The 56943-nt window shown below is 68.7% G+C and carries 50 protein-coding genes (2 of these 50 cut by a window edge); 28 read left to right on the top strand and 22 right to left on the bottom strand.

Going from position 1 to position 56943, the window contains the following annotated elements:
* Together BLW00_RS05040 and BLW00_RS05035 are read right to left on the bottom strand one after the other, a co-directional pair.
* Nucleotides 1-2280: the 5' portion of a glycoside hydrolase family 65 protein gene (locus BLW00_RS05040; protein ID WP_092550034.1), read on the bottom strand. Its footprint begins 252 nt before the window's first position; only the first 2280 of its 2532 coding nucleotides appear in the window; its start codon is at nucleotides 2278-2280; the stop codon falls past the left edge of the window.
* An 85-nt stretch (nucleotides 2281-2365) separates the two neighbouring features.
* Nucleotides 2366-3112, bottom strand: coding sequence for an HAD family hydrolase (locus tag BLW00_RS05035; protein WP_092550031.1), 747 nt, complete (start codon nucleotides 3110-3112; stop codon nucleotides 2366-2368).
* Nucleotides 3113-3316: 204 nt separating this feature from the next.
* Between BLW00_RS05035 and BLW00_RS05030 the strand changes: the two genes are divergently transcribed.
* Genes BLW00_RS05030 through BLW00_RS05020 form a run of 3 tightly spaced genes read left to right on the top strand, consistent with a single transcriptional unit; the run spans nucleotide 3317 to nucleotide 5191 of the window.
* Nucleotides 3317-3622: an EthD family reductase gene (locus BLW00_RS05030; RefSeq protein ID WP_092550028.1), complete on the top strand. Its 306-nt coding sequence runs from the start codon at nucleotides 3317-3319 to the stop codon at nucleotides 3620-3622.
* A 37-nt stretch (nucleotides 3623-3659) separates the two neighbouring features.
* The gene (locus BLW00_RS05025; RefSeq protein WP_092551998.1) at nucleotides 3660-4709 is read left to right on the top strand and encodes a lipoate--protein ligase family protein; all 1050 of its coding nucleotides are present in this window, start codon (nucleotides 3660-3662) and stop codon (nucleotides 4707-4709) included.
* Nucleotides 4706-5191 (top strand): heme-binding protein, encoded by a 486-nt coding sequence (locus BLW00_RS05020; protein WP_092550025.1) that lies wholly within the window; start codon nucleotides 4706-4708, stop codon nucleotides 5189-5191. Before BLW00_RS05025 ends, BLW00_RS05020 begins: the two co-directional genes overlap by 4 nt.
* 38 nt (nucleotides 5192-5229) lie before the next feature.
* On the opposite strand, the gene BLW00_RS05015 is transcribed toward BLW00_RS05020, so the two are convergent.
* Nucleotides 5230-6951: an ABC-F family ATP-binding cassette domain-containing protein gene (locus tag BLW00_RS05015; RefSeq protein ID WP_092550022.1), complete on the bottom strand. Its 1722-nt coding sequence runs from the start codon at nucleotides 6949-6951 to the stop codon at nucleotides 5230-5232.
* Between the two features lie 109 nt (nucleotides 6952-7060).
* Nucleotides 7061-7345 (bottom strand): GNAT family N-acetyltransferase, encoded by a 285-nt coding sequence (locus tag BLW00_RS05010; RefSeq protein ID WP_092550019.1) that lies wholly within the window; start codon nucleotides 7343-7345, stop codon nucleotides 7061-7063.
* 48 nt (nucleotides 7346-7393) lie between these two features.
* Between BLW00_RS05010 and BLW00_RS05005 the strand changes: the two genes are divergently transcribed.
* From BLW00_RS05005 to BLW00_RS04990, 4 genes are all read left to right on the top strand, one after another.
* A complete protein-coding gene (locus BLW00_RS05005) occupies nucleotides 7394-8320 on the top strand; it encodes a DNA-methyltransferase (RefSeq protein WP_407650948.1) in 927 nt (308 codons plus the stop codon).
* A 104-nt stretch (nucleotides 8321-8424) separates the two neighbouring features.
* A complete protein-coding gene (locus BLW00_RS05000) occupies nucleotides 8425-11190 on the top strand; it encodes a helix-turn-helix transcriptional regulator (RefSeq protein ID WP_092550016.1) in 2766 nt (921 codons plus the stop codon).
* Nucleotides 11191-11356: 166 nt separating this feature from the next.
* Nucleotides 11357-12034: a TMEM175 family protein gene (locus BLW00_RS04995; RefSeq protein WP_092550013.1), complete on the top strand. Its 678-nt coding sequence runs from the start codon at nucleotides 11357-11359 to the stop codon at nucleotides 12032-12034.
* Nucleotides 12031-12753: an alpha/beta fold hydrolase gene (locus tag BLW00_RS04990; protein ID WP_092550010.1), complete on the top strand. Its 723-nt coding sequence runs from the start codon at nucleotides 12031-12033 to the stop codon at nucleotides 12751-12753. The genes BLW00_RS04995 and BLW00_RS04990 overlap by 4 nt, the downstream gene beginning before the upstream one ends.
* 28 nt (nucleotides 12754-12781) lie before the next feature.
* On the opposite strand, the gene BLW00_RS04985 is transcribed toward BLW00_RS04990, so the two are convergent.
* The 4 genes from BLW00_RS04985 to wrbA form a co-directional block, all read right to left on the bottom strand.
* Nucleotides 12782-13489: an SDR family NAD(P)-dependent oxidoreductase gene (locus tag BLW00_RS04985; protein WP_092550007.1), complete on the bottom strand. Its 708-nt coding sequence runs from the start codon at nucleotides 13487-13489 to the stop codon at nucleotides 12782-12784.
* Nucleotides 13490-13662: 173 nt separating this feature from the next.
* Entirely contained in the window at nucleotides 13663-14127 is a 465-nt protein-coding gene (locus tag BLW00_RS04980) for a MarR family winged helix-turn-helix transcriptional regulator (protein WP_092550004.1), read from the bottom strand.
* 73 nt (nucleotides 14128-14200) lie between these two features.
* Nucleotides 14201-14950: an SDR family NAD(P)-dependent oxidoreductase gene (locus tag BLW00_RS04975; RefSeq protein WP_092550001.1), complete on the bottom strand. Its 750-nt coding sequence runs from the start codon at nucleotides 14948-14950 to the stop codon at nucleotides 14201-14203.
* A 37-nt stretch (nucleotides 14951-14987) separates the two neighbouring features.
* On the bottom strand, nucleotides 14988-15602 hold the full coding sequence (wrbA, locus tag BLW00_RS04970) for an NAD(P)H:quinone oxidoreductase (RefSeq protein ID WP_092549998.1): 615 nt from the start codon (nucleotides 15600-15602) through the stop codon (nucleotides 14988-14990).
* An 85-nt stretch (nucleotides 15603-15687) separates the two neighbouring features.
* On the opposite strand from wrbA, the gene BLW00_RS04965 reads away from it, so the two are divergent.
* From BLW00_RS04965 to BLW00_RS04940, 6 genes are all read left to right on the top strand, one after another.
* Nucleotides 15688-16878, top strand: coding sequence for a CE1758 family FMN-dependent luciferase-like monooxygenase (locus BLW00_RS04965; protein WP_092549995.1), 1191 nt, complete (start codon nucleotides 15688-15690; stop codon nucleotides 16876-16878).
* A gap of 3 nt (nucleotides 16879-16881) precedes the next feature.
* Nucleotides 16882-17601, top strand: a complete 720-nt coding sequence (locus BLW00_RS04960; protein ID WP_092549992.1) for a CE1759 family FMN reductase — start codon at nucleotides 16882-16884, stop codon at nucleotides 17599-17601.
* A gap of 205 nt (nucleotides 17602-17806) precedes the next feature.
* Nucleotides 17807-18853 carry a cupin domain-containing protein gene (locus tag BLW00_RS04955; RefSeq protein ID WP_092549989.1) on the top strand — a complete coding sequence of 349 codons (1047 nt, stop codon included), beginning with the start codon at nucleotides 17807-17809 and terminating at the stop codon, nucleotides 18851-18853.
* A gap of 61 nt (nucleotides 18854-18914) precedes the next feature.
* Nucleotides 18915-19841, top strand: a complete 927-nt coding sequence (locus tag BLW00_RS04950) for an AEC family transporter (RefSeq protein ID WP_092549986.1) — start codon at nucleotides 18915-18917, stop codon at nucleotides 19839-19841.
* 10 nt (nucleotides 19842-19851) lie between these two features.
* The gene (locus BLW00_RS04945; RefSeq protein WP_092549983.1) at nucleotides 19852-20565 is read left to right on the top strand and encodes a YoaK family protein; all 714 of its coding nucleotides are present in this window, start codon (nucleotides 19852-19854) and stop codon (nucleotides 20563-20565) included.
* Nucleotides 20552-20734, top strand: a complete 183-nt coding sequence (locus BLW00_RS04940) for a lipase family protein (protein ID WP_092549980.1) — start codon at nucleotides 20552-20554, stop codon at nucleotides 20732-20734. Before BLW00_RS04945 ends, BLW00_RS04940 begins: the two co-directional genes overlap by 14 nt.
* Here the strand turns inward: BLW00_RS04940 and BLW00_RS04935 are convergent.
* The 9 genes from BLW00_RS04935 to BLW00_RS04895 form a co-directional block, all read right to left on the bottom strand.
* Complete coding sequence (locus tag BLW00_RS04935) at nucleotides 20724-21707, bottom strand: NAD(P)-dependent oxidoreductase (RefSeq protein WP_092549977.1); 984 nt, start codon at nucleotides 21705-21707, stop codon at nucleotides 20724-20726. The genes BLW00_RS04940 and BLW00_RS04935 overlap by 11 nt on opposite strands.
* A gap of 169 nt (nucleotides 21708-21876) precedes the next feature.
* Nucleotides 21877-22896 carry a LacI family DNA-binding transcriptional regulator gene (locus tag BLW00_RS04930; RefSeq protein WP_092549974.1) on the bottom strand — a complete coding sequence of 340 codons (1020 nt, stop codon included), beginning with the start codon at nucleotides 22894-22896 and terminating at the stop codon, nucleotides 21877-21879.
* Between the two features lie 36 nt (nucleotides 22897-22932).
* A complete protein-coding gene (locus BLW00_RS04925) occupies nucleotides 22933-24363 on the bottom strand; it encodes a glycoside hydrolase family 1 protein (RefSeq protein WP_092549971.1) in 1431 nt (476 codons plus the stop codon).
* Nucleotides 24364-24441: 78 nt separating this feature from the next.
* Complete coding sequence (locus BLW00_RS04920) at nucleotides 24442-25338, bottom strand: carbohydrate ABC transporter permease (RefSeq protein WP_092549968.1); 897 nt, start codon at nucleotides 25336-25338, stop codon at nucleotides 24442-24444.
* A complete protein-coding gene (locus BLW00_RS04915; RefSeq protein ID WP_092549965.1) occupies nucleotides 25335-26465 on the bottom strand; it encodes a carbohydrate ABC transporter permease in 1131 nt (376 codons plus the stop codon). Before BLW00_RS04915 ends, BLW00_RS04920 begins: the two co-directional genes overlap by 4 nt.
* 89 nt (nucleotides 26466-26554) lie before the next feature.
* Nucleotides 26555-27871, bottom strand: a complete 1317-nt coding sequence (locus BLW00_RS04910; protein WP_092551992.1) for an ABC transporter substrate-binding protein — start codon at nucleotides 27869-27871, stop codon at nucleotides 26555-26557.
* Between the two features lie 169 nt (nucleotides 27872-28040).
* Entirely contained in the window at nucleotides 28041-29339 is a 1299-nt protein-coding gene (locus tag BLW00_RS04905) for an ABC transporter permease (protein ID WP_245741271.1), read from the bottom strand.
* A complete protein-coding gene (locus BLW00_RS04900; protein ID WP_092551989.1) occupies nucleotides 29336-30052 on the bottom strand; it encodes an ABC transporter ATP-binding protein in 717 nt (238 codons plus the stop codon). The genes BLW00_RS04905 and BLW00_RS04900 overlap by 4 nt, the downstream gene beginning before the upstream one ends.
* Complete coding sequence (locus tag BLW00_RS04895) at nucleotides 30049-31071, bottom strand: efflux RND transporter periplasmic adaptor subunit (protein ID WP_139256630.1); 1023 nt, start codon at nucleotides 31069-31071, stop codon at nucleotides 30049-30051. Before BLW00_RS04895 ends, BLW00_RS04900 begins: the two co-directional genes overlap by 4 nt.
* A gap of 273 nt (nucleotides 31072-31344) precedes the next feature.
* Here BLW00_RS04895 and BLW00_RS04890 point away from each other — a divergent pair, with 273 nt between their 5' ends.
* The 4 genes from BLW00_RS04890 (at nucleotide 31345) to BLW00_RS04875 (ending at nucleotide 37186) form a co-directional block, all read left to right on the top strand.
* A complete protein-coding gene (locus tag BLW00_RS04890) occupies nucleotides 31345-32715 on the top strand; it encodes an O-acetylhomoserine aminocarboxypropyltransferase/cysteine synthase family protein (RefSeq protein WP_092549956.1) in 1371 nt (456 codons plus the stop codon).
* A 2-nt stretch (nucleotides 32716-32717) separates the two neighbouring features.
* Nucleotides 32718-34058, top strand: a complete 1341-nt coding sequence (locus BLW00_RS04885) for an LLM class flavin-dependent oxidoreductase (protein WP_092549953.1) — start codon at nucleotides 32718-32720, stop codon at nucleotides 34056-34058.
* Nucleotides 34059-34070: 12 nt separating this feature from the next.
* Entirely contained in the window at nucleotides 34071-35087 is a 1017-nt protein-coding gene (locus BLW00_RS04880; protein WP_139256629.1) for an NAD(P)-dependent oxidoreductase, read from the top strand.
* Nucleotides 35088-35221: 134 nt separating this feature from the next.
* A complete protein-coding gene (locus tag BLW00_RS04875; RefSeq protein WP_175494142.1) occupies nucleotides 35222-37186 on the top strand; it encodes an Ig domain-containing protein in 1965 nt (654 codons plus the stop codon).
* A gap of 91 nt (nucleotides 37187-37277) precedes the next feature.
* On the opposite strand, the gene BLW00_RS04870 is transcribed toward BLW00_RS04875, so the two are convergent.
* The 3 genes from BLW00_RS04870 to BLW00_RS04860 all read right to left on the bottom strand — a co-directional run bounded on the left by BLW00_RS04870 (nucleotide 37278) and on the right by BLW00_RS04860 (nucleotide 42359).
* Nucleotides 37278-37730, bottom strand: a complete 453-nt coding sequence (locus BLW00_RS04870) for a hypothetical protein (protein WP_092549944.1) — start codon at nucleotides 37728-37730, stop codon at nucleotides 37278-37280.
* Nucleotides 37731-37801: 71 nt separating this feature from the next.
* Complete coding sequence (locus tag BLW00_RS04865; protein WP_092551987.1) at nucleotides 37802-39547, bottom strand: MDR family MFS transporter; 1746 nt, start codon at nucleotides 39545-39547, stop codon at nucleotides 37802-37804.
* Between the two features lie 190 nt (nucleotides 39548-39737).
* Nucleotides 39738-42359 (bottom strand): hypothetical protein, encoded by a 2622-nt coding sequence (locus tag BLW00_RS04860; RefSeq protein WP_175494141.1) that lies wholly within the window; start codon nucleotides 42357-42359, stop codon nucleotides 39738-39740.
* 172 nt (nucleotides 42360-42531) lie between these two features.
* On the opposite strand from BLW00_RS04860, the gene BLW00_RS04855 reads away from it, so the two are divergent.
* From BLW00_RS04855 to BLW00_RS04815, 9 genes are all read left to right on the top strand, one after another.
* Nucleotides 42532-43584 (top strand): LacI family DNA-binding transcriptional regulator, encoded by a 1053-nt coding sequence (locus tag BLW00_RS04855; RefSeq protein ID WP_092549941.1) that lies wholly within the window; start codon nucleotides 42532-42534, stop codon nucleotides 43582-43584.
* Nucleotides 43581-45188, top strand: coding sequence for an FAD-dependent oxidoreductase (locus BLW00_RS04850; RefSeq protein ID WP_245741269.1), 1608 nt, complete (start codon nucleotides 43581-43583; stop codon nucleotides 45186-45188). The genes BLW00_RS04855 and BLW00_RS04850 overlap by 4 nt, the downstream gene beginning before the upstream one ends.
* 13 nt (nucleotides 45189-45201) lie before the next feature.
* The gene (locus tag BLW00_RS04845) at nucleotides 45202-46482 is read left to right on the top strand and encodes an ABC transporter substrate-binding protein (protein ID WP_092549939.1); all 1281 of its coding nucleotides are present in this window, start codon (nucleotides 45202-45204) and stop codon (nucleotides 46480-46482) included.
* Nucleotides 46483-46490: 8 nt separating this feature from the next.
* Entirely contained in the window at nucleotides 46491-47441 is a 951-nt protein-coding gene (locus BLW00_RS04840; protein WP_092549936.1) for a carbohydrate ABC transporter permease, read from the top strand.
* Nucleotides 47431-48294, top strand: coding sequence for a carbohydrate ABC transporter permease (locus BLW00_RS04835; RefSeq protein WP_092549933.1), 864 nt, complete (start codon nucleotides 47431-47433; stop codon nucleotides 48292-48294). Before BLW00_RS04840 ends, BLW00_RS04835 begins: the two co-directional genes overlap by 11 nt.
* The gene (locus BLW00_RS04830) at nucleotides 48291-49943 is read left to right on the top strand and encodes a glycoside hydrolase family 13 protein (protein WP_092549930.1); all 1653 of its coding nucleotides are present in this window, start codon (nucleotides 48291-48293) and stop codon (nucleotides 49941-49943) included. The genes BLW00_RS04835 and BLW00_RS04830 overlap by 4 nt, the downstream gene beginning before the upstream one ends.
* A gap of 294 nt (nucleotides 49944-50237) precedes the next feature.
* On the top strand, nucleotides 50238-50501 hold the full coding sequence (locus BLW00_RS23345) for a hypothetical protein (RefSeq protein ID WP_175494140.1): 264 nt from the start codon (nucleotides 50238-50240) through the stop codon (nucleotides 50499-50501).
* Nucleotides 50502-50621: 120 nt separating this feature from the next.
* The gene (locus BLW00_RS04820) at nucleotides 50622-51536 is read left to right on the top strand and encodes a M15 family metallopeptidase (protein WP_139256628.1); all 915 of its coding nucleotides are present in this window, start codon (nucleotides 50622-50624) and stop codon (nucleotides 51534-51536) included.
* 51 nt (nucleotides 51537-51587) lie between these two features.
* Entirely contained in the window at nucleotides 51588-52496 is a 909-nt protein-coding gene (locus BLW00_RS04815; protein ID WP_092549924.1) for an amidase domain-containing protein, read from the top strand.
* Here the strand turns inward: BLW00_RS04815 and BLW00_RS04810 are convergent.
* Nucleotides 52493-53362, bottom strand: a complete 870-nt coding sequence (locus BLW00_RS04810) for an alpha/beta fold hydrolase (RefSeq protein ID WP_092549920.1) — start codon at nucleotides 53360-53362, stop codon at nucleotides 52493-52495. The two genes, BLW00_RS04815 and BLW00_RS04810, sit on opposite strands and share 4 nt — an antisense overlap.
* Nucleotides 53363-53416: 54 nt before the next feature.
* Between BLW00_RS04810 and BLW00_RS04805 the strand changes: the two genes are divergently transcribed.
* Both BLW00_RS04805 and BLW00_RS04800 read left to right on the top strand, forming a co-directional pair.
* Nucleotides 53417-53992, top strand: coding sequence for a TetR/AcrR family transcriptional regulator (locus BLW00_RS04805; protein WP_092549917.1), 576 nt, complete (start codon nucleotides 53417-53419; stop codon nucleotides 53990-53992).
* 241 nt (nucleotides 53993-54233) lie between these two features.
* Complete coding sequence (locus BLW00_RS04800; protein ID WP_092549914.1) at nucleotides 54234-56009, top strand: RecQ family ATP-dependent DNA helicase; 1776 nt, start codon at nucleotides 54234-54236, stop codon at nucleotides 56007-56009.
* A 2-nt stretch (nucleotides 56010-56011) separates the two neighbouring features.
* On the opposite strand, the gene BLW00_RS04795 is transcribed toward BLW00_RS04800, so the two are convergent.
* Nucleotides 56012-56943: the 3' portion of an amidohydrolase family protein gene (locus BLW00_RS04795; RefSeq protein ID WP_092549911.1), read on the bottom strand. The gene runs 520 nt beyond the window's last position; only the last 932 of its 1452 coding nucleotides appear in the window; its start codon lies off the right edge, out of view — the gene reads right to left on this strand; the stop codon is at nucleotides 56012-56014.

Below are 56943 nucleotides of genomic sequence, written 5' to 3'. Positions count from 1 at the left end.
CCGGAGGTCGACCTCGATCAGCGAGCCCTTGATGCAGACGTGGAAGACGAGCGAGTCCCACTCTTCCGGCAGCCGCGGGTCGAAGGTGAACTTGCCGAGGTAGTCGCGCATGCCGCCGAACCCGAAGGCGAGCGCGCTCCACACCCCGCCGGTGGAGGCCACGTGGATGCCGTCGGCCGTGTTGTTGTGCAGGTCGCCGAGGTCGACGAACAGCGCCGCCCGGAAGTAACCGAGCGCGAGCTCGCGGTAGCCCACTTCGGCCGCGATGATGGATTGCGTCGAGGCGGAGAGGGTCGAGTCGCCCGTGGTGAGCGCGTCGTAGTACTCGAAGTCGGCGCGCTTCTCCTCGGTGGTGAACTCGTCGCCCTGCAAGAAGAGGGCGAGCACCACGTCGGCCTGCTTGATCACCTGGAAGCGGTAGATCACCAGCGGGTGGAAGTGCAGAAGCAACGGGCGCTTCGAGGCGGGCGTGTTCTCGAGGTCCCACAGCTCCTTCTCGAGGAACTGCGAGTCCTGCGGGTGGATGCCGAGATCCTCGTCGAAGAGCACGTGCATCGCCTCGGCGGCCGTGGCCCACTCGAGGATCTCGTCTTCCTGCAGGTCGAGTCGCTTCACCATCCGCTCGTAGGCGGACGGATCGGTCTGCTTCATCTTGCGCGTCTGCCGCACGGCGGCGCGGAGGTTCGCCCGCGCCATCACGTTGGTGAAGAGGTTGTCGTTGACGACGGTCGTGTACTCATCCGGACCGGTGACACCGTGGATGTGGAAGGTCTCACCCTCGGCGCCGTGCCCGCGCCAGAAGCCGAGGTCGGCCCACATCCGCGCCGTCTCGACCAGGATGTCGATGGCGCCGCGGTAGAGGAAGTCCTCGTCGCCGGTGGCCGCGACGTACTGCGAGAGGGCATGGGAGATGTCGGCGTCGATGTGGTACTGCGCCGTGCCGGCCGCGTAGTAGGCCGACGACTCGAGCCCGTTGATGGTGCGCCACGGGAAGAGCGCGCCGCGCTGGTTGAGCTCGACGGCGCGCTCGCGGGCGGCGTCGAGCATCCCTTCCCGGAACCGCAGTGCGTTCCGCGCCACCTGGGGCGAGGTGTAGGTGAGGAAGGGGAGCACGTAGATCTCCGTGTCCCAGAAGTAGTGGCCGCCGTAGCCCGATCCGGAGACACCCTTCGCGGCGATGCCGCCACCGTCGGTGCGTGCGGTCGCCTGCGCCAGCTGGAACAGGTTCCACCGGATGGCCTGCTGCACGTCGGGCTCGCCGGCCACCACGATGTCGGCGCGCTCCCAGAAGTCGTCGAGCCACTCGCGCTGGCGCTGGAAGACCTCCTCGATGGGGGTCTCGCGGATGCGGTCGAGCGTGCGGTTCGCGCGATCGGCGAGCTCGGTCGTGGGCACCGTGGAGGAGGTGTGGTAGGCGATGGTCTTCACCAGACGGATGCGCTGCCCCGCCTTCGCGTGCACGCGGTAGACCTGCTTCGCGATGTCGTCGTCGATCTGGGCCGACTCGTCCCAGTCGTTCTCGGTCTCGAGGTGGTGCTCGGCGCCGACCGCGATGGTCATGCCCGAGTTCGCGGTGCGGTAACCCAACACGTAGCGGCCTTCGTGCACCCACTTGAAGCGCGGCAGCAGCACGCGCTCGCCGAAGCCGTTGGCTTTGCGCGGGTCGGCGATCGGGGCTCCCGAACTGCCGCCGTTCGAGACGGGGGCGGCCGCGAATTCGTCGACGCGGTCCTGGCGGTTGAGGATCTGGCTCGAGATGAGCACCGAGGCCTCGGAGTCGAGCATCGTGACCTCGTAGTCGATCACGGCGAGGTGCCGGTCGGTGAAGCTCACGAGACGGCGCGAACGGATGAGCACCCGCTTGCCCGACGGTGTGCGCCACTCCACCACGCGCTCGAGCACGCCGGTGCGGAAGTCGAGGCGACGGGAGTACTCGATCGTGTCGGCGTCGGCCACCACGAAGGGCTCGTCGTCGACGTAGAGACGGATGACGCGGGCATCCGGAGCGTTCACGATGGTCTGGCCCACGCGCGCGAACCCGTAGGCCTCCTCGGCGTGCCGGATGGTCCAGGTATCGTGGAAGCCGTTGATGAAGGTGCCCTCGGCGTAGGCCTTGTGGCCCTCCTCGAAGTTGCCGCGCATGCCGAGGTAGCCGTTGCCCACGGCGAACAGCGTCTCGGTGCGCCCCTGGGTCGCGGTGTGGAACTCCGCTTCGGTGAGGGCCCATTCGTCGAGCGGGAACTGGGAACGGTCGAGCGGATCGGAGGCGATCGGATTCATCTGGGTTCTCTCGAAGAAGGCAAGGGGTCGATCGATGCTAGCGAAGGCTCGCGGCGGTGACGAGGGGCGGGTCGGATGGGGTGCGTCAGCGAAGGGCGGGGACGAGTTCGTCGAGGTCGTTCACGACGATGTCGGCGCCGGAGTCGAGCAGCTCCTGGGCGCCCACTCCGCGGTCGACTCCGACGACGAGGCCGAAGGCTCCGTCGCGGCCGGCTTGTACGCCCGAGTGCGCGTCTTCGACGACGACGCACTCCTCCGGGGTGAAGCCGAGCAGCTCGGCGGCGCGCTGGTAGGTGTCGGGCGCGGGTTTGCCGGGCAGGTGCTCGGCCGCGGCGACCTCGCCGTCGACGATCACGTCGAAGCGGTCGCGGATGCCGGCCGCCTCGAGCACGGGCACCGCGTTGCGGGAGCTCGACACCACGGCGACCTCGTAGCCCGCGTCGAGCGCTGCGGTGAGGAACTCGAGCGATCCGGGGTAGGCGGCCACCCCGTGCTCCACCAGCTCGGCCTCGAACTCGCCGTTCTTCTGGTTGCCGAGGCCCCAGACGGTGGGCGTGCCGGGTGGGTCGGTCGGGCTGCCTTCGGGAAGGCTCAGTCCGCGGGCGGCGAGCATGGTGCGCACACCGTCGACCCGCGGCTTGCCGTCGATGGAGAGGAAGTAGTCGTCGTCGGTGTAGGCGGGAACACCGTGCTCCGCGAGGTAGGGCGCGAACAGTCGCGCCCAAGCGCGACGGTGCACGTCGACGGTGGGCGTGAGCACCCCGTCGAGGTCGAAGAGGATCGCGCGGGCCGTGGTGAGCCGGCTCGCGTCGCGGGTGACGGTGGAGGTCATGCCCCTACGTTAACCGCTCGGCGTGAACGTGATGTCAACGCCGTGTTTCGATCGGGGACTCGATGATGGCCAGAGCGGCGGGCCGTCAGGTCTTCATGGTGACACGGAGCCCGGTGGTGGCACGATCGTGGTGACGAATGCATGTGACCGGCACCGTCGACTCCACCGAACCGAGATCAGGAATTCACAGGAAGGATGTCACCCATGCCGACGAAGATCACCCTCATCATCGACAACCGGTCCGACGCCGCCGCATTCGAAAGCGACTACGCCGGAATCACGGCCCTCGCGCACGAGCTCCCCGGGCTGCGACGCGTCGAATCGGCCAAGGTCTGGCCGAAGGAAGACGGCACGCCCACCCCGGCGCATCGCACGCTCGACCTCTATTTCGACAGCTACGAGGATGCTTCAGCCGCGGTCGCGACGCCCCAGGCCGGACAAGTGTTCCAGCGACTCGGCGGAACCGGCACGACCTTCATGGGCCTGTTCTCCGACATCGAGGAGGGCTGACGGTCGTAGGCTTGACGGGTTCGACGAGAGGATGCAGATGCACGGTGAATACAAGGTGCCCGGCGGCAAGCTCGTCGTGGTCGACCTCGACGACATCGAGGGTCGCATCCAGAATTTCCGGCTCGCCGGCGACTTCTTCCTCGAACCGGATGACGCGCTCCCGCTGATCGAGCAGGCCGTGAACGGTCTGGCCTCCGACAGCGACGCGGCCACGATCGCGGCGGCGATCCAAGCCGCGCTGCCGGAGGGCGCCGTGCTGCTCGGGTTCTCGCCCGAGGCAGTGGCGGTCGCCATCCGCCGCTCCCTCGCCAAGGCCACGAGCTGGAACGACTACGACTGGCAGCTGATCCACTCCGGCTCGGAGAGCCCCCAGATGCAGCTGGCGCTCGACGAGGTGCTGGCCGCCGAGGTGGGCGAGGGGCGCCGCAAGCCCACGCTGCGCATCTGGGAGTGGAACGAACCGGCCGTGGTGATCGGCAGCTTCCAGTCGGTGAAGAACGAGGTCGACCTCGACAACGCCGCCAAGTACGGCTTCGAGGTGGTGCGCCGCATCTCGGGCGGGGGCGCGATGTTCATGGACGCCAATTCCGTCGTCACCTACTCCATCTACGCCCCGGCCGCGCTCGTGCAGGGCATGAGCTTCGCCGACTCCTACGCCTTCCTCGACGAGTGGGTGATCACGGCGCTGAAGTCGCTCGGCATCGAAGCCGTCTACCAGCCGCTCAACGACATCTCCTCGGCGAAGGGCAAGATCGGCGGCGCCGCGCAGAAGCGCCTCGGCAACGGCGCCGTGCTCCATCACGCCACCATGAGCTACGACATGGACGGCGAGAAGATGGTGCAGGTGCTCCGGATCGGCCGCGAGAAGATGAGCGATAAGGGCACCAAGTCGGCCGCCAAGCGCGTCGATCCGCTGCGCAGCCAGACCGGTCTCTCCCGAGCCGAGATCATCGACCGGCTGATTGCAACGTTCACCGCGCTCTACGGGGCGACCCCGTCGGAGATCACTCCCGAGGAGCGCGCGGCGGCGGAGCAGCTCGTGATCTCGAAGTTCAGCACCCCCGAGTGGATAGGACGAGTTCCGTGAGCACAACCCTCCCCGAATTCACCGTGGCCGGCCTCGAAGCCGTGCCGAGTCTCGATCTGCCGTCGTTCGGCAACGACGACGCCTACGAGCTGGGCACGATCGCAGGAGGCCTCATCCGGGATCGTGGCCTGAACCTGGCGGTCGACGTCGTGCTGAACGACGACCTGGTGTTCCGCGCGAAGCTCGGCAGCACCGGGCCGGGCAATGATCCGTGGCTCACCGGGAAGGCCGCGGTTGCCCGCTACTTCGGGGTGCCGTCGCTGCTGGTGCGTCGTCGCCACGAGGCGGCGGGCACCAGCTTCGCCGACATCGCCGATCCGAACATCGACCACGCGGTCATGAAGCCCTACGGCGGCTCCATCCCGATCTTCGCCGACGGCGTGCCCGTGGGCACCATCACCACCTCGGGCGAGGCCGACGTCATCGACCATCAGGTTGCGGCGGATGCGGTGGCCGCGTTCGTGGAGCGCCGCGCCTCCTGACCGTCCCGCCTCGGGCGGACCATCGGATGCCGCCGGGCTCAGCGCACCCTCTGCACCCGCGACTCCGTCCACACCGGTTCGGGTGACTCGTACACCTCACCCGACGCCCCGAACACCAGGTGGCGGTCGAAGCCGCGCGCGAACCAGCGGTCGTGTGTGACGGCGATCACCGTTCCCTCGAACTCGCCGAGCGCCTCCTCGAGGGCCTCCGCCGACACGAGGTCGAGGTTGTCGGTGGGCTCGTCGAGCAGCAGCAGGGTCGCGCCGGCGAGTTCGAGCAGCAGGATCTGCAGGCGCGCCTGCTGACCCCCCGAGAGCGACTCGAAGCGCTGCTCGGCGGCGAGGGCCAGCCCGTATCGCCCGAGGGCGCGGCTCGCCTCCTCGCGCGCCATACCGGCCCGGCCGTCGTCGCCGCGGTGAAGGATGTCGAGCAGGGTGCGACCAGTGAGTTCCGGATGCTGATGGGTCTGCGCGAACCAGCCGGGCCGGATGCGCGCGCCGAGCCGGGCGTTGCCGGTGTGGGCGACGGGATCCAGGCGCGCCCCTCCGTCGACCGCAGCCCCGAACGGTCCGAGGGTGGCCGGATCGGGATCGCTGCCGCCGGCCGCGAGCAGACGGAGGAAGTGCGATTTGCCCGATCCGTTCGATCCGAGCACCGAGACGCGGTCGCCGAACCAGATCTCGAGATCGAACGGCGCCATCAGGCCCGTGAGCTCGAGCTGCTCGCACATGACGGCCCGACGCCCGGTGCGGCCGCCGCCCAGCCGCATGCTCACCTTCTGGTCGCGCGGACGCTCCTCGGGAGGGCCGGCCGCCTCGAACTTGGCCAGCCGGGTCTGGGCGGCCCGATAGCGCGAGGCCATGTCGTCGTTGTACTTGGCCTGCTGACCGAGTCGCACCACGAGGGCCTTGAGTTTCAGGTGATCCTCGTCCCAGCGCCGGCGGAGCTCGTCGAGCCGTTCCAACCGTTCGGTGCGGGCCTCGTGGTAGTTCGCGAAACTGCCGCCGTGTGTCCAGGTCGAGTTGCCGACGGCACCGACCTCGAGGGTCACGATGCGGGTGGCGGCGCGAGCGAGCAGCTCCCGGTCGTGCGAGACCAGCAGCACCGTCTTCGCGCTCGCACGCAGGGCCTCTTCGAGCCAGCGCTTGGCGGGAACGTCGAGGTAGTTGTCGGGCTCATCGAGCAGCAGTACGCCCTCCGGCCCCCGGAACAGCGCTTCGAGCACGAGCCGTTTCTGCTCGCCGCCGGAGAGCGATCCCACGTCGCGGTTGCGGGCGCGCTCGTAAGGCAGGCCGAGGGCGGCCTGGCAACAGGTGTCCCACACCACCTCGTGCTCGTAGCCGCCGGTGTCCGCGTAGTCGGCGATCGCGGCGGCGTAGGCCATCTGCGTTCGCTCGACGTCGTTCTCGATCACTGCGTCCTCGGCCCGTTCGAGAGCGAGAGCGGCGTCGCGGATGCGCGCGGGTGCGACAGAGACGAGCAGGTCGTGCACGGTGCCGGGCGCATCCGTCCCGCCCACGCCGCCGGTTCCGTGACCGACGAACTGGTCCATCACGCCCAGTCCGCCGTCGATCGACACCACGCCGGAGTCGGCCGCGAGCTCGCCCCGGATGATGCGCAGCAGCGTCGACTTGCCGGCGCCGTTCGCGCCGATGAGCGCAGCCGTGCTGCCCTCGCCCACCCGGAACGACACCCCGTCGAGCAGGGGGCGGCCGTCGGCAAGGGTGTACCGGATGTCGGAGACGTTGATGTGGGCCATGGCTCTTCCGATCGGCGGCCGAGGCGCATGATCCGCGTCGGCGCTCACCGATGGCGAGCCGACCAGCCTAAGCGGGGGCGCGACCGGGCGCAAGCGCGCGGTCGGTCGCTCAGCCTCGGTCGACGAGCTCCTGGTAGTCGGGGTGGCCGTCGATCCACTGCGAGACGAAGGTGCATTGCGGCACCACCGCGAGGTCGCCCGTGCGCACGTCGTCGAGCGCGTACTGCACGAGCTGGCCGGCGACCCCGTTGTTCCGTCGACGCGGATCGACCTCGGTGCGGGTGAAGACGATCGACCGGCCGACGATGCGGTAGTCGGTGAACCCCACCAACTCGTCGTCGAGAGTGATGGTGTAGCGGTTCTGCGTCTGTTCGTTGCGGATCTCGGTGCTCATGGTGCCCCGAGAATACGCCCGCCACCTTCGGACTGCCACAATTGCAAGGTGCCCGTCGCCGAATCCCCCCTCGCCTCCTTCGACGACGGCGCGCGGGGCGAAGGGCTGGTCTACCAAGCCGACAACCTCGCCGTTCTGCCCGCCTTCGCCGACGCATCCTTCACCGTCATCTATCTCGACCCGCCGTTCAACACCGGCCGGCAGCAGACCCGCCGGTCGACCACGGCGACCCGGGTCGTGCCCGAACCCGAGCCCGTCGACGCGGATGCGCGGGCCGACCCGGATGCGGCGCGCCCGCCCGGCCGCATCACCGGTTTCAAGGGGCAGGCCTACGACCGCATCAAGGGCGATCTGCTGAGCTACGACGACCGCTTCGACGACTACTGGGAGTTCCTCGAACCCCGCATCGTAGAGGCCTGGCGCCTGCTCGCCGACGACGGAACCCTCTACCTGCACCTCGACTACCGTGAGGCGCACTACGCGAAGGTGCTGCTCGACGCGCTGTTCGGGCGCGAGAGCTTCTTGAACGAGATCATCTGGGCCTACGACTACGGCGCCAAGTCGAAGAACCGCTGGCCCACGAAGCACGACACGATCCTCGTCTACGTGAAGAACCCGGCCGCCTACTACTTCGACTCGACGACGGTCGACCGGGAACCCTACATGGCGCCCGGGCTGGTGACGCCCGAGAAGGCGGCGACGGGCAAGCTGCCGACGGATGTCTGGTGGCACACGATCGTCTCACCCACCGGCCGCGAGAAGACGGGCTATCCCACGCAGAAGCCGGAGGGCATCCTGCGGCGCATCGTGCAGGCGTCCAGCCGCGAGGGCGACTGGGTGCTCGACTTCTTCGCCGGCAGCGGCACCACGGGGGCGGTTGCGGCGGCGCTCGGCCGCAACTACGTGCTGGTCGACCAGAGCCCCGATGCGATGGAGGTCATCCGGCGGCGTCTGCCGGGCGCGCGATACCTCTAGGAGATTTCGTCCGCGACGTCGGTGACAGCATTTCACCCACGTGGTCATTGCTGGCGCGGTCCTGCGGTCATTAGAATGCCGTATCCGCGTGCTAGGTGGCTGTGATGGATGCGCAGAGCGCAGAGTACTCCGACCGACTCTTCGGCCGTGATCGCGAACGTTCTCTGCTCACGACATTCGTGACGAGAGCACTCGATGAGGGGGGCGCTCACCTTCTTCTCGGAGAAGCCGGCGTGGGCAAGTCTCGTCTCCTCAGACTGTGCGCCGAGCGTGCCACTGAGCTGCAGGCCCGTGTGCTCCGGGCGTGGGGAGTGCAGTACGAGGCTGATCTGGGTTTCAGCACCCTGCACCAACTGCTCCACCCGGTGCTCGCCTTGAACGACCGCTTGCCTGCGTCGTCGTCCGCCGCCCTTCGATCCGCGCTCGGAATGGGCAGCGACGGTGATGAGAAGACCGCGCCTCTGGCGGTCTATCACGCGGCGCTCGCCTTGCTGGAACGCGCGGCGCGCGACGAGCCGGTGCTGCTCGTCGTGGATGATCTGCATTGGGTGGATGCCTCGAGCGCGGCCGCCCTGGCGTTCATCGCGCGTCGCCTCGAGGGCAAGCGGATCGCCCTGGTGGGCTCGGTGCGGCTCGGGGAGCCGTCGTCGTTCGATGGCTCCGACCTGGAATCGCTTCTGGTCAGTCCGCTGACGCCGCCCGATGCCGATGAGCTGGTGCGCGCGCGGAACCCAGGATTGTCGGCGCAATCCCGGAAACGACTGGTCCGTCTGTCTGCGGGGTATCCGCTGGCCCTGGTCGAGTGGGCGGGCGACGAGCGCGTTCTGCCGATCGGCACGGAGGAGGACACCTTGCCCCTTCCGCGACGAATCGAAGCCTCCTTCGCCGCGCGGATCGGGGCTCTGTCATCGACAGCGCGCACCGCGTTGCTGACCCTTGCGCTCGACGGACGCACCGAACTTCGCGCCCTCACGGACACAGGGCTCACCCTCGACGATCTGGCGCCCGGCGAAGACGCCGGCGCCATCGTGATCGATGAGAGGGCAGGCGTGGTCGACTTCCGCCATCCGCTGTTCCGGTCCGCTCTTGTGGATTCGACATCCAGCGCCGAGCGTCGGGCGATCCACAAGCGAATCGCCGACCGGTCTGCGGGGGATTCGGATCGACGCGTGTGGCACCTGGCCAGCGCAGCCAGCCAGCCCGACGAGAGCATCGCACGCCTGCTGCACGACCTCGCGCATCGCTCGTTCGCGCGAGGAGACGTGCACGGTGCTGCCATGGCGATCACGCGGTCCGCAGCCCTCACTCCGCGGGATGAGGATCGAGCACCGCGGCTCGCTGAGGCGGCATTCTTGCGGTCGGAGATCGCCGGGGAATTCCGTGGGGTCGAACGACTCCTCGCGGATGCCCCCGACGGCTTCGGCCGAGGACCGGGTTCGCTCTACGCCGTGGTCGCCCGCGCGCAGGTCGCCGTCAACGGCGAAGGGAGTTATCGCGTCGAGATCAAACTCATCGAAGACGCGGTGCGGGGCGGCACGCACGGGTGGCGTGCGGACGACGAGGAACTCATGGCGGCATTCCGAACCTGGTTGCTGTTGTGTTCCTATGCAGGCGACACCGATCTGTGGGAATCGTACTTCGATGCCCTCGACCGATTGACCCCGGAGGTGCCGGCGCTGCGGCTCACCGAGAGCCTGGCGGTCGGCGACGCGATCCGGCGCGGTGGGGAGGCGCACGAAGCCATCGTCGCCCTGTCCGAAACGCCGATCGCCGATTCCGACCCGGCCCTGGCCATGTCGATGATCTTCACCTCCCTCTATCTCGATCTCATCGAGCTGTGGCGAGGACCGGCCTGGCGTCTCGTCGAGACCGGGCGCACCGGCGGACCGCCGCGCCCCTACGTGCGCGCGCTCGCTCACCTCGCCATCAACGATTTCCTTCACGGCAGGTGGGGCCAGGCCCAAGAGCTGGCGGACGAGGGCGCACGCGTCTGCGAGCAAGAGGGCTTCGCGAACGGCGACTGGTACTTCTCCTACCTGCAGTCGCTCCTTGCCGCCGGGCGGGGAGACACCGAGACTGCCCGGGCTCACGCCGACGACGTCGACGCATCCTGTGAACCGCGTCATAGCTGGGGGGCGCAGAGATTCTCCTACCAGCCCCGCACCCTGGCCGCGGTCGCCGATGGCGAATGGGACACGGCCTACCGACTCGCCTGCCGGTTGAGCGCGCCCGGGGAGTTTCCGCGTTTCGTCCCCCCGGCGATGTGGGTCGCATTCGATCTGGTGGAGGCAGCTGTGCACACCGGCCGGATCGACGAGGCCCGACGCCACGCCACCGCGATGGTCGACGCCGGCCTGGCCCGGGTCTCGGACCGGATGGCCCTGCTCACCGCGGGAGCGGTAGCGCTCACCGACGACCAGCCGGCCTGGCGCGACTCGTTCGAGCGGGCGCTCGAGACGCCGGATGCGCAGGCCTGGCCATTCGACGTCGCCCGGATCCAACTGGCCTACGGTGAGCGGCTCCGGCGGGCCGTCGACACCAGTCGTGCGCGCGAGGTGCTGCACGATTCCCTGGAGAGGTTCGAGCGGCTCGGCGCCGTGCCCTGGGTACGGCGGGCGGCCACCGAGCTGCGCGCGGCCGGGGATGCGCGGTTCCGCACGGCGGGGGCCTACCTGGAGATGCCCGATCTGACAGCGCAGGAGTTGGTCATCGCTGAGATGGCGGCCAGCGGGATGACGAACAAGGAGATCGGAAGCCGCCTGTTTCTCTCACCGCGCACCGTGAGCGGGCATCTCTACAACGCGTTCCCCAAGTTGGGAATCACGAGCCGCGCCGGTCTGCGCGACGCTCTGGCCTCCCGGATCGGATGACGGGTCCGACGGCTCAGACCGGGGCCACGCCCGAAGGAGATCGAAAACCGAGTCAGATGTCCGAGGCGTGCCGGATGCCCCTCGTGCTGTGCTGATTCCGGCCCCTGAAGGTGACGGGTGACCTCGTCGGAGGGAGAAGCGTGGCCACCAGGATCGAGAGTGCACGATGATGCGCGGCCCGTCGGCCGGATCAGCGACTCCGACCCGGGAAACGGGGAGAGTCGAGGCATTCACCGATGGCGTCTTCGCGATCGCCATCACGTTGCTGGTGCTCGACCTGCCGATCCCCACCAGCGGGAACTTCGCGGGTTCCCTGGCGGAACATTGGCCATCGTTCCTGGCATACGCTGCGGCGTTCTTCACACTCGCCGCGATCTGGGTGCACCATCATGCTCTGTTCGCGCAGATTCGGCGCGTGGAGCCGCCGGTGCTGCTCCTCAACCTGCTTCTGCTGCTCGGGATCTCTCTTCTGCCTTGGCCGACCTCGTTGATAGCCATGGCCATCCAGGATGGCAATCATCTCGACGGAGTGATCGCCTGCGGCCTTTTCGCGGCGGCCTCGCTCATCGTGATGTGCGGCTGGTTGGGTCTCAGCATCGTGCTCGCTCATCGCCCACACCTCTTGGTGGAGGACTCGGGTGTCGAATGGATGCGCTCGAATGCCCGTGAGGTGCTGGTCGCGGGCATTCCTGTGGTGCTTGCCGCGGCAGCGGCATTCCTCAACCCTGCGTTGGCACTCGCCTTGTTCATCGCCGTGCCGATCTATTTCTTCTACTCGACCTCGCGCGTGCGATCGAGACCGGATCCGGAACCAGCCGACACCACCCCTGGGGAGAGACGATGATGACGCGAATTCCACCGCCACCGATCGGTGCGGGCAGGCGCCCACGAGCGGACCACATCGTTCTCGTCCACGGTGCGTATGCCGACGGTTCATGCTGGTCCGACGTCATCCCGCTGTTGCAGCGAGCCGGCCTGGACGTGACGGCCGTGCAGAACCCATTGACGTCCCTCGCCGACGACGCCGCAGCCACGCGCCGCGCTCTTGCCCTGAAGGATGGGCTCGCCGTGCTGGTGGGTCATTCCTGGGCCGGCACGGTCATCTCCGAAGTCGGCGGGGACGATCGGGTCTCGGCGCTGGTCTACATCGCGGCACGCGCGCCTGACGCGGGAGAGGACTATCCAGCGCTCGCGTCGCAATTCCCGATGCCGCCCGCATCCGCCGGGCTCGTGCACGCCGATGGGTTCGCGCGGCTCTCGGAGCGCGCCTTTCTCGAGGACTTCGCGAACGGCGTCGAGGCCTCCCGGGCCCGTGTGCTCCATGCCGTGCAAGGGGCCATCGCCGACACGCTCTTCTCCTCATCCACGACGACGGCCGCGTGGCGCATCCGCTCCTCGTTCTACGCGGTCTCGAAGCAGGATCGCACCACCGCCCCCGACCTCGAGCGCTTCCTCGCGGCAAGGATGGGGGCGTCCACGGTGGAGATCGACAGCGGGCATCTCTCGATGATCACGCACCCGGAAGACGTCGCCCGCCTCATCCTTACCGCTGCCGGGCGCTGAGCCCGGCTGGTCGAGGGCAGGAGGCGCACTACCAGGGCGCGGGGCCTTCAGCTGACAGGAAGGCGCCGGTCACACCGTCGGGAGGGGTCTGCGCGGTTCTCACGATGACGGCAGCGCCCTCTTCGACGGTCTGGGTGCCCGTGTGGCCGTTGAGATCCGTGCTCGTGAAACCCGGGTCGACGGCATTGACCCGGAATCGGGGGAACGCCTTCGCGAGCTGGATGGTGATCGCGTTCACCGCAGCTTTCGAGGTCGGATAGGCCACGCCCGGGTAGAAGCGGGTCGGACTCGCCGGATCGCTGAGAGCACTGAGAGAGCCGAGCCCGCTGGAGACGTTCACCACCACGGGATGCTCGGACTTCTGGAGAAGGGGGAGGAATGCGTGGAACACGCGAACGAGACCGAAGACGTTCGTGTCGAAGACCTCCTGGAGGGTGGCCGCAGTGGTGTCGGCCGGCGAGACGATGCCGTTGTCGGGCAACCGCCCTTCGACCCCGGCGTTGTTGATCAGCACGTCGAGGCCACCCTCCGCATCGAGCTGAGCTGCCGCGGCGGAGACGGATGCGTCATCGGTGACGTCGAGCAGCACGAAGCGCGCGCGGAGCTCGTCTGCGGCGGCCCTTCCGCGGGCTTCGTCGCGCGCGCCCAGATAGACGGTGTGCCCGGCGGCGACGAGTTGCCGCGCGCTCTCGCGGCCGAGGCCCTTGTTCGCTCCGGTGATCAGGGTGACAGTCATCAGATCTCCTCCTCAGGGAAATGCGCGCTCGCGCCCACCGTGTGGTTCGTGTCAGCAGCACTGTGCAAGAGGAGAGTGCGGCTGGCAACCCGCCAAATGACCCGTCGGGCCAGGGCTCCGCTGTCGTTCAACAAGCAATCTGACTCGCATTTCCGCAGCGGTGGGCCATCCGATCAGGACTCGGCGGGTACGTCCTCCTGATCGCCGACCGATGGGAGCATCTTGAGGCACAGGTCACGCAACTGGGCGAGCTGGGTGGAGTCGAGGCGGCTGGTCAGTTGCGCGGTGACCCGGCGGGCGTGTTGACGGCCGATCTTGCGCTGCACCTCCCGGCCTTTGGCGGTGAGGGTGAGCACGCTGGCCCGCCGATCGGTGCCGTCCGCCGAGCGGGCGACCAGTCCCGCGGCCTCGAGCCGGTTCACCAGTCGGGACACACCGGCCTGGCTGAGGAGCACGTCGCTCTGCAAGTCCTTCAGCCGTCTGCCCTCGGGGGTCTTCGAGAGCTCGTACAGCACTCCGTATTCGTTGGGCTGGAGTTCGTCCCAGACGGCCGCGGTGTGCAGTTCCTGCTCGATCGTCGACTGCGCTCGGAACAGCGCTTCCCAGGCCTCGTTCGCGAGTCTCGTGTCATTCGGCATCCCTCATTTTCGCATCGAAGAAGGGGCCGCTCGGCATTGTGAGCGGCCCCTTCTTCGATGCTGTCGGCGCGGGTCAGCGGGCGTAGCCGCCGTCGGCCATGAGGGTCTGACCGGTGACGAACGAGGCGTCGTCGCTGGAGAGGAACGCGACCGTGCCGACGAGGTCTTCCGGCAGGCCGTTGCGCTTGATCGCCTGCGCCTGCGCGAAGGCGACGAGTGCCTCGGGCGGGTGGACTTCGCGCACACCGGGTGTGACCGTCAGTGTGGGTCCCACGGCGTTGACCGTGATGCCGAACGGCGCGAGGTCGTTCGCAAGCCCTCGGCTGAACCCGATGTTGCCCATCTTGCTGGCCATGTAGTGCGAGATGCCGGAGGCGTTGCTGAGGATGGAGTTGGACGTGAGATTGATGATCCTGCCCCAACGTCCCGCTTTCATTGCGGGAAGAACCGCCTTGACCATCAAGAACTGCGAGTCCAGGTTGACGGCCAGCACCCGCCGCCAGGTCTCGTAGTCCAGGTCGTCGATGTCGACGAAGGGGAAGATGCCGGCGTTGTTGACGAGGATGTCGGCGTGACCGAACTCTCGGGCGATCCGATCGCCCACGGCCGCGGTCTGAACCGGGTCGGAGACGTCTGCGACGAGCCCGAGGCCGGTGTGGCCCGCCTCGCCGAGAAGAGACATCGTCTCGTCGGGATGGTGGAGGTCGACCGCGACGACGGTGGCGCCGCGTGCGGCGAGGCCGAGCGCCAGGGCTTGACCGATGCCTCGGCCGGCGCCGGTGATCACGGCGACCCGGCCAGTGTGTGTCTGTGGAACGGACATGTGAAAACTCCTTAGTCGATTGTTCTGTTGCTTGATCTCAGGCCCGGCCGGCCTTCAGCGCCTTGGCGACGTTCACCACACGGCGGCCCTGGTAGGCAGCGGCTTCCCGCGACGTGTCGTCGACGGGGTTCTCGCCCAGGGCGCGCACGTGTGAGGTGCCGTACGGATTGCCGTCGTTGAACTTCAGCGGGTCGGTGTAGCCGGGGGCGACGAGGATGCCGCCGAAGTGGTGCACCGTGTTGTAGAGCGCCAGCAGGGTGGACTCCTGCCCGCCGTGCTTGGTGTCGCTCGAGGTGAAGCCGCTGTAGACCTTGTCCGCGAGCAGTCCGCGGGCCCAGAGGCCGCCGAGCGTGTCGATGAACTGCTTGAGCTGGCTGGCGACGTTCCCGAACCGGGTCGGGGTACCGAAGATGATGGCGTCAGCCCACTCGAGGTCGGCGGCGGTGGCGATCGGAACCTGACCGGTGGCGGCCGCGTGCGCGGCCCAGACCGGGTTCGAATCGATGACGGCCTGCGGTGCGAGCTCCTGCACCCGGAGGAGACGGACGGTGGCCCCGGCGTCGGCTGCGCCGGCAGCCACCGACTCCGCGAGCTCATGGACGGTTCCGGTGGACGAGTAGTAGACGATCGCGACGTTGATCGAGTCGGACATTGTTCTCCTTTGCTTGGTGGATCTTTCGGGAATAAGAATGCTTGCGCATGCATTTAAATTCCCATACCCAATGAAAGGAGCTGCCATGCAGTTCGGAATCTTCTCGGTCAGCGATGTGACCCGCGACCCGGTGCGGGACTACACGCCGACCGAAGCGGAGCGGATCGATGCCCTGGTGCAGATCGCGCAACGCGCCGACGAGGTCGGCCTTGATGTGTTCGCAGTGGGGGAGCACCACAATCCCCCATTCGTCTCGTCGTCACCCCCGATCCTTCTGTCCCACATCGCCGCCGTGACGAAGCAGATCCTGCTGTCCACGTCGGTGACGCTCATCACGACGAACGATCCCGTCAAGGTCGCCGAGGAGTACGCGCTGCTACAGCACCTGGCGAAGGGCCGAACCGATCTCATGGTCGGCCGAGGGAATACTGTGCCGGTCTACCCCTGGTTCGGCAAGGACATCCGCAAGGGGCTGCACCTCGCGCTCGAGAACTACAACCTCCTGCATCAGCTGTGGCGGCAGGACGTCGTGGACTGGGAGGGCGAGTTCCGCACGGCCCTGCAGGGGTTCACCTCCACGCCGCGGCCGCTGGACGACGTGCCGCCGTTTGTCTGGCACGGGGCGATCCGGAGTCCGGAGATTGCCGAACAGGCGGCGTACTACGGCAACGGATACTTCGCCAACAACGTGCTGGCGCCGAACTTCCACTTCGTTCCCCTGGTGAATCTGTACCGCGAGCGATTCGAGCACTACGGGCACGGCACCAAGGAGCAGGCCATCGTCGGCCTCGGTGGTCAGGCGTTTCTCGCTCGTCGTTCGCAGGATGCCCTGGACACCTACCGTCCTTACTTCGAGAACGCGCAGATCTACGGCATGAACTCCTCGCTGGAGGAGTACAAGGAGCTCACACCGATGTCGGTCGGCAGCCCCCAGGAAGCGATCGACAAGACCATGACCTTCCGGGAGGCCTTCGGTGACTACCAGCGACAACTGTGGAACGTCGACCTCGGTGGACTGCCCGTCGAAATGGCGCTCGAGCAGGTCGAGTTGCTCGGCACCGAGGTCGTTCCGGTGCTCCGCAAGGAGATGGCCGCCAGGCGTTCACCGGCCGCCGCCGAGGCGCCGACCCACGCGAGTCTGATGCGGGAGAAGTACGGCGACGCCGCACCCCGCCGTCCACGCCCCAGCGCGAACCGGGGAGACAACGTGACGGGCACGTCTCCCTACCGCGACGGCGATCCTGCGTACCGCCCCAACTATCCGCAGGTGGGCTGACCGATGGATGCTCTCGGTCAATCGGGCACGGTGCTCCGAATCGCGGTCGTGACGGCCGGGGTGAGCGATCCCTCCTCGACGCGGATGCTCGCCGCTCGAATCGCCGAACAGTCGCTGGGCGCAGTGGAAGCAGCGGGTGCCGCGGGCGAGATCCAGTTCGTCGAGCTTGCGCCGTTGGCGGTGGACATCGCCCGATCCGTGACGTCGCGACTGACCAGTGCAGCCCTGGAAGAGGCGATCGCAACCGTCGCGGCCGCGGATGCGGTCATCGTGGCCACGCCGGTGTACAAAGCCGGGATCAGTGGGCTGCTCAAATCGTTCGTGGATGTGCTGGACGAAGATCTGCTGATCGCCACACCCGTGATCCTCAGCGCGACAGCCGAGTCGAGCCGGCACGCGATGGTGCTCGATGGTCAGCTCCGTCCGCTGCTCGCGTTCATGCGTGCGTTGCCGACGCCCACGTCCGTCTTCGCTGCGCCGGAGGACTGGGGCTCGCCCGAACTGAGCGCCCGCGTCAGGAGGGCGGCGACGGAACTCGCCCAGATGCTGATCAGCCGAGTCGGCGAACGGATCACCGATGCCACGTGGGCTCAGCACCGCCACGGGTTCGCCGGCCGCGCCGTGCGCGCAGAGCGCTCGACCGACCTGGACTTCGACACGGATCTCATGCGATTGGCGACCGGAGGGGGCGCGTCTCATCCTGCTGGAGGCCAGCTGCACTAGACCCACGAGAAGTACTCGCCTGTCCTCTCAACCGGTGCCATGACCGAGATCAGACCCTGAGACGGCACCGTCACGTCCGTTCCCATTCCGGCGCAGGGCGTTGCGGCGTAATCGAGTCATTCGTCGGAGGCACGCATGGCGCCGCCGTGCTGTGCTGTTTCTGTCGCGATCCGCGTGACGGGGAGACGTCGTCGGAGGGAGAATCATGACTGCGCGCCATGTGAGGTCGGTGTTCCAGACCCCGGGGTTCGAGAACGAGCACGGAAGCGTCACGGAGATCACCCGGCACAGCTTTCCGCTGCTTCAGAACCTGTCGATCAAACGCGTGCTGCTCGCGCCCTCGGCGATCAGAGAGCCGCAATGGAACGCCAACGCCAACCTTCTCGGATACTGCGTGCGGGGCACCGTGCTCGTCTCCACGCTCGGCAACGCCGACAGCTTCTCGGCATCCGTCCTCACCGAGGGCCACATGTACCTGGTCGAATCGGGCGCGATCTACCACATCGAGAACATCGGCGACGAGGAGGCCGAACTGATCCTCGCGATCCGTTCCGAAGCGCCCCAGGTGTTTTCTTTGCAGGACAGCTTCATGGCGATGACGCCCGCCGTGCTGGGAAACACCTACGACCTGCCGGCCTCACGATTCGAACGATTTCTGCGCACGCCCGCGGCGCAGATCGTGCGTCGCGAGACGAGCCCGACGATTCCCGACACGGCGTCGCTGCCGAACAGCCGCCACTTCGATATCGAGGGCCAGAAACCGCCCCTCGACTACCCGTTCGGCAGTGCACGTCTCGCCCGCCGGCAGTTCTGGGCCGCTCTCGAGGACATCTCCATGTACAGCCTCCGGGTGAAGCACACGGGAATGCGCGAGCCGCACTGGCATCCCGTGACCGGGGAGATGGGTTACGTGCGCAGCGGCCACGCGCGGATGACGATCCTCGATCCCGATGGGCGACTCGACACCTACGAACTGGCGCCGGGAGACGTCTACTTCGTGCCGCGCGCGTACCCGCATCACATCGAAGTGCTCGGCGATGACGACATCCATTTCCTGATCTTCTTCGACCAGGCCACGCCGGGCGACGTGGGGTACCGTGCGACGGCCTCCGCTTTCTCGCGCGAGGTTCTCGCAGCCGCCTTCCGGATGCCGCTCGCCGACCTGCCCGAGTTCCCCTTCACGCCCGTTGATCCCCTTCTGGTCGGCCGGGTGAATCCGCGCGACCCTGTCGTCGACGCCGATGTGCCCTGACCCGGGTCAGCCGATCGCAGGCAGTCCCAGCTGCAGACTCATCGGAGGTTGAGCGCACCACATGGAGATCGCCGAGGGTCTGCTACCCGTGTTCTTCGCGCTGGCGGTCGGCTATGCCGCCGGCAAGTCGCGGCTGATCTCGAACACCCACGTCGACGGCTTCAACACGCTGGTGATGTCGATCGCCCTGCCGATCGCGCTGTTCACCATACTCGCCGGTTCGAAGCGCGCTGATGTGATCGAGCACGGTGCGGTCGCCGGTGTCGTGCTGCTGGTGATGGTCGTCACCTACGTCGGGGTCTTCGTGCTGCAACGGCGGATCTTCAAGCAGGCCACGTCGGCAGCGGCGATCCAGGCGCTCACCGTGGCGTTCCCGAACACCGCGGCCGTCGGGCTGCCCCTGGCCGACTCGGTGCTCGGCAGCACCGGTCAGCTCGCGGTGGCGGTGTCGCTCGCGGTCGGCACGATCACCGTCTCGCCCGCCACGATCGCGATCATCGGTCGCGCGAGTGGCGGTGCCCACCGGCCGAGCATCCTCCGGGCGATCCTTCGGGCGCTCCGGTCGCCCGTGGTGATCGCGCCGATCGCGGGTATCGCGTGGAGTCTGTTCGGGTTGCCGTTTCCCGGGCTCGCCTCCAGCACGCTGTCGGAGATCGGGATGCTCACGGCTGGGCTGGCGCTGTTCCTCACCGGGCTCGTGCTGTCGTCGCAGAAGCTGAAGCTCACCCCGAACGTCGCCGTGTCGACGATCATCGGCGGCGTCATCCGGCCCCTGCTCGCCATCGCCGTCGTGAAGCTCGTCGGCATGCCGAGCACGATGGCCGCCGAGACGGTCTTGCTGCTCGCGGTCCCGTCCGGGTTCTTCGGAGTGCTGCTGGCGCTGAGGAGCCGCATCGACCCAGGGCTGGCCGGCGCGACCCTGTTCTATTCGACCCTGCTCTCGATCGTCACGCTCTCGATCGTGATCCTGCTGCTGCCCGCGTTGTGAGGAAACCGCCATGACGACACCGCCCCCACGGGATCATCGACCACAGTCGACGATCATCGCCCTGGTGCTGTCGTTCGCGGCGGGCGCGACCGATGCGTTCGCGTTCCTGCTGCTCGGCGGGGTGTTCACGGCGAACATGACCGGGAACCTGGTGCTGGCCGGGCTGACCGAGCGGCCGAACTACCCCTCGATGATCGTGGGGGTGATCGTCGCGATCATCGCGTTCGTGATCGGTCTCTCCATCGCCCTCGCGATCGCGCGGCCCTCGCCCGGGCCGAGGCGGCTGACGGCCGTCCTGGCGCTCGGCCTCGCCGCCCAGGTCGCCGTTCTCATCGGATGGGTTCTCGCCCCCGACCGCTCGAGCATGGTCGACCAGGCCCCGCTCATCGCGCTCTCCGGGTTCGCGATGGCGATGCAGACGGGCGTCTCGAAACGCATCGAGTCCCGGTCGGGCGTGAGCACCACCTACGTCACCGGCACGATCACCAATCTCGTCAGCGACTTCGTCGACAAGAACGAGCAGGCCGGGGTCACCCGGATCGGGGTGATCGTCGCGCTCGTCGCCGGGGCGCTGTGCGGTTCGCTGTTGATCGGCATCGACACGACCTTGGGCGCCGTGCTGCCGATCGTGCCGGCCACAGTCGGACTGCTGCTGCTGGTGAGCGCTTGGCGGTCCGATGAGAAAAGCCACCTGAATGAGAGGAGCAGCAATGCCATCGGATGACAACTCGAGAGAGGCGGCATCAGCCGGGTCTGCGGCATCCGCCGCCCGTGTCGTGCTGGTGCACGGCGCCTATGCGGACGGGTCGTCGTGGGCTGACGTCATCCCCCCGCTGCACGACGAGGGCATCGCGGTGACCGCGGTGCAGAACGCCCGCGCGCTCACTTCGTGAGAGCGAGCGCGGTGAGGCCTGACAGTCCGTTCGCTCCGGCGAGTGCTCGCTCGACGACGGCGTCGCGGGCGTCGCCGAGTGTCTCGGTGGCCGTGGCGAACAGGCCCATGTCGATGAGCTCGAGGGGCACGAGATGGTCGACGTTCTCGAGCGTGATCGACGGGCCGATGGCCTGCAACGCGAAACTGGTGGCCGAGCCGGTGCGGAGAACATCGAGCATCCCGGCAGTCGGGAGGTCGAGTGCGCCGGCGAGCGCCATGATGTCGATGACGTTCTTGTGGTTCATCATCATGAGTGCGTTGTTGAAGAGCTTCCCGTACTGTCCGGAGCCGACCGGGCCGGCGTGGATCACACTCTTGGAGAAGGTGTCGAAGACCGGGGTGGCGCGGGCGACCGCGGCGTCGTCGCCGCCCACGATCGTCGTGAGCTGCCGAGCCAGCGCGACCGCGTTGCCGCCGCTGACCGGGGCGTCGAGCACGTCGACCTGATGTGGCGCGGCGAGCCGGGCGAGGTGCCGGGCTTCGGCGGGGAGTCCTGTGCTGTGGTTGACCAGGATGCTGCCGGGCTTCATCGCGGCCAGCAGGCCGCCGTCGCCGGCGAGCGCGAGCACGTCCGAGTCCTCAGGGACGCACAGCGAGACGATGTCGCTGGCGGCTGCCATCTCCTCCACGGTCGTGTGCCGGACGAACTCGCGCTCGCCCAACGCGGCGTAGGAGGACTCGTGTCTGGCCCAGACGTGGAGGGGGAAACCTCCGTCGACGATCGCTTGGGCGATCGGAGCACCTTGGTCGCCGAGTCCTACGAATCCGATCGCGGGACGGGTCGTTGCGTCGGTCATCTCACTCTTCCTTTCATTCGTGTGCGGGCAGGCCGAAGAGGTGGTCACCAGGCCAAGGTGCCGGCGGCCTCGTGGAAGGTGCCAGATGCCGGCATTGTTGACGAGGACGTCGGTCGCGGCCGCCGCCGCACGCATCCGCGACAAGGAGCGGCCCCTCCCTTGTTGGCCCCGGTGATGAGCGTGACGGTCATGATCACTCCCTCGTTCGTCGGTCGTTCACCTTCGAACAAGGATCATCGTCTGCCGCGGCGGGGGGATCAGTCGAATGACTCGGCTGCTACCCGATCGGCGAAGCGGTGCCCGGCTAGGCCGAACCGCGCACGATCAGGCGGGTGGGGATGAGGGTGCTGCGCGGCACCTCGCCACCGGCGATCAGGCGCACCAGGAGGTCGGCCATGGTCGCGCCGAGGTCGGCCGAGGGCTGGTGGATCGTCGTCAGCGGCGGTGTGAGCGTCGAGGCGAAGGTGTCGTCGTCGTAGCCGACGACCGCGACGTCGCCGGGCACCGAGAGCCCACGGGCGTGCAGCACCTGGATGGCGCCCGCGGCCATCTGGTCGTTCGCCACGAAGACCCCGTCGATCGGTACGCCGCGCGCCAGCAACCGCTCCATTGCATCCGCTCCGGATGATTGGGAGAAGTCGCCGATCTCGACCAGATCGGGATCTCCGCCGACCCCCTTGATCGACTCCCGCCAGCCGGCCAGGCGGTCGATTCCGGCCGGCATGTCCTGCCGACCTGCGATCGTCGCGATGTGCCGGCGTCCGAGCCCGATCAGGTGCTCGGTGGCGGTGCGCGCGCTGTGCACGTTGTCGACGTCGACGAAGTAGCTGTCGAAGGTGTCGGGATTGATCGGCCGCCCACCGAACACGATGGGCAACTGGGAGCCGAGGCCCACGTAGGAGTGGTCCTCGGCGTGATGGGAGACCACGAGCGCCCCGTCGACGTTGCCGCCCAGCAGGTAGCGCCGGGTCTTCTGCGGCCGGGCCTCGGATGCGATGAGCAGGTTGAGCGTGTAGTCCGTGTCGGAGAGGGTGCGGGCCACCCCCCGCACGACCGGGGCGAAGAACGGATCGGCGAACACCGTCGACGTCGACTCCGGCACGATCAGCGCGATGACGTCGGTGCGCCGGCTCGCCAGCGAGCGCGCCACCCGGTTCGGCACGTAGTTCAGCCGGGCTATCGCGTCGTTCACGACGGCGGTGACCTCGGCGGTCACCTTCGGTGAGCCGTTCACGACGCGCGAGACGGTGGCGCGGGAGACCCCGGCTTCCGCGGCCACCATCTCGAGGGTCGGCGCGCGCGAGCCACTGGCGTCGATCGTCATCTCAGACCTCCAGTGGCTCGAGCGGTGTGGTGCGCCTCAGGATACCGGGGAAGCCACGGCCCCCGCGGCTTCCTTGATGACCCCGGAGTACGCGATGGCGGAGTCCTTCGGCGTGCGCTCCAGGGTGTCGTAGTCGACCCGCACGATGCCGAAGCGCTTGCCGTAGCCCCACGCCCACTCGAAGTTGTCGAGCAGCGACCACACGAAGTAGCCGCGCACATCCGCTCCGTCGGCGATCGCATCCGACACCGCCTGGATGTGGTCGAGCACGTACTTCGTGCGCAGGTCGTCGTGGATCGCGCCGTCGGCCGCGACCTCGTCATCGTAGGCGGCGCCGTTCTCGGTGACGTAGAGCGGCGGCAGATCCGGGTACTCGTGGCCGAGACGCACCAGCAGGGTGCGGAGACCGGCGGGGTTGACCTCCCAGCCCATCGCCGTGCGCGGGAGTCCCCGCAGCGGGAAGGTGATGTACTCCGAGCCCACGAACGGAGAACTCAGCGGCCGGCCGGTGTCGACCAGGTGGGGGTCGTCTGCGCCCTCGAGCGGATGCCCGCTCACGACGTCGTCGTGGTAGTGGTTCACGCCCAGGAAGTCGATCGGCTGGCTGATGATCTCGAGGTCGCCGGGCCGCACGAGGCCGGTCTCCGTCACCTCGTCGAGGCCGAACTCCGCCAGGTCGCGCCGCACATCGGCGGGGTACTCACCGCGCACGATCGGGTCGAGGAAGATCGTGTTCTGGAGGCCGTCGAACCGGCGTGCCGCCTCGACGTCGACGGGGTCGCCGGCGTCCAGCGGAATCGAGTTCGTGAGGTTCAGCGTGATGCCGAGGTTCTGCGCGCCGCGTTCGCGGAGGCGCTGCACGGCGAGGCCGTGGGCGAGGTGCTGGTGGTGCACGGCGGCGATGGCGGCGGCGGGTTCGCGGCGCCCCGGTGCGTGCACTCCGGCCGCGTAGCCGAGAAAAGAGGAGCAGAACGGCTCGTTGAAGGTGGTCCAGTGCTGCACCCGGTCGCCGAGCGCCCCGTAGACGATCTCGGCGTAGTCGCGGAAACGGTAGGCGGTGTCGCGGTTCGCCCAGCCGCCCGTCTCTTCGACGGCCTGCGGCAGATCCCAGTGGTAGAGGGTCAGCCAGGGCAGGATGCCCGCCTCGAGCAGCTGATCGACGAGCCGGGAGTAGAAGTCGAGTCCGGCAGGATTCACGTCGCGGTCGCCCGGCCGGATTCGCGCCCAGCTGGTGGAGAAGCGGTAGGAGTGCAGGCCCAGCTGCTTCATCAGCGCGACGTCTTCGGGCATCCGGTGGTAGTGGTCGACGGCGACGTCGAGGGTGTCGCCGTTCAGCACGGCGTTCGGCACCCGGGCGAAGGCATCCCAGATCGACGCTTCTTTGCCGTCTTCGAATGCCGCTCCTTCGATCTGGGCGGCCGCCGTGGCCGAGCCCCACAGGAAACCGGGAGGGAATGAGGTCGTCATGACTGTGTTGTTGCTCCTTGAGTCGTGGTCGTGCAATCGTACGTGTTCGCGTCGGGGCGGCACAGGCCTCCCGCTGCGCTACCCCTTGACCGCGCCGGCCATGATGCCGGAGACGAGCTGCTTGCCGGCGAGCACGAAGAGCAGCAACAGGGGCAGGGTGGCGAGCACGGCGCCCGCGAGCACGATCGAGTAGTCGACGTATTTCGCGGACTGCAGCTGGCTCAGCGCCACCTGCAATGTGGGGTTCTGCGGCACGACGAGGAGGGGCCAGAGGTAGTCCGTCCACGCGGTCATGAAGGTGAAGAGGCCGAGGATCGCCATCGCAGGCCGCGCGGCGGGCACCCCCACGTGCCAGAAGGTCGAGATCATGCTCGCGCCGTCGACCCGCGCCGCCTCGATCAGTTCGTCGGGGATGACGTCGACGAGGTACTGCCGCATGAAGAACACGCCGAACGCGGTCACCAGGGTCGGCACGATCACGGCGCCGAGCGACCCCGTCCAGCCGAATTGGCGCATCAGCATGAACAGCGGGATGATGCCGAGCTGGGTCGGCACGGCGAGGGTCGCGATGACGAACACCAACAGTCCCTCGCGGCCACGGAAGCGGAGTTTCGCGAAGGCGTAGCCCGCGAGCGTCGAGAAGAAGACGACGGAGGCCGTGATCACGCCCGACACGATGATGCTGTTGCCGAGCGCGGTCCAGAAGGGCACCGTCGTGACGACCTGGCCGACGTTCTCCCAGAACTGCCCACCGGGCAGCAGGGGCGGCCACGTGGAGGTGAGTACCTGACTGTCGCTCGACCCCACCACGAACGACCACCAGAGCGGGAACGCGCCGCCGAGGAAGACGGCGATCAGGATGCCGTAGGTCACGAATCCGGGGCGGCGGTCGATGCCGTGGTCGCGGCGCCGGCGACGCACCGGACGCGCGGGGGCGGATGCCGCGGCGGCCGGTCGGGACAGTGTGGCGGTCATCGCTTCGCCTCCGAGGGATCGGGCAGGGGATCGTGGGCAGGATCGTGCTCGGCGAGCTCGGGTGAGACGCCGGGCACGAATCCGCTGGCGAGCTCGGTCTCGGCGCGGGAGCGGGCCAGCGCTCGTGCGCTGCGCTTCTTGGCCACCCGGGCTTCGGTCGAGGCGATCCGCCGTGAGATGAGGAAGTTGAGCACGCCGAAGAGCACGATGACGAGGAAGAGCAGCCAGGCCACCGCCGAGGCCTTGCCGAAGCTCTGCCGGTTGAACGCGAGATCCCAGAGATACAGCACGGTCGTCTGGTACTGCCGGTCGTTGCCGCCCGGAGTCGACACAGTGGGGTTGAACAGCTTCGGCTCGGTGAAGATCTGCAGCCCGCCGATGGTGGCGGTGATGATGACGAAGATCATGGTGGGCCGGATGCTCGGCAGCGTGATCGAGAAGAAGCGCCGGAACTGACCGGCTCCGTCGAGAGCGGCCGACTCGTGGATGTCGCGCGGAACGGCCTGCATGGCGGCGAGCAGGATCAGGGCGTTGTACCCGGTCCAGCGCCAGTTCACCATCGTGGCGATCGCGACGTGCGAGGGGAAGACATCCGTCATCCAGTCCACCGGGCCGAGGTTCACGGCCTGCAGGATGTTGTTGATGAGGCCGTACTTCTCCGAGAAGGCGCTCGAGAAGATGAGGGTGACCGCGACGGGTGTGACGACGTAGGGGATGAGCACGCTCATGCGCCAGAAGGTCTTCGCGCGCAGGTTCTGGTCGAGGATCGCGGCGATCACGACGGCGGCGATGAGCTGCGGCACCGCGCTGAGGAAGAAGATGCTGACCGTGTTGAACAGCGAGTTCCAGAAGAAGGGATCGGTGAGCTCGGTGGCGAAGTTGCCGAGCCCGACCCACTCGCCCGGACCGGTCAGCAGGTTCCAGTTGTTGAGCGAGACGACGAAGGTGTAACCCAACGGGAACAGGCCGATCAGGCCGAACAGGATGAAGAAGGGCGCCACGTAGGCGTAAGGCGAGTACTTGACATCCCACTTGCTGAGGCGCTGGCGGAGCGTGAGGTGGGGTGCTCGCGCGGGGGGAGCATCCGGCTGTGGCACTTTCACCGGCGGGGTGATCGTTGCGGTCATGCGAGTTCTTCCGGAGGGAGGGTGGCGGGTGGACGAGAGGGATCGGGGCTCTCGGCGGTGGTGGTGCCGAGAGCCCCGATCGTGGGGTGCTACTTGTTGACGACCAGCTGGTTCAGCAGGCCGATCGCGTTGTCCCAGGCCGCCTGGCCGTCGGTGCCCGAGTCGAGCGACAACGCCGACGGACCGAAGACCTGCTCCTGGATGACCGAGTCGTCAGCGCCCTTGTACTGCGCCACGACGCCCTTCGAGCGTTCGGCCAGGATGGTGCCGAGCGGAGCGTCGTTGAAGAACGTCGCCAGCTCGTTCGTGCCGGTCACGGCCGGGTCACCCTGCGCTTCGATGTTGCTCGGGAAGGTTCCCGCGACGGTGAACGCGGCAGCCTGCTGCTTCGCCTCGGTGAGCCACTGGGCGAGCGCCGCGGCCTCCTTCGGGTGCTTCGACTGTGTGGGCACGGTCAGGAACGAGCCGCCCCAGTTCGCCGGGCCGCCCGGGAACACGTTGGCGAAGTCCCATCCGGTGGTGGCGTCGCCACCCGCGGCCTCGACCTGGCCCTTCACGACCCCGAGCATCCAGCCGGGGCAGACGAAGGTCGCGAACGAACCGTCGGTGAAGGCCTTGCCCTTGCCCCAGTCCCACTGGGTCTGTCCGCTCGAGAGTCCGGCCGCGGCGCCACCGGCGAGTTCGCCCCAGAGCGCCTTGAGGTCGGAGTTGTCTTCGATGTTGAGTTCGCCGTCGGCGGTGTAGTAGCCCTCGGGCTGCTGGTTGACCATGGCGTTCCAGATGAAGCCGGACTGGTCGTACCAGGCCTTGCCGGTGGCCGCGTGGTACTTCTCGCCGAGCGCGAAGTAGTCGGCCCAGGTCGCGTCGTCGCCGCCGAAGAGGGCTGCGACCTCCTCGCGGTCGGTGGGCAGGCCGGCCTCGGCGAAGAGCTTGCTGTTGTAGCACAGGCCCTCGGGGCCGATGTCGGTGCCGTAGCCGATGATGCGGCCGTTCGGATCCGTCGCCTGCTTCACCTTCCAGTCGACCCACTGGTCGGAGATGTCCTTGGCGCCGTACTGGCTGAGATCGGTGAACTGGTCGGAGACCTGCATCACGGCGCTCAGCCAGCCCTCTTCGACGGCCTGCACATCGGGGAGGCCCGCTCCGGCGGCCTGCTTGGTCTGCCAGTCGGTCTTGGCGTTGCCGCCGGTGTCGATGTTGGTGGCCTCGATCTTGATGCCGGGATTCTCTTTCTCGTACTGCGTGTAGAGATCGTCGAGCCCCATCGTGCCGAACGTGGTGACGGTCAGCGTGATGGGGTCGTCGGCGGTGCCTGCGGCGCTGCCGGACGACGAGCATCCGGTGGCGACGAGCGCGATCGCCGCGACGGTGACGGCTGCTGCGGTGGTGCGTCGTGAGAACTTCACGGTCACTCCCTTGTGTGCGTGGATGGTTGCCAATAGTGGTTGAGAGCGCTCTCATTTTGGAGTGTGAGAGCGCTCTCACGATTCGGGGAAACGCTAGGTCAACGACTGGAGCATGTCAAGCGCGCGCCTACATTCCGATTCGGGAATGTGCGCGGAGAGCGGCATCTGCTCAATAGCGGATGGCGTCGATCACCTTCACGCGCACGGCCACGAGGGCGGGGAGCAGCCCGGCCAGGGCGCCGACCACGGTCGCCGCGAGCAGGCCGAGCAGGGCCGCGTCGACGGGGAACGGGGGGAAGTCGGTGACCGTTCCCTGGCCCACCAGGTCATGCACCCACGGACTCTGCACGATCAGGATCGCGGCCACCACGCCGAGAGCACCCGCCGCGATCGTCGCCACCACGCTCTCCATCATCACGGCGAAGAACACCCGCCCGGCCGTGGCGCCGAAGCTGCGTCGGATGCCGATCTCCCGCACCCGCTGCTTCACCGTCACCAGCGCGATGTTCACGAGCCCGAGCGCACCGAGCAGCAGCACGAGAACCGCGATGCCGCCCACCACGAGCTTCGTGACGAGGAAGGGATCGTCGCCGTACTGGGCGTAGTCCTGCCGGAAGACGTCGGCCGTCGCCCCGTCGCCGAGGGCGGCCTGCACGTCGCGCTGCACAATGCCCGTCAGCTGGTCGGAGATCTCCGGCGGCACCCACATCTCGTATTGCACCGACCCGCCCCCGCCCCCGCCTCCGCCGAACGGATCGGTCGTCGTCGCTCCGGCTTCTCCCGCCGTCGCACTCTGGAGCGCGAGCAGTTGGCCGGCCAGCATGAACATCGACGGTTCGGTCTCCCAGCTCGCCGCGGGCGTCACCCCCACCACCACGGCCGTCGTGCCTCCGGCCGCCTCTCCCGACGCGCTCCCGGCGACGGATTGCCCCCCGAGCGCGACCGTGGGGTGGGTCGCGAGATCGGGGCGGCCCATCCGGTCGTAGAACACCTCGTTCACGATCAGCCGCGGGGCGAGCTGCTCGGTGTCGGCCGGCGTGAACCACGCGCCCTCCGACATCCGCACGCGATGCATCTCGCCGTAGGGCTGGTCGACGGCCTGCACGCCCACCATCACCCCGCCGGTCGCGAACGGCACCAGCTGGGTCGACTGGATGACCCGGCTGGCGTAGCTGATGTCGTAGCGGGCCAGGGTCTCGCTCCACACCGCATCCATCTTCTCGGTGTCGACCGCGGCGCCGTCGGATCGGTATGCCGACAGGTAGAGGGAGGCGGGCCGGCCGCTCGAGCGCTCGCTCAGCTCCTGGTTGGCCTGCTGCACGATGGCGCCGAGCGCGACGACGGTGGTGAGCGAGCAGACCGCCACGGCGACGCCCACGAGCGAGAGCAGCACGCGGGTGCGGTGCACCCGGAGCTCCTGCCAGGCTTCGAGCACCGCGCCCACGAAGCCGGTGAGCGCCCCGGTCACGATTCGACTCCGGACACCGACAGCGCCGGGTCGGCGACAGGGGTCAGCACGCCTCGGTCGAGCCGGAAGTGGTCGCGGGCCCGCCGTGCGATGGCGGGGTCGTGCGTGATGGTCACGAGGGCTGCGCCGGTGCGCGTGGCCACCTCGTCGATCAGCTCCATCACACTCTGGCCGGTGTCGAGGTCGAGGGCGCCGGTCGGCTCGTCGGCGAGGATGAGGCTCGGTCCGCGCACGAGGGAGCGCGCGATGGCGACACGCTGCTGCTCGCCGCCGGAGAGCCGGTCGGGCAGGCTCTCCAGGCGGTGACCGAGACCGACGGCCTCGAGCATCTCGGCGGCGAGCGACCGCCGGCGCCAGAACTGGCGCCCGGTGGCGTAGAGCAGCGGCATCGCCACGTTCTCGAGCGCGGTGCGGCCGGGCAACAGGTTGAACTGCTGGAAGACGAAGCCGATCCGCGCGCCTCGCACGCGGTCGCGCTCGCCGCCGGAGTAGCTCTTCACGGGCCGGTCGGCGAAGGTGAGGGTGCCGCTGGTGGGCAGGTCGAGCAATCCGAGGATGTTCAGCAACGTCGACTTGCCCGACCCCGACCGGCCCACGATGGAGATGCGGTCGCCCGGCTCGACGGTGAGATCCACGCCGCTCAGGATGGTGAGGGCCGGCTGATCGGGCGGCAGGACGGTGCGCGTGACGTCCTGGAGCTGGAGGAGGCTCACGACATCGGCACCGGCCCGGCGCACACCGAGCTGCCGTCGGGCAGGACCGTGCATCCGTCGCCGCCGCCGGTTCCGGCCAGCGCGCCGGGCGCGAACTGCAGGATCTCCTCGCCCTCGTCGAGCCCTCCGGTGACCTGCACCTGGCTCCCGTCGCTCAGCCCGAGGCCGATTGCCCGCTCCTCGGTGCTGCCGTCGGCGGCGGCTACCCAGACCGTGCCGCTCTGGGCGGCGCCGCGAACGGCGGTGGTCGGCACGACGAGCACGTTCTCGGCCTTGCCGCCCGCGATGGTCATCTGCGCCGCAAGACCCGCGAACACGGTCACCTCGGACGGAACGGGGCAGCTCACGGTTGTACCGCCTCCGCCGGCGCCTCCCGTTGCCGGGCCGGTGGCCCCGCCCGTGCCGCCGCTGTCGCCCGTGCCGCCGTCACCGCTTCCGGGCAGGGGCGTCGTGATGCGGAGCCCGGTGCAGACGAAGGGCGCAGGGCCTCCCGTGATGGTGATCGAGGCCTCGGTCGGCTGATTCAGCAGACGGTACTGCTGCGCGGGCTGCAGCGCGCCCGACACCGAGAAGCTGGGCGGTGCGATCTGGGCGGCCACCATGCCGATGGTCACGTCTTGTCCCGCGATCACGGCGAGCGAACTCACCACGCCGCCGGCCGGAGCCGTGACCTCTTCGTACCGGAAGATCGGCGGCAGCGGCTTGCCCTCCGCGTCCACGCTCTCGGCCGGGTCGCGTTCGATCGGCACCTTCACGTCGAACACGGTGTCGCCCGCGGCGACGGGCGCACCTGCCGCCACGAAGATCTCGTCGACCGTTCCGGCGGCCGTCGACTTCACCGCGACCGCCGGATCGGCCGAGACCGTGGCCTGCACCACGACGTCGTTGGTGATGGTGCCGAGGGCGACCGTGGTGTGGGGCTCGACGATCTCGCCGGTGGGCACCGCCGGGTTGGCTTCCTCGACCCGATCGGGGAAGAACGCGAGCTTGCCGAGGGCCACTGCAACGGCCGCGATCAAGAAGATCCTGATGATCGGAAAAACCCATCGCCGTGCGATTCCCACAAAGTTCCTCTCGTTGCCCGACAACTGTCGACGGGTCGACCGAATTCACCCTATTGGATGGCCGTGACTCGTTGGCTGGGAAGGTGGCGGGCATCCGCGGCGCCGCGACGACGTAACAGAACTTCGCATTCGGGGCCCGGCGCATCCGCCCGTGCGACCCTGTTCTATCGGCCGGAGCGCCGTGTCCGCATCGAACCGCGCGAAACGGGATGACGAAGGGAGTGGTCGATGACCGAGGAGAGCACGCGAGACCGCGAATTCGGATTCGCGACACAGCAGGTGCACGCGGGTGCGTTCACGGACGACGGCGTGAACGCCCGTGCCACCCCCATCTACCTCAGCGCCGGCTTCGTGTTCGACGATTTCGCGCAGGCTCGGGACCGCTTCGGCGGAGTCGACGACGGGTTCAGCTACACCCGCGTCGGCAACCCGACCACCGCATCCGTCGAGCGCCGCATCGCGGCCCTGGAACACGGCGAGCAGGCCATCCTGGTGGGCAGCGGTCAGGCTGCGCTGTCGGTCGCTCTGCTCGGGCTCCTCCAGGCCGGCGACCACCTGGTGTCGGCCTCGAGCATCTACGAGGGCTCGCGCGGTCTCTTCCTCGACAACTTCTCGCGCCTGGGCATCGACACCTCCTTCGTGATCGACGCGAACGACCCGCTCGCCTGGGAGCTCGCCATCCGCCCCACCACGCGGGCCCTGTTCGTGGAGTCGATCCCGAACCCCCGGAACGACATCGTCGATCTCGCCCTCGTCGCGGCGGTGGCTCATCGTCACGGCATCCCGCTCATCGTCGACAACACCTTCGCCACGCCCTACCTGTTGCGCCCGCTCGAGCACGGCGCCGACGTGGTGGTGCACTCGGCGAGCAAGTTCCTGGCCGGGCACGGCGCCGTGCTGGGAGGCGTGATCGTGAGCGGATCGGGCTTCGACTGGGCGGCCCGGCCCGAGCTGTTCCCCCACCTCACCGAGCCGGCACGCGCCCTCGGCGGGCGGAGCTACGCCGAGCGGTTCGGATCGTCGGCGTTCATCACCTACGCGCGCGACGTCGTGGCGCTCCGGTTCGGCCCCACGCCGTCGCCGCTCAACGCCTTCCTCATCCAGCAGGGCATCGAGACGCTCTCGCTCCGCGTCGACCGGCAGTCCTCGAGTGCGCAGGCCGTCGCCGAGTGGCTCGAGGCGCAGCCCGAGATCGAGTCGGTGGACTACTCGGGGCTGCCCTCGAACCCGTACAACGAGCTCGCCCGGCGCTACCTGCCGCGCGGGCAGGGCTCGGTGTTCTCGTTCACCGTCGCCGGCGGGCTCGCAGCGGCCGAGGCGCTGATCGACGCGGTCGCGCTCTTCACCCGGATGACGCACCTCGGCGACGTGCGCTCGCTGATCATCCACCCGGGAACGACCTCCCACGCCCTCCGCACCGCGGAGCAACTGCGCGAGGGCGGGATCGGGCCGGGGCTCATCCGGCTCTCGATCGGCGTCGAAGACGTCGCCGACCTGATCGCCGACCTCGCCCAGGCGCTCGACGCCGTGCGTTCCCTGGATGCAGGGCGGCCTGCCACGGTCGCCGAAACCGCCGGCTTCGCGGGAAGCGGGCGCTGACCGTGTCGCGCCCGCAGCACTTCGGCTGGTTCCTCTCGCGGGGCTTCGGACCGCACGGCTGGGGTCATCCCTACTACGAGTGGAACTACCCCTGGCACCGCCCGCAGCTCTATCAGCAGTCGGTGCGCGACCTCGAGCAGGCCGGCTTCGATCTCGTGATCATCGAGGACGCGCTCTCGCTCGGCAACGCCGACACACTCGACCTGCGCATCCGCAGCGCCTACGGCGGGCCCAAGCACGACCCGCTGCTGCTCGCGCCCTACCTCTTCGCCGCCACGGAGCACATCGGCATCGCGCCCACCGTGAATCCGCTGGCCTACGCGCCCTACCAGGCGGCCCGACAGTTCGCGACACTGCAGCACCTCAGCGACTACCGGTTCGGCATCAACGTGGTGACGGATGTCGGTTCCTCGCGGCATTTCGGCGCCGAACCGCTGGCGCACGACGCCGCCTACGACCGAGCCGAGGAATGGCTCACCGCCGTGCGCGCACTCTGGCACAGCTGGGGCCCGGATGCGCTCATCGCCGACCCGGCCACCGGTCATTTCGCCGACGGATCGCGTCTGGACGCCGTCGCGCATCGTGGGGAGTACTACGCGTTCGACGGCCCGCTGAACGCGCTGCCGTTCCCCTCGCTCGGCGACGGTTCGCTCTCCGGCGACCCGGTCGTGGTCTCACCCGGCGGATCGGGCCGTGGACTGAACTTCGCCGGCGAGCAGTCGGAGGTGCAGCTCGCGCTCGCGTCGCTCGACATCGCAACGATCCGTTCCTACCGTGCGAAGGTGCTCGAAGCCGCGCTGGCGCACGGTCGCACGGCCGCCGACATCGACATCCTGTTCGTCTTCAAGCCGGTGATCGTGGGGAGTCCGGAGGAGGCGCAGCGCATCGTCGACGCCTCGGCGCATCCGTCTGACGAAGCGCTGCTGCAGATCGCGCTGGGGCAGTCGAGCGACCTCGAGACCGACCTCACCGCGCTCGACCTCGACCGCCCGGTCGACCCTGCCATCTTCGGCGACCACGTGTCGCGCGGCACCATCAAGGGCCTGCTCGGCCGGTACGACTCGTTCGCGGATGCGACGCTGCGGCAGCTGCTCACCGCCAAGGCGCGACTCGGCCGCATCTCGGAACGCGCCGGATACGTCGGCACCGCCGACGAGGTGGCCGACTTCATCCAGGAGCTCGGCGACGACGCCGACAACGACGGGTTCATCTTCTCGGGCGACCTCCATCCCGTGACCATCCACCGCATGCTCGACGAACTCGTGCCGATCTTGCGCCGCCGCGGCGTGCTGCGCACCTCCTTCGGCGACGGCGGCCTGCGCGGCAACCTCCGCGACTTCTGAGCCGAGGCCGGTGTGACGGATGCGCGTGACCCGGACACCGTAGCGCCGGAGCGGTTGCGGGTAGGTGTGCTCGGGCTCGGGCGGATGGGGCTCCCGGTCGCGTTGCGCCTGCGTGCTGCAGGTCACGACGTGGAGGGGTACGACCCCGATCCCCTCCGCCTCGCACGGTTTCGCGAATCCCCCGATCCACGCGTTCCCGATCGTGCCGAAACGAGCTGGGAAGCACGATTCGGCACGAGCGGTGGGCCGCGTGGATGGGAACCGGACGTGCTGGTGTCCGTGCTGCCGGGGCCTGCGGAGCTGACGATCGCGATGGTGGGGGATGCGAGCCCGGCGGAGGCCGGAGCGCCGGAGCAAGACGGCGCACTCGCGACGCTGCGGGCGGGGGCGCTCTGGGTCGATCTGACCAGCGGCGACCCGCGCGTGAGCCGCGCACTCGCGTCCGTCGCGGCGGCCCGCGGGGTGCACGCGGTGGGGGCGCCCATGGCGGGCGGCCCGGCCGATGCCGGAACGGGTGCCCTCGGGTTCTTCGTGGGAGGTGCGCCCGAGGCCGTCGAGCGAGCGTTGCCGTTGCTGCGGGTGCTCGGCGATCCGGATCGCCTCGAACGCGCGGGCGACGAGGTCGGAGCCGGCCACGTGGCCAAACTCCTCGCCAACACCCTCTGGTTCGGCCAGGTGGCCGCGGTGGTGGAGGCGCTGCTGATCGGGCGGGCGCAGGGTATCGAACCCGAGCAGCTCGCCGCGATTCTGCGCCGGAGCGCGGGAGGCGGCGCCTTTCTCGACCGCCACCTCGACGCGCTGCTCGACGGCGACTACCTCGAGACCTTCGGCATCGACCGCGTGGTCGAGGAGCTCGACACGGTGGTGGGGCTGGCCGCCGATGCCCACCTTCCCGTGGCACTGACCCGGCTCGTGGCGCGCCTGCATCACGAGGCCCTCGATCGATTCGGCCCGGTCGACGGCGAGCTCCTCGTTGCCAGACTCCTCGAAGAGCGTGCGGGCACGCGCATCCGTCGCTCATCTTCCTGAAAAGACCTGCCCGATCGGGCGATTCGGGGCAAAAATGGCGTTCAGGCTTGTTATATGAGGATGCATCAACTAAACCTGAGGGTAAGTCGACAGTTGTCATGTCGTCTCGCAGACCGGCACCTCGGAGGAGCATCATGCGCGCGAAGAACCCCTCATCCCACACTCTCCGTCTCTCGCTGGGAGCCGCGGTCGTCGCCGTGCTCCTCGCCGCGATACCGATCGGCGCCCACGCCGAAGACCTCGCGCCCGCGGTGGTGCCGGTGGTCACCTCAGCCGCGATGCCGCCGGGAACGGTCGGAGAGGCTTACGACTACCAGCTCACCTCCAACGTGTCGCCCGTGACCTTCTCCGTCTCGGGTCTGCCCGACGGGCTGACGGCGGATGCGGGGTCCGGGTCGATCAGCGGCACCCCGACGACCGAGGGCGAGTTCGCGGTGCGTCTCGAGGCCATCGGCGCGGAGCCGACGGAGAGCACGCAGGTGCGTTACGACACGGTGGTGATCGCTCCGGCGCCGGTGACGGTGCCCGTGATCACGTCACCGCCCCTCCCCGCGGGCACGGTGGGCGTCGTGTACAGCTTCCAATTGACGTCGAACGTGTCGCCTGTCACCTTCAGCGTCTCAGGCCTGCCCGACGGTCTGATCGCCGACGCCCAGTCCGGTCTCATCAGCGGCACGCCCCTGGTCGACGGCGAATTCGCCGTGCGCCTCGAAGCCGTCGGCGGCGGGCCGGCCGGTGACACCCAGGTGCGCTACGACACGCTCGTGGTCGATCCTGCGCCGGTCACGGTGCCCGTGATCACCTCGCCGGCGCTGCCGGCAGGAACGGTGAGCGCGCCCTACAGCTTCCAGCTGACGTCGAACGTGTCGCCGGTCACGTTCTCCGTCTCAGGTCTGCCCGACGGGCTGACGGCAGATGCGGCCACCGGTCTCATCACCGGCACACCGACGGTCGAGGGCGAGTTCGCGGTGCGTCTCGAGGCCATCGGCACCGGCCCGACGGGCGACGTCTCTCAGGTCGTCTACCAGACGCTCGTGATCGCGCTCGAGGAGAGTGCTCGCCCGGTCATCACCTCGGGGGCCCCTCCGACGGCCACGGTGGGCGTGAGCTACTCCTTCCAGGTCACGGCCGACGGCGACGGTCTCACCTTCGGGGCCGGGGGTCTGCCCGACGGGCTCACCATCGATCCCACGAGCGGCCTCATCAGTGGCGTGCCGAGGGTCGCCGGCACATTCTCGATGCTCTTCCGGGTCGTCGACGCGGCTGGACAGCTCGGTGGTCAGCATCAGTCGTTGCTCGTCGAGCCCGCGGTGCCGGTCATCACCTCGGGTCCGTTGCCCGACGCGACCGTCGGCGTCGCCTACTCGTTCCCGGTGCAGTCCTCGGTGCCCCGCGTCAGGTTCGCAGCGACCGGACTGCCGTCCGGCCTCGACATCAACGTGATCACGGGGCTCATCTCCGGCACCCCGACGATCGCGGGTGCCGCGACCATCACCATCACCGCCACGGCCGATGGAGTCACGAGCGCCCCCTGGACAGACACGATCACCATCCGCGCGAAGGGGACCCCTCCCGTCACCCCACCGGTGTTCACCTCGACTCCGCCGGTGTCGGCCACGATCGGGGCCGCGTTCTCCTACATCCCGACCGTGACCAGCGCCACGCGCGTCGCTTTCGCCCTCACCGGTGCCGTCCCCGGCCTGACCTTCGACCCGGCGACCGGCCGCCTCTCGGGAACGCCGACGACCGCGGGCAGTTACACCCTGACGATCGTGGCCGCCAACGGGGCGTTGACGACGACGTCGCAGACGTTCACGCTCGCGGTCTCGGTGGCCACCTCGCCCCCACCGACGCCCAACCCACCGGTTCCCCCGGCGACAGGCGGCGCGGGCGGTGGTTCACTTCCCTCAGCGGATCCGGCCTCGCAAGCCGGCCCAACCGGTCGAGGCGCCCACGACCGCTCGGCGTCGTCGGCGACACTCGCCGACACGGGCGCGAGCAGCAGCGGCTCGATCGCTGCGGGCCTGGCCGCCGTGCTCCTCCTGGCGGCGGGAGCGGCGATCGCCATGCTCTCCGGTCGCTCCAGAAGGCGAGCGTGACCGGATCGCACGTCCCGCGGCCCGGAGGCATGTCCATCCGGGCCGCGGGAGGCAGGTCAGCGGTCGGGACTCAGTCGATCGCGAGCGTGCCTCAGGTCGTGCCCCGCGGGAATCCGAGGAGAACGTGGCCGATGCCGCCCTCGTCACGCTGCTGTACGGAGATCAGGCGGCCGTCGGTCACCCAGTTGTCGAGATGGAAGTCGGGCATGCTCCTGGTGGGCGCGCCCAGTTTGCGCAGCACCTCATCGCGATCATCGGTGAAGGTCAGGCCGCGGGGGAGGGGGCCCGCGTATGCCGTGAATCCATCGACCGCCGAATAGAACTGGATGCCGGTGAGCTTGAGGCGGCTGTTCGTCGCCGCTTCGGGTCTGAATGACATGATCACGCCGCGGTCGGGCAGCTCGACGCGCGCATATCCCTCACTCGACAGCTGCGGCAGGACGGTCAGTCCGAGATCGGCCAGAAGCCGTTCCACGTCGGGAGAGTCCACCGGCCGGCCGAGGCACGCTTCGAAGCGCGCCGGATCGATGCTGGAGTTCTTCATGCGGATACTGTCGCACGGTTCTCCCGAACATGACAAACGCTCGGATTACGACGACATGCCGTCGCGGGGTGCTACTCGCTCTTCGGCGGGGTCGCGGGTGTGTCGGCGGGGCGCTGGGCCGGCACCGAGGCCGTGTCGGGGGCCACCATGGCGCCCATCTCCTCCGCCGCGAGAGCCGCGCTGACCGCCGCGTCATCGGCCGCCTCCTGCAGCGCCGACTTCGCGCGCAACGGCGGGGTCTTGAAGAACCAGGCGAGGATGAACGCCAGCAGCGACGCGGCCAAAGCGACCCAGAACACCGTGACGGTCGCGTTCGCGAAGCCGACCAGGAACGGATCGGCCAAGCGCGGGTCGGCCGCATTGAGGAACGAGGTGTCGCCGTTCAGCGATCCCGTCAGGGCGCCCGTGTTTCCACTCTGCCCTTCCTGCAGCAGCTGCAGGATCTGCGTGTTCTTCGGGTCGGCGGCCACGGCGGGGTCGGCCGCAGCGGCCTTCACCGCGTCGGAGATGGCAGGGTCGGCGAACGCGGCCTTGATGGTGTCGGGGATGCGCGTGAACAGCACCGAGAACAGCACGGCCGTGCCGAGCGTTCCACCGATCTGCCGGAAGAACGTCGACGCGCTCGTCGCCACGCCCATGTCGCGCAGGCCCACGGAGTTCTGGCTCGCGATGGTGAGCGTCTGCATCAGCTGGCCGATGCCGAGACCGATCAGCAGCATGCCGATCATCAGGAACCAGACCGGCTTGTCGGCCGTCACGAAGGTGAAGTAGAAGAACCCGGCGCTCATGAGCCCGGTGCCGATGATCGGGAACGCCCGGTACTTGCCGGTGCGCGCGATGATCTGGCCGCTCGTGATCGACGCGATCATCAAGCCCACGATCAGCGGCAGCAGGAGCAGGCCGCTCTCGGTGGGTGTGGCGCCCACGACGAGCTGCAGGAAGAGCGGGATGGTGAGCAGCGCACCGAACATGCCGAACCCGACGAGAACACCGAGCACGGTGGCCATCGAGAAGGTCGCCGACCGGAACAGCTTCAGCGGGATGAGCGCGTCGTCTTTCATGACGCGTTCGATCAGGATGAAGGCGATCACGCCGACGACGCCGATGACGTAGCAGGCGATCGCACCGGCCGATCCCCAGCCCCAGTCGCGGCCCTCCTCGGCCACGAGGAGCAGCGGCACGAGTGCGACGATGACGGCGACCGCACCCCACCAGTCGATCCGCACGGCGCGCTTCTCGCCCTTCGGCAGGTGCAGGAAGCGCAGCACGATGATGAGCGCCACGATGCCGATCGGCACGTTGAGCAGGAACACCCAGCGCCATCCGGTGATCCAGAGGATCTGGTCGGCACCGGCGAAGAGCCCGCCGATCAGCGGCCCGATGACGCTCGAGATGCCGAACACGGCGAGGAAGTACCCCTGGTACTTGGCGCGCTCGCGTGGTGCCAGCATGTCGCCCATGATGGCGAGCGGCAGCGCCATCAGACCACCGGCGCCGAGACCTTGGATGGCGCGGAAAGCGGCCAGCTCGAACATCGAGGTCGAGAGGCTGGCGAGCAGCGAGCCCACCAGGAAGATCGTGATCGCGATGATGAACAGCGGCCGCCGGCCGAAGAGGTCGCTCAGCTTGCCGTAGATCGGCGTGCTGATGGTCGACATAATCAGGTAGGCGGTGGTGACCCAGGCCTGCAGGCTCAAGCCGTGGAGGTCGTCGGAGATGGTGCGGATCGAGGTTCCGACGATGGTCTGGTCGAGGGCCGAGAGGAACATGCCCGCCATCAGGCCGAAGATCACGAACATGATCTGGCGGTGCGACATCACCGCCCCGGCGTCGATCTCGCGGGAGGAGGCCTTGGCTCGGCGTTCGGACGACGAATTGGTGCGGGACATGCAGATCCTCAGGCGAGAGAAGGGGAGACCGCGCGAAGTTTGCGCAGACTGCAAAGTTACACCCGCTGCACGGTACTTCTCAACTCGAAACGATCGCGCGCCATCGGGGGCCGCCGGATCAGCCCGCCAGCCAGGATCGCGAGTCGAAAGAACCGTAGTCCACGGTGTGCCGGCTGTAGCGGGGACTGCCGTCGTTCCAGTGGTACACGGCCGCCGTGACCTGCCCGGCCGCGATCCCAGCGCCTCCGGTCGGGTACTCCTGCGCGACGGAAGCTCCGCCGGGCACCTTGGTGAACTTGTTCTCGCCGAACGGGGTGGTGATGCGGATGTCGGCCGGCGTCGTGCCGGTGTTCGTCACCGTCACGGCCAAGACGACCCCCGTCGCGACGTTCCGCGCCTGGGCGGTGACCGGTCCGCTCGTCCAGAGCGCTCCCTCCGTGGGCCCGGAGAGCGCCAGTCCCTGGAAGATCCGGGGTGCACCGTCGAGCACGAGAGTGGTGATGCGACCCGACACGGTCAACGCGCGGCTCCGGCCGATGGAGTCGAACTCGGTGGCGGAGTCGCCCGCCGTGCTCACCGTCACGTTCGTCTTCGTGGGCCACGGGTCGATCCACACCTCCGGAGAGGCGAAGTGCGGGTCGTCGGGGTCATGGTCGGGGTTGAGGATGTAGCCGTCGGCGCGGCTCCAGAGCACGGCGATCTCGCCCTCGGGCGTGTCGAAGAGAAGACCTTTCAGGTCGGGGTCATCGAAGGTCAGCCAGCCCAGGAAGTCGGCCTGATCGAAGACACGGGCTGCGGTGGCGTAGGCGAGCAGCGAGGGTTTCGCGCTGACGTCGCGGTTCATCAGCCCGTAGTGGTATTCCCCGTTCTCGGGGTCGGCCACCTGTGGCTGTCCGAGCACGCTGTCGTGGAACTGATACCAGCACACGGCCCGCACGCCCTCGGCCTTCGCCAGGGCCAGCGTGAGCAGCACGTTCTCGGCCGCGTGCCGGTAGGTGTCGTTCCACCAGCCGTTGGGGCGGGTGCAGGCATAGGCCTCGGTGAGCCAGATCTCCTTCTCGCCGTACTCCGCCATCAGCTCCTTGAGCTGCAGCAGACCGCCGTAGAAGTTCCAGTAGCTCCCGGTGGGCCCCGCCTCCCAGTCCCCCGCCGGCGGCACGTAGTCGGGCGTGAAGTTGCCGCGGCCCGGATGATAGGCGAAGCCGTCGATGAGATCCCAGCCTCCCGCGGCGTGGAAGTTCTCGACCCAGGGCTTGTCCATGCCGGCCAGCCCGTTGTTGAGGATCTTCGGCGGAGCAGGGAGTGCGGCGGCCTGGTCGACGACGGGACGGAGCGCCTTGTCGATGTAGGCCTGGGCGGCGACGCCCGTGTTGAACGGCCGGTTCAGTTCGTTGCCGACCTCGAAGTAGCGGGCGCCGGCCGCCACCGCGGTCGCGAGGTTCGTCGCGGCCCAGTTCGCGGCGTCGGTGTCGCTCACCTCGAGCGACGGTTGGAGCTCCAGGTTGTGGAACATGCCCCGCGCATCGAAGGCCGACGGCGGCAGTCCGGGCCCGCCCTCATAGGCGATGCGCACCCAGTTGATGCCCACCTTCTGCCAGAGGTCGAGCAGAGCCGCCGCCGACGGAACCTGCAGCCACGGGTAGTTGGCGATTCCGAACATGCTGGCTTCGCCCGCCAGATGCTGCTGCGGCGGCAGCACTGTGAGAGTCGTGCGCGCGAACGCCACGTCGGCGCCCGATGCGGCGGACACCTCCGCCAGGGCGATCCCCTGGGCGGGTGCCGGGAGACTGAAGGTGTGCTGCCAGGTTGAGGCCGCGGCCACGTTCGCCACCAGGGCTTCGGTGGCGAGCACGGTTCCGTCGTAGTCGCGCACCCACCAGGAGAGCTCGACGTCGCGGGCGGCGTCGCTGCCGTTCGCCACCAGCGCGGTGAGCGACATCGGCTCGCCGGCCGTCTCCCAGATGTTGAAGGCCTGGTCGGTCCAGATCTCCACGCCCAGCTGCCGGCTGGTGCCGATGGTGGCGGTGGCGGAGGGGCGGGTGTCGCTGAAGAAGAATTCGGCCTGGCTGAGGTAGCTCCCGTCGGCCTGGAGCACTCCGGGGGAGTGGATCCAGGTGGAATTCGTCCACGCCTGCTTCGATCGCTCGAGCAGGAACATGCCGTGCTGCGCGCCCCAGCTCGACACGTGTGCGATGCCCGCGGTCTCCTCGTAGGGGATGCCGCCTCCGGCATCGCGCACCCAGTCGGTGATCGGAACGAAGCGGTCGGGCTCGCTGGGGGTGAGGATGGCGCGGCTGAACAGGAATCCGTCGGGGATCAGCGTCGACGGCCCCGAGACATGCCACTCGAGGTGCGCGTGGTTCGTGGACACCCAGAACAGGCCGTAGACGCTGACGGCGCCGGCCGCCGCGGGCATGACGTAGTCCATCCGGATACCCGGCGAGCCGTCGGCGAGGGTCACGAGCGAGGGTGTGCCCCCGGTGGAGAGCTGGATTCCGGCGACGCTGTCCTTGATCTGGAACTTCGACCCCTGTGAGCGGATGACCGAGGACCCGTTGCGGATGGCGATGCGCCCGCCGACGCTCGCCAGGATGCTGATGCCACCGGCGCTGAGACTCACGTCGCCGGCTGCGGCCGACGCCCGGATCGGACTCGGTTCGGCGACCAGGAGCACCCCGGCCGCAAAGGTGGCGCCGAGGAAGCCTCGACGGGAAATGCCGGATCGTTCGGTGGACGTCATCGTCTCTCCTGACTCGAAGGCGCGGTGATAATACCTATTATCACTTGGGCTGTACTCATCTTGCGGACAAATGGACGCGGATGTCAAGACGACTTGCGGAATCTGAAGATACGCATTAGCGTCGGCTGCGCATCCTGCAGATAGGCATTATCAGTTCGTGATTGGAAATCGCATGTCACCGAAGACGCGCAACGTCACCCAGAAGGAGATCGCTCGGATCGCGGGCGTCAGCCAGACCACCGTGTCGATGGTGCTCAACGATCGTGACGGTTCGAACGTGCGGATTCCCGCCGCCACTCGCGAGCGGGTGAAGCAGGCCATCGAGCAGTCCACCTACGTCGCCGATCCGGCCGCGCGCCGGCTGGCCGGGCTCGACAACCAGATCCTGGGTGTCTTCACCTACGAGCCTGCGCTGTCACCCGAGAGCATGGACTTCTACGGTCCGCTGCTGAACGGGATCGAGCGCGCCGCCGAGGAGGTCGGCTGCGACCTGCTGTTCTTCACCAGCTCGCCGGTCGAAGACGGCCGGCGCACTCTCTTCCACCGCAAGACCCGTCTCCGCCTGGCCGACGGCTGCATCCTGCTCGGTCAGGACATGGACGGCGACGACCTCAAACGCCTGGTCGACGAGCGCTTCCCGTTCGTCGCCGTCGGCCGTCGCGACGAGACCACCGCCCGGGTGCCCTATGTGGGGATCGACTACGTCACGCTGACCGATGGGCTGATCCGCCGAGCCGTGGAGCTCGGCCACCGCGAGGGCGTCTACGTGCACCGCGACGGCGACAGCCCCACGGCTCGCGATCGTCGCGGGCAGATCGTGGCCGCCACCGAGTCGGGCACGCTGCACTTCACCCCGGTGGCGGTGGCCGACGACGACGTGTCGGCGGCCGTCGCCGCCGTCGCCGCGGGCGGGGCGACCGTCATCTTCGCCGAAGACACCTTCCTGGCCGAAGACGTGGCATTCGCGCTCGCCGCGGCCGGAATCGACCTGCCCCGATCGGTGTCCCTCGCCTCACTCGGTGAGGTGCGCGGCCACAGCATCGGCGGCCGGGTGCTCACGGGCTTCCAGACGCCGCGCCAGCAGGTCGCCGCCGAAGCCTTGAACCTGCTGCAGAAGCTGGTGGCCACGCCGGCCGACGAGTGGCCGGGCCTCGACACCCAATTGCTGCTCGACGGCACCCTCGAACTGGGCGAGACGCTCGTGCCGGTGGGTTCCGCTTCGTGAGCGCACGCATGCTCTCGGCCGACATCGCGATCATCGGCGGCGGCCTCGGCGGAGTCGCCGGCGCTCTCGCGGCGCTCCGGCGCGGGCACCGGGTCGTGCTGAGCGAGGAGTTCCCCTGGCTCGGCGGTCAGCTCACCTCGCAGGCCGTGCCGCCCGACGAGCACATCTGGGTGGAGCAGTTCGGCGTGACGGCGAGCTATCGCGCCCTGCGAGAAGGCATCCGCCGGTACTACCGCGACTTCTATCCGCTGACGGATGCCGCTCGCCGCGAATCCCGGCTGAATCCCGGACTCGGCCGGGTGAGCAGGCTCTGCCATGAGCCGACCGTCGCGGCAGCGGTGATCACCCAGCTGCTCGCGCCGCACCGGTCGAGCGGACGCCTGACGGTGCTCCAGCCCTACGTTCCGGTCGACGCCGTGGTCGTGGCCGACCGGGTCGAGTCCGTCACCCTCCGGCATACCGGCACGGGCGAGGAACTGGTGGTCGAGGCGGCGATGGTGCTCGACGCCACCGAAACCGGCGACCTGCTCCCGCTGACCGGCACCGAGTACGTCGTGGGCGCCGAGTCGCGCGCCCAGACCGGGGAACCCAGTGCGCCGCAAGTGGCCGATCCGACGAACGTGCAGTCGATCGCCTGGTGCTTCGTGTTCGATCACGTCGAGGGCGACCACACCATCGACCGGCCCGACGACTACGAGCACTGGCTCGAGCAGGCCCCACCGTTCTGGGGCGGACCGATGCTCTCGTTCACCGCCCCCAATCCGCGCACGCTCGAGCCGGAGGAGCGCACCCTGCAGGTGAATCCCCCGATCGACGGGCACGTCGACGGCGACCCGCGTTTCGACGCCGGCGACCAGGATCTCTGGGAGTTCCGGCGCATCGTCGCCCGGGAGAACTTCCAGCCGGGAAGCTACGAGAGCGACATCGTGCTCGCCAACTGGCCGCAGCTCGACTACCTCGGCGGATCGGTGATCGACACCCCCGACCGCGCCTTCCACTTGACCCAGGCGAAAGCCCAGGCCCGCGCCTACTTCTACTGGTTGCAGACCGAGGCGCCCCGACCCGACGGAGGCTACGGCTGGCCGGGACTCCGGTTGCGGGGAGACGTCGCCGGATCCGACGACGGCTTCGCGCAGGCACCCTACATCCGCGAGTCGCGGCGCATCGCCGCGGTCACCACCGTGGTGGAACAGGATGTCTCGGTGGAGGTGCGCGGCGATGCAGGCCCGGCCCTCTTCCCGGACTCCGTCGGGGTGGGGATGTATCGCATCGACCTGCATCCCTCCACCGGCGGCGACAACTACATCGACGTCGAGTGCGCGCCCTTCGAGATCCCGCTCGGCGCCCTCGTGCCGGTGCGCACGCGCAACCTGATCCCCGCCGCCAAGAACATCGGCACGACCCACATCACGAACGGGGCGTACCGCCTCCATCCCGTGGAGTGGAACGTCGGCGAATCCGCCGGTGAACTCGCGAGCTTCTGCCTCGAGCAGTCCCTGACCCCGAGAGACGTCGTCTCGGACCCCGAACTGGTGCACCGGTTCCAAACCCGCCTCGTCGAGGCGGGGGTTGAAATCCACTGGCCCGAGATCCTCGGCTACTAGAGAGAGAAAGCGCATGAACACAGCAAAGAAGCTGGTCGGCCTGGCCGCACTGGCGACCACCCTCGCGGTGGTGGCGACGGGCTGCAGTGCAGAACCCGCCGCTCCCGCCCAGACCACCGCAGCCCCGGGCAGCGTCGATCTGCGGATGACGGTCTGGACCTCGAACGAGGACCAGCTGGCCCTGTTCGGTTCGATCGCCGACGCCTACAAGGCCGACCACCCGGAGATCGGCACCATCACCTTCGACAGCCTCCCCTTCGCCGACTACAACACCACGCTCACCACCCAGATCGCCGGCGGCAACTCGCCCGATCTCGCCTGGATGGGCGATCTCTCGAAGGATCTCATCGACTCCGGCGCCCTGGTGCCGCTCACCGAGACCCTGCAGGGAACCCCGGGTTGGAACTACGACGACCTGCTCGACAGCGCCACCGCCCAGTTCACCGCCGACGACCAGCTCTACGCCTATCCGTTCTCCAACTCGCCGTTCGCGCTCTACGTCAACAACGATCTGCTGGCCCAGGCGGGGCAGACCCTCGACACCGCCGACCTCAGCTGGGACCAGGTGTCGGCGATCGGTTCGGCGGTCAATGCAGCCACCGGCAAGGGCGGCTTCGTCGTGCGCGACTTCGACTACTCCGCCTGGAACACCCTGGCCACGGTGTGGACCGGATGGGGTGCCTCGGCGTGGAGTGAAGACGGCACGACCTGCACCTTCGACAGCGACGAGATGGTCGACGCCTTCCAGTTCCTGCACGACGCGATCTACGTGGACAAGTCGATGCCGGGCCCGGGAACGAAGGCCGACTTCTTCGCCGGCGACTCGGCGTTCACGATCGCCCAGGTCTCGCGTGCCTCGCTGCTCGACGGCTCGTTCGACGTCGACGTGTATCCGCTGCCCACAGGACCGGCGGGCTCCTACTCGGTGCTCGGCCAGGCCGGCGTCGGCGTGCTGAAGTCCAGTGCGCACACCCAGGAGGCGACGGAGTTCCTGGCGTTCCTGACCGATCCGGAGAACGCGGCACTGCTGGCGCAGTACTTCCCGCCGCCCCGCGAATCCCTGCTCACCGGAGAGAAGCTCGCCGAGAACAACACGAAACTGACCGCCGAGCAGCTCCAGACGGTGGTCGTCGATCAGCTGCCCGGTGCGGTGACGCTGCCCAACCACACCAGCCCGGCGGAGATCGCTCAGAAGGGCAAGACAGCCCTGGATGCGATGTGGACGCCGGATGCCGACGTCAAGACCGTGCTGACCTCGGTGTGCACCGCCATCGAACCGCTGCTGGCGAATTGACCTCGACCATGACTCGCTCGACCGACCGTGGGGCATCCCAGGATGCCCCACGGGGGGAGCGACCCACCCGGCGCCGGTTCTGGAATCTCGCCCGGCGCGATTCCCTCACCGGCTACCTCTTCATCGCCCCGCAGCTCGTCGGCGTGCTCGTGTTCGTGCTCGTGCCGGTGGGCCTGGCGATCTACTACAGCCTCAACGACTGGAACATCTTCAGCGGCGAGCTCCAGTTCGTGGGCGGCGAGAACTACGCCGCCCTCCTCGACGACCCGCAGCTGCCGGCGGTGCTCGGCGCCACCGCGATCTTCTCCAGCGGAGTCGTGGTGCTGAACATCGCGCTGGGGCTGTCGCTCGCGATCCTGCTCAACCGCCGGTTCCGCGGCGTCACGCTTTTCCGCACCCTGTTCTTCTCCCCGGTGGTCGTGTCGGTGGTGGCCTGGACCCTGGTCTGGGGATTCTTGCTGCAGGACAACGGCGGTATCAACGGCCTCCTGGCGCAGATCGGCGTCGTGGGGCCGAACTGGCTGCAGGAGGGCCCGACCGCGATGATCGCGGTGGTGGTGACCCAGGTCATCCGGAGCGTCGGCATCAACATGGTGCTGTTCCTCTCCGCCCTGCAGGGCGTGCCGAGAGAGCTGCACGAGGCGGCCAGGATCGATGGGGCGGGCAACGCCGCGATCTTCACCCGGATCACGCTGCCGCTCATCTCCCCCACCGTGCTGCTCACGGCGATCATCACGATCGTCGGGGCCCTGCAGGCCTTCGCCCAGATCGCCGTGCTGACCGAGGGTGGGCCGGGACTCTCCACCACCGTGCTGGTCTACTACGTCTTCCAGCAGGCCTTCGACTTCAACGACATCGGCTACGGATCGACTCTCGCACTGATGCTCCTCACGTTCGTTCTGCTGCTCACCGTTCTGCAGTGGCAGCTGCGCAGGAAGTGGGTCTTCTATGAAGACTGAGAACAGGCCCCGCCTCACCGGCGTCGCGCTCGCGCGCCGCATCGTGCTCTACCTCGCCCTCGTCGTGCTGGCGGTGCCCTTCGTGGTGCCGACGGTGTGGATGATCGCGTCGTCGGTCAAGCCGCTGAACGAGATCTTCGCCTCTCCGCCAACGCTCTTCACGGCGTCACCGACCTTCGACGCCTATGTGGAGGCGTTCGAGTTCCAGCCCTTCGCGCGTCAGTATTTCAACAGCGTGTACATCGCGGTGCTGGTGACCGGCATCACGATGCTGGTGTCGAGCCTCGCCGGTTATGCGTTCGCGCGCATCCGGTTCCGCGGCCGCAACCTGCTGTTCCTGGTGGTGCTGGTGGGGCTGCTCGTGCCGGGCGAGGTGACGATCGTGCCGCTGTTCCAGATGTTCAAGCAGGTCGGCATGATCAACACGCATTGGCCGCTCATCCTGGTGACGGCGCTGGCCGCCCCGTGCGTGCTCGCGACCTTCATCATGCGGCAGTTCTTCATCGCCCTGCCGGGCGAACTGGAGGAGGCTGCCCGCCTCGACGGGCTCGGCCGGCTCGGTATCTGGTGGCGGATCTGCCTGCCGCTGGCCAAGCCCGCCCTCTCGGCCGTGGCCATCCTGACCTTCCTCACCTCCTGGAACCTCTATCTGGAACCGACCGTGTACATCACCTCGCCCGAGCTGTTCACCCTGCCCCAGGCGCTCACGCGCTACACCGACGCCTACGGCGGCGAGATGTGGAACACCCAGCTGGCGGCCGCCACGATGACCGTCGTGCCGGTGCTCGTGGTGTTCTTGATCGCGCAGAAGCAGTTCGTCGAGGGCCTCGCGCATTCGGGGTTGAAGGGATGAGTGGGCCTCGCGCGAATGACGCCGACTGGTGGCGGAGCGCCGTCGTCTACGAGATCTACCCGCGGAGCTTCCGCGACGCGAACGGCGACGGTGTCGGCGACCTCGAGGGGGTGCGGCAGAGCCTGCCCTACCTGGAATCGCTCGGCATCGATGCGATCTGGTTCACGCCCTGGTATCGCTCGCCGCTCGCCGACGGCGGCTACGACGTCGAGGACTACCGGCAGATCGACCCGGCCTTCGGCACGCTCGAACAGGCGGAGGCGCTGATCCGGGATGCCGCCGCGCGGGGCATCCGCACCATCGTCGACATCGTGCCGAACCACGTCTCCGCTGCGCATCCGTGGTTCGCCGAGGCGCTCGCCGCGGCGCCCGGTTCGAACGAGCGGGGCCGGTTCTGGTTTCACCCCGGGCGCGGACCCCACGGCGACGATCTGCCGACGCATTGGAAGAACAACTTCGCCGGAGACGTCTGGACCCGCACGACGGCGGCCGACGGCTCGCCGGGCGAGTGGTATCTGCACCTGTTCGCCTCGGAGCAGCCCGACCTCAACTGGAATCACCCGGATGTGGTGCGAGAGCACGAAGACATCCTGCGGTTCTGGTTCGATCGCGGGGTCGCCGGCATCCGGATCGACTCCGCCGCGCACATCATGAAAGATCCCGCGCTGCCCGAAGACGACGGCACGCACGACGTGGGGAGACATCCGAACCTCGATCGCGACGAGGTGCACGAGGTCTACGGCCGCTGGCGCGAGATCGCCGACTCGTATGCGGAGCCGCGGGTGCTGGTGGGCGAGGTGTGGCTGCCGGAGCCCGACCGCTTCGCACGCTACCTCGACGACGAGATGCACACGGCCTTCAACTTCGATCTGATGACGCAGCCGTGGGACGCGGCTGCGTTCCGGGCCTCGATCGAGCTGATGCTCGCCGCGCACGAGGGTGTCGGCGCGCCCTGCACCTGGGTGCTGTCGAACCATGACGTCACCCGCCCGGCGACCCGCTACGGCCGGGCCGACACCTCGTTCGCGTTCGAGTCGAAAGCCTGGGGCGTGCCGAGCGATGCGGCGCTCGGGCTCCGCCGGGCCCGGGCGGCGGCGCTGCTGATCGCCGCGCTCCCCGGTTCGCTCTACATCTATCAGGGCGACGAGCTGGGCCTGCCGGAGGTCGAGGACCTCGATCGCGCGTCGCTGCAGGATCCGATGTTCTTCCGCTCCGGCGGCACCAATCCGGGGCGTGACGGATGCCGCGTACCGTTGCCCTGGGCGGGCGGACAGCCGCCGTTCGGATTCTCGCCGGAGAACGCCGCCGCGCCGCCGTGGCTGGCTCAACCGGCGCGCTGGGCGTCGCTCACCGTCGAGGCCCAGGATGCCGATCCGCTCTCGACGCTCGCGCTCTACCGGCGGAGCCTCGCCATCCGGCGCGAGTCGCCGGAGCTGCAATCGGAAGGCCTGGAGTGGTCGGATGCGATGGCGGGGTCGCCATCGGTGCTCGTATTCCGTCGGGGCGACTTCTGGTCGATCACGAACTTCGGCGAGGCCTCGGTCGCGCTGGACGGCTCGCTCGAGGTGATCCTCGCGAGCGCGCCGCTGCACGACCGGTCCGGCCCCGGACTCCCCTCCGACACCACGATCTGGGCTCGCCGCAAGTAGACCGCTTTGCGTCAGCATCCTGCCGATCTGGCATGGCTCGTCGCGGATCTTGTCCGATATCGTCCGTTTCGGCACGATGTTGCCGAAAACGCTCTTCCGGATCGGGGGAGATCGGCGAGCTCGACTTCATGGCGCTTGCCGACGAGGTCGACCGGCACGCCCTTCCGGGAGTGCAAGACAAGCTCAGCGCCCAGAGGATCAGCACGCCCCTCGCGACGAGGCGAGGTCGTTACATCCTCAAGCTCGATCCCGTCGATTACCCGCATCTGGTGCGAAACGAGGCGATGCATCTGCATGCGGCGGCGCGTCCCGTGCACCCTGCTCTACGGCGACGACAGCCTGGCGCTGCCGGTCGGAGGCAGAACCCGCGGGCTGAAGGCTCGGCATTGGCGCGATTTCGCCTCGTCGATCGGACTGCCGGAAAGGGCTGCAGCATCGGCGAACGCCGTAGCGCTGGCTGCCGCGACCTCGGTCGATCTGTCCGCGTTGCCGTTCGACGGGTCACCGCTGCGCCGAACTCAGCGCGAGTTGGGATTCCGTCGGGCTGAGCTCCTCTGATCCCGGCGCTGCAGTCGGCCGGGTCAGTCGCCGAAGAGCCTGCCGAACGGGAAGCTCACCGTCTTCTCACAACCCTTGCCCCTCCGGCTTCTTCTGTGCTTCGCGCATTAGGCTGGCCCGGTGTCGAGGACCACCGAGCGGATGCGTCGCGAACGCGCGCGTCGCACACGTCGCAACCGAGCGATCGCGGCCGCTGTCGCGACCCTCGTCGTCGCGGCGGTCGTGGCCACCGGCACGCTCTTCGCCACCGGGGTGTGGGGCTTCGGAGGCGGGGCGCTGGATGCCGCGCCGGTCTCGTCGACGCGAGTCGGCGCATCCGCGACCCCCAGCGACACCGCGACGCCGTCTGCTAGCGTTCCCGACATCCCTGCACCCGCCTTCACCCCCGAGCCCACCCCGCCGCCTGCGGCTTTCGACAAGGCGGCGCTCTCGATCGACGACCCGACGAGCCCATGGGTCGTGGTGAACAAGCTGCGTCCGCTGCAGAACGGCGCCGACTACGTGCCGCCGGATCTCGTGGACCTGCCGGCCGACATGCCGAACCCCAACGGCTACCAGATGCGGGCGGATGCCGCGGCGAGTCTCGAGGAGATGTTCCACGCCGCGCTGAACGAGATCGGCGTGCAGCTCGTGGCGCAGAGCGGCTACCGCTCCTACAGCGTGCAGGTGAGCGCCTACGACTACTACGTGAACCAGCTCGGAACCGCCGGCGCCGATCTCACCAGCGCCCGTCCCGGCTACAGCGAGCACCAGACCGGCATGGCGATGGACATCCTCGACACGGTCTCCGGATGCTCCACCGACGGCCGCTGCTTCGCCGACACCACCGCGGGCCAGTGGCTCGCCGCGAACGCCTACCGCTTCGGCTGGGTGCTGCGCTATCCGGATGGCAGCACCCCCGTCACCGGCTACGAGTTCGAGCCGTGGCACTATCGCTGGGTCGGTGTGCCGCTGGCCACCGAGATGCACACCACCGGGGTCTCGACCCTCGAGGAGTTCTTCGGCCTGCCGGCCGCGCCCGACTACGCGCCCTGAACACACGCGTCACATCCCCCTCATACGGGGCACAAATGTTCGTGTGGTGCCATGGCCGGGATGACTTTCCCGAAGAAGCTCCTGTCCTTGCCCGCTGCCCTTGCTGTCACCCTGCTTGCTGCGACCCTCGCCGGTTGCACCGGCGCCGGGTCGAGCGGTGCGGCGGATGCCGCTGTCTCGCTCTCCCGGGATTCCGCGGAGGCGGGTGAGCGGGTCTCGGTCGCGGCACTTGAACCCGCCACAGGTTCGCTCGGCGGGGGAACCGAGGTCGCCGTCTCCGGCGCCGGGTTCACGGATGTCGTCTCCGTCGCGTTCGGCGACTCTCCCGCCACCTCGTTCGCGGTCGTCGACGACACCGGTCTCACGGCCGTGTCGCCCGCATCCGTCGACTACGCCGTCACCGCGGTGCCGGTGATCGTCACGCTCGACGACGGCTCGCAGGTCACCTCCGATGTCGCGTTCGGATACGAGATCCAGACCCCGGTCGACAGCCAGATGAACTATGCCTTCACGTACTGGAAGGACTACAACATGGCCGAGTGGGGCCAGTTCCCCGACAACGACTGCGGCAACTTCGTGAACCAGTCGATGCTCGCCCGCGGCTGGACGCAGAGCGACGACTGGTTCAGCGAGTACACCACCACGGGCGACTACAGCCTCAGCTGGATCCGCGGCAACGAGATGGATGCCTACTACGCCTCCCGCCCCGACACCACGCGCCTCGAACTCACCCAGCGCGACCAGGTGAAGGTGGGCGACGTGGTGATGTTCGACTGGGATCCGCAGAACGACAACGGCGTCGACCACACCATGATGGTGTCGCAGGTGGTGCCGAACCTCGACGGGTCGGTGGCCATCAAGCTCGTGGGTCACACGGTCGACGCGCAGTACCGCGACCTCGACACCGCCATCACGGTCGAGAACCCGGGCGGCACCGCCCACTTCTGGTCGATCGCCTAGCCCTGGGCCTTCCAGAAGGCGAGGATGCTCGCGGCCAGGGCCTCAGGCTGCTCCAGGGGCACGAGGGTGCGGGCGCCCTCGATCGTCAGCACCTCGGCACCCGGCGTCAGCGCGGCCGACCGTTCGGCGTCGGCGGGGCTCCAGTCGCCGCGGTCGTCGGAGGCCACGAACAGGCTGGGCACCCGGATGCGCACGAGCTGCTCCGTCACATCCGTGCGGTCGAGGATGAACGAGCGCAGCGCAAGGCTCATGCTCGCCTTGCCCGGCCGCTGCAGGCTCTCGAGCACGGTGCTCCGCATGCCCGGGGTCGCGGCCGACGCATCCGTCAGCATCGCGCCCAGCACGGCGTCGCGCACCGGGCCGATCGGCCCGGCCAGGCGCAGTAGCGGTTTCAGCAGCTGGATCTGCCGGCGCAGCGCCGGGGAGATCGCCTCGACCGGCGAACTGATGGCCACGAGACTGCGGATGAGTCCTGAGTCGTCGGTGGCGAGCCCGAAGCCGACGTGGCCGCCGAAGGCATTGCCGACCCAGTCGGCGCGGAGGTCGGTATCGGTGCCTGTGCGGGAGGAAGCGGTTCCCGCAGCACCGAGGTGCGCGAGCAGTTCTCGCGCGGCATCCGTCGCCTCGGCGATGCTGCTGCGCCGCCGTAACGGGTCGCTCAGTCCGAGGCCGGGCGGGTCGACGAGCACGAACCGGCGCGGCACGGTGCTGCTGGCCGCGAGCAGGGGCAGAATCCTGTTCCAGGTGTGGCTGTCGACGAACATCGAGGGCCAGAGAACGGTGAGCCGGCCGGTGCCGGTGATGCGCAGGTGCAGTCGCCCGAGGCGGGTTTCGACCCGTACGGCGTGTTCGATCAGGGTGTCCATGATTTTGATGTTAGCTTAACTCACATGAAATCACGAGAGCCCCGAGAATACCGGATGTCCGCTCGCGCCGATTCGGCCGAGCACACGCGGGAGCGCATCGTCGACGCGATGCTCGCGCGCTTCGCCGCGACGCCGTACGAGCACATCCGGCTCGACGACATCGCGGCTGACGCGGGGGTCACCGTGCAGACGGTCATCCGCCGCTTCGGGGGCAAGCCCGGTCTCATGACGACGGTGGTCGAGCGCGAGCTCGGGCGCATCGCCGCCGCGCGCGAGGCCGCGGCGGGCGATTCGCCCACGCCGGCCGAGACGGTTGCGGCCCTCGTGGAGCACTACGAGCGCTACGGCGACCTCATCCTGAAGACCTACTCCGAGGCGCCGCTCGTGCCGGGCCTATCCGAACTCGCGGCCCAGGGCCGGGAGTACCACGTCGACTGGTGCCGCCGCGCTTTCGACGCGGCGCTCGACCCCGCCCTCGACGGCGTCACCCGCCGGCGCCGCGTGGCGCAGATCGTGGCGATCTGCGACGCCACGACCTGGCGCATCCTCCGTGCCGACGGCTCGCTCACCCCCACCGAGACCGAGAGCGCCCTGCTCGAGCTGCTGCTCCCGCTCCTCGCGCACCTCTGAGCGGCCGCCGTCGTTTCGGGCGAATCTGAGCGCACCCGAGGCCGCAGAGAGGGATGATGCTGCTCACGTTCGCCCGAAACGACGTGCCCCGGGCGATCGGCTCGGATTTCGGGAGGAGCTGCGTGCAACGAAGGCCGTATACGGGCGTCGTGTTGCGCTCCTCCTCCCGAAACGGGCGGCGGGCGCGATTGCGGGCCGGGTGCGGCCGCGCGAGGATGGCAGCGCGAGGAAGGCGGGACCGATGTCCGAGGTGCGGGGCGATGACATCGCCGAGGTCGCCCGACGGGTGTTCGGGTGGGCCGAGCTCCGGGCCGGGCAGGAGGAGGCCGTCGCAGCGGTGGTCGGAGGCGCCGACGTGCTCGCCGTGATGGCCACGGGCTACGGCAAGTCGGCCATCTACCAGCTCGCCGGCCACCTGCTCGACGGACCGACCGTGGTGGTGTCGCCCCTCATCTCCCTGCAGGTCGACCAGGTGCGCCACATCGCCGAGTCCACGGGAAGGACGGATGCGGTCGCCGTGAACTCGGGCCAGTCGAAGAGCCGCAACGACGCGGCCTGGACGGCGGTGGCGAACGGCGAGGCCGAGTTCCTCTTCCTCGCTCCCGAACAACTGGCGCGCGACGAGGTGATCGACGAACTCACGACGCTCGGCGTCGGCCTCGTGGTGGTCGACGAGGCGCACTGCGTCTCGGCCTGGGGCCACGACTTCCGCCCCGACTATCTGAGGCTCGGCGGCACGATCGAGCGGCTGGGCGGTCCGCGCATCCTGGCGCTCACCGCGACCGGGTCGGCTCCGGTGCGCGAGGAGATCGTGCGCCGGCTGGGCATGCGCGATCCGCGGATCTTCGTGCGCGGCTTCGACCGCCCGAACGTGCACCTCGCGGTGGTGCGCCACGAGAGTGCACATGAGAAGGATCGGGCGGTGCTCGCCCAGGTGTCGGCCGCCGCGAAGCCGGGCCTGGTCTACGTCGCCACTCGCGGCGAGACCGGACGGATGGCGGGCGAGCTGAAGGCGGCCGGCCTCCGAGCCGCCGCCTATCACGGCGGGCTCGGCTCGCGCGAGCACCGTGAGGTGCACGGACTGTTCCAGAGCGACCGGCTCGATGCGGTCGTGGCGACCTCCGCCTTCGGCATGGGCATCGACAAGCCCGACGTGCGCTTCGTGGTGCACGCCGACATCACCGACTCGATCGACTCCTACTACCAGGAGGTGGGCCGTGCCGGCCGCGACGGCGAACCCGCGACCGCGACTCTGCACTACCGGCAGGAGGACCTCGGGCTCCGCCGCTTCTTCGCAGGCGGAGCTCCAGACGGAGGGCACGTGGATGCGGTGGTGCGCTCGCTGGCGAGTCGCGACGGCGCGGGTGGCGCGGTGGACGACGGGGGCGCGGGTGGCGCGGCAGACGGCGCGGGCGCGGGTGGCGCGGCGGACGACGGGCGCGCGGGCACAGCGGTCGACCGCAGCGCCGACGGCGTCGAACGCATGCCCCACGGCCTGCCCGAACTCGCGCGGGCCACGGGCCTGTCCGACCACACGGTCGGCACCGTCGTGAACCTCCTCATCGAAGCCGGCTTGGCGGCCGAGCGGGCCGAGGGCATCGCCCTCCTCCGGGAGGTCACGCCGGAGCAGACGCGCAGTGCCGTCGCCGAGGCGGCCGACCACCGCCTGCAGATCGAGGAGTCGCGCCTCGCGATGGTGCGCGCCTACGCCGAGACGCTCGGCTGCCGCCGCCAGTTCCTCTTGGCCTACTTCGGCGACGAGCTGGCCGAGCCGTGCGGCAATTGCGACACCTGTGAGAGCGGCACCGCCTACCTGCGGCACCCGGGCGCCTCGGCGCTCGCCGAGTCCGCCGCCGCGGCATCCGGATTCCACGAGGGTCAGCGCGTGCGCCACGCCGCCTGGGGCGACGGCGAGGTCGTGCGCGTCGAGCCCGACCGCCTCACGGTCTTCTTCGAGACCAAGGGCTACCGCGTGCTCTCCCTCGACGCGGTCACCGAGGGCGGCCTGCTCGCCTGAGCTCAGGCTTCGTGGGTCGCCGAGGTGCGGAACTCCGTGTACATGTAGGGGTTGTCGAGCACCTTGGTCTCCGGGATCTCGGGGTTCATGCCGGACTGCCAGACCTCCTCGCCCATCGTCGCGCGGAGGTAGTCGACCGTGTTCTCCACGGCGGCCCGGGTGCGCGCCAGGTCGTGGCCCACGAGCGACCCGTCGTACTTCGCGATGCGGCCGTCGACCATCACAGTGTGCACGTCGGCGCGGCCCACCTGGAGGGCGACGTGACCGTAGGGGTTCGTGATCGGGAACATCGAGGGCGAACCGTCGTTCTTCAGCAGCACCACATCGGCCTTTTTGCCCACCTCGAGGCTGCCGGTGACGGCATCCAGACCCAGTGCCCGTGCCCCTCCGCGCGTGGCCCAGTCGACAACGTGCTCGGCGCGCAGGTGTGAGTGGGTCACCGTGTCGCCCTTCTCGTGCGCCTTGAGGTGCTCCCAGGAGCGGTCGGCGCCGAGGGTCGAGCGCATCGCCGTGAACAGGTCGCTCGAGAACCACACGCTGGTGTCGACCGAGAGCGACATCGGGATGCCGTGCTCCCGCAGCGCCCACGACGGCGGGTAGCCCTGTCCGCAGCTCTGCTCGCTCTCGGTGGAGAGCGACACCGATCCGCCGGTCGCCGCGATGCGGTTGTAGGAGTCGTCGCTGAGAGTCGCCGCATGCACGTAGATCGTCTCGGGCGTCATGAACCCGTTCTCGTGCATCAACCGGATGCCGTCGTCGTTCGTGGCTCCCCACACGCCGGCGTGCGTCGTGACGGCGAGACCGAGTTCGCGCGCCGCCTCGAAAGCGCCGCGCTCGGGGAACGCGGGGTCGCCCGTCACGTCGAACGCGAGCTGGAAGCGCAGCATGTCGTCGCCCCGGTTGTTCGCCTTCACGAACGCCTGGAAGTCGGGAT

It is taken from the genome of Herbiconiux ginsengi (genome assembly GCF_900107435.1).
GTDB lineage: Bacteria > Actinomycetota > Actinomycetes > Actinomycetales > Microbacteriaceae > Herbiconiux > Herbiconiux ginsengi.
Note: the sequence above shows the minus strand (reverse complement) of the source record. Positions and strands in the feature narration are given on the sequence as shown.

Excerpts from the sequence above, each read along its gene's own strand:
- BLW00_RS04955 (WP_092549989.1), top strand. The coding sequence starts at position 17,807 with ATGACTGCGCGCCATGTGAGGTCGGTGTTCCAGACCCCGGGGTTCGAG.
- BLW00_RS04890 (WP_092549956.1), top strand. The coding sequence starts at position 31,345 with ATGACCGAGGAGAGCACGCGAGACCGCGAATTCGGATTCGCGACACAG.
- BLW00_RS05035 (WP_092550031.1), bottom strand. The coding sequence starts at position 3,112 with ATGACCTCCACCGTCACCCGCGACGCGAGCCGGCTCACCACGGCCCGC.
- BLW00_RS04920 (WP_092549968.1), bottom strand. The coding sequence starts at position 25,338 with ATGACCGCCACACTGTCCCGACCGGCCGCCGCGGCATCCGCCCCCGCG.
- BLW00_RS05010 (WP_092550019.1), bottom strand. The coding sequence starts at position 7,345 with ATGAGCACCGAGATCCGCAACGAACAGACGCAGAACCGCTACACCATC.
- BLW00_RS04830 (WP_092549930.1), top strand. The coding sequence starts at position 48,291 with ATGAGTGGGCCTCGCGCGAATGACGCCGACTGGTGGCGGAGCGCCGTC.
- BLW00_RS04835 (WP_092549933.1), top strand. The coding sequence starts at position 47,431 with ATGAAGACTGAGAACAGGCCCCGCCTCACCGGCGTCGCGCTCGCGCGC.
- BLW00_RS04960 (WP_092549992.1), top strand. The coding sequence starts at position 16,882 with ATGGATGCTCTCGGTCAATCGGGCACGGTGCTCCGAATCGCGGTCGTG.
- BLW00_RS04930 (WP_092549974.1), bottom strand. The coding sequence starts at position 22,896 with ATGACGATCGACGCCAGTGGCTCGCGCGCGCCGACCCTCGAGATGGTG.
- BLW00_RS04875 (WP_175494142.1), top strand. The coding sequence starts at position 35,222 with ATGCGCGCGAAGAACCCCTCATCCCACACTCTCCGTCTCTCGCTGGGA.
- BLW00_RS04855 (WP_092549941.1), top strand. The coding sequence starts at position 42,532 with ATGTCACCGAAGACGCGCAACGTCACCCAGAAGGAGATCGCTCGGATC.
- BLW00_RS05025 (WP_092551998.1), top strand. The coding sequence starts at position 3,660 with ATGCACGGTGAATACAAGGTGCCCGGCGGCAAGCTCGTCGTGGTCGAC.
- BLW00_RS04805 (WP_092549917.1), top strand. The coding sequence starts at position 53,417 with ATGTCCGCTCGCGCCGATTCGGCCGAGCACACGCGGGAGCGCATCGTC.
- BLW00_RS04800 (WP_092549914.1), top strand. The coding sequence starts at position 54,234 with ATGTCCGAGGTGCGGGGCGATGACATCGCCGAGGTCGCCCGACGGGTG.
- BLW00_RS05015 (WP_092550022.1), bottom strand. The coding sequence starts at position 6,951 with ATGGCCCACATCAACGTCTCCGACATCCGGTACACCCTTGCCGACGGC.
- BLW00_RS04965 (WP_092549995.1), top strand. The coding sequence starts at position 15,688 with ATGCAGTTCGGAATCTTCTCGGTCAGCGATGTGACCCGCGACCCGGTG.
- BLW00_RS04950 (WP_092549986.1), top strand. The coding sequence starts at position 18,915 with ATGGAGATCGCCGAGGGTCTGCTACCCGTGTTCTTCGCGCTGGCGGTC.
- BLW00_RS04810 (WP_092549920.1), bottom strand. The coding sequence starts at position 53,362 with ATGGACACCCTGATCGAACACGCCGTACGGGTCGAAACCCGCCTCGGG.
- BLW00_RS05000 (WP_092550016.1), top strand. The coding sequence starts at position 8,425 with ATGGATGCGCAGAGCGCAGAGTACTCCGACCGACTCTTCGGCCGTGAT.
- BLW00_RS04925 (WP_092549971.1), bottom strand. The coding sequence starts at position 24,363 with ATGACGACCTCATTCCCTCCCGGTTTCCTGTGGGGCTCGGCCACGGCG.
- BLW00_RS04870 (WP_092549944.1), bottom strand. The coding sequence starts at position 37,730 with ATGAAGAACTCCAGCATCGATCCGGCGCGCTTCGAAGCGTGCCTCGGC.
- BLW00_RS04860 (WP_175494141.1), bottom strand. The coding sequence starts at position 42,359 with ATGACGTCCACCGAACGATCCGGCATTTCCCGTCGAGGCTTCCTCGGC.
- BLW00_RS04845 (WP_092549939.1), top strand. The coding sequence starts at position 45,202 with ATGAACACAGCAAAGAAGCTGGTCGGCCTGGCCGCACTGGCGACCACC.
- wrbA (WP_092549998.1), bottom strand. The coding sequence starts at position 15,602 with ATGTCCGACTCGATCAACGTCGCGATCGTCTACTACTCGTCCACCGGA.
- BLW00_RS04990 (WP_092550010.1), top strand. The coding sequence starts at position 12,031 with ATGATGACGCGAATTCCACCGCCACCGATCGGTGCGGGCAGGCGCCCA.
- BLW00_RS05030 (WP_092550028.1), top strand. The coding sequence starts at position 3,317 with ATGCCGACGAAGATCACCCTCATCATCGACAACCGGTCCGACGCCGCC.
- BLW00_RS04975 (WP_092550001.1), bottom strand. The coding sequence starts at position 14,950 with ATGTCCGTTCCACAGACACACACTGGCCGGGTCGCCGTGATCACCGGC.
- BLW00_RS04945 (WP_092549983.1), top strand. The coding sequence starts at position 19,852 with ATGACGACACCGCCCCCACGGGATCATCGACCACAGTCGACGATCATC.
- BLW00_RS23345 (WP_175494140.1), top strand. The coding sequence starts at position 50,238 with ATGCGGCGGCGCGTCCCGTGCACCCTGCTCTACGGCGACGACAGCCTG.
- BLW00_RS04915 (WP_092549965.1), bottom strand. The coding sequence starts at position 26,465 with ATGACCGCAACGATCACCCCGCCGGTGAAAGTGCCACAGCCGGATGCT.
- BLW00_RS04940 (WP_092549980.1), top strand. The coding sequence starts at position 20,552 with ATGCCATCGGATGACAACTCGAGAGAGGCGGCATCAGCCGGGTCTGCG.
- BLW00_RS04995 (WP_092550013.1), top strand. The coding sequence starts at position 11,357 with ATGATGCGCGGCCCGTCGGCCGGATCAGCGACTCCGACCCGGGAAACG.
- BLW00_RS04935 (WP_092549977.1), bottom strand. The coding sequence starts at position 21,707 with ATGCGTGCGGCGGCGGCCGCGACCGACGTCCTCGTCAACAATGCCGGC.
- BLW00_RS04840 (WP_092549936.1), top strand. The coding sequence starts at position 46,491 with ATGACTCGCTCGACCGACCGTGGGGCATCCCAGGATGCCCCACGGGGG.
- BLW00_RS04985 (WP_092550007.1), bottom strand. The coding sequence starts at position 13,489 with ATGACTGTCACCCTGATCACCGGAGCGAACAAGGGCCTCGGCCGCGAG.
- BLW00_RS04980 (WP_092550004.1), bottom strand. The coding sequence starts at position 14,127 with ATGCCGAATGACACGAGACTCGCGAACGAGGCCTGGGAAGCGCTGTTC.
- BLW00_RS04815 (WP_092549924.1), top strand. The coding sequence starts at position 51,588 with ATGGCCGGGATGACTTTCCCGAAGAAGCTCCTGTCCTTGCCCGCTGCC.
- BLW00_RS04865 (WP_092551987.1), bottom strand. The coding sequence starts at position 39,547 with ATGTCGCACCGCCAGATCATGTTCGTGATCTTCGGCCTGATGGCGGGC.